The organism is Streptomyces sulphureus DSM 40104 (genome assembly GCF_000381025.1).
Taxonomy (GTDB): domain Bacteria; phylum Actinomycetota; class Actinomycetes; order Streptomycetales; family Streptomycetaceae; genus Streptomyces; species Streptomyces sulphureus.
The window spans coordinates 742,680-798,461 of record NZ_KB905815.1; the positions used below are offsets into that span (position 1 = coordinate 742,680).

The 55,782-nt window shown below is 71.7% G+C and carries 51 protein-coding genes, 2 tRNA genes and 2 riboswitches (1 of these 55 cut by a window edge); of the genes, 27 read left to right on the plus strand and 26 right to left on the minus strand.

What is annotated here, in order from left to right; genetic code table 11:
• The first annotated feature begins 72 nt into the window (after positions 1-72).
• Both F603_RS0111315 and F603_RS0111320 read left to right on the plus strand, forming a co-directional pair.
• On the plus strand, positions 73-321 hold the full coding sequence (locus F603_RS0111315; RefSeq protein WP_016906637.1) for an acyl carrier protein: 249 nt from the start codon (positions 73-75) through the stop codon (positions 319-321).
• 96 nt (positions 322-417) lie between these two features.
• Positions 418-1,680, plus strand: coding sequence for a beta-ketoacyl-[acyl-carrier-protein] synthase family protein (locus F603_RS0111320; protein WP_019546127.1), 1,263 nt, complete (start codon positions 418-420; stop codon positions 1,678-1,680).
• Between the two features lie 65 nt (positions 1,681-1,745).
• On the opposite strand, the gene F603_RS0111325 is transcribed toward F603_RS0111320, so the two are convergent.
• Together F603_RS0111325 and F603_RS0111330 are read right to left on the minus strand one after the other, a co-directional pair.
• The gene (locus tag F603_RS0111325; protein WP_078503631.1) at positions 1,746-2,627 is read right to left on the minus strand and encodes an NAD(P)-dependent oxidoreductase; all 882 of its coding nucleotides are present in this window, start codon (positions 2,625-2,627) and stop codon (positions 1,746-1,748) included.
• A 70-nt stretch (positions 2,628-2,697) separates the two neighbouring features.
• Positions 2,698-3,195 (minus strand): DUF3145 domain-containing protein, encoded by a 498-nt coding sequence (locus F603_RS0111330; protein WP_245600746.1) that lies wholly within the window; start codon positions 3,193-3,195, stop codon positions 2,698-2,700.
• A gap of 353 nt (positions 3,196-3,548) precedes the next feature.
• Here F603_RS0111330 and F603_RS0111335 point away from each other — a divergent pair, with 353 nt between their 5' ends.
• From F603_RS0111335 to F603_RS0111350, 4 genes are all read left to right on the plus strand, one after another.
• Entirely contained in the window at positions 3,549-4,523 is a 975-nt protein-coding gene (locus F603_RS0111335) for an SGNH/GDSL hydrolase family protein (protein ID WP_019546130.1), read from the plus strand.
• A gap of 296 nt (positions 4,524-4,819) precedes the next feature.
• Positions 4,820-5,971, plus strand: a complete 1,152-nt coding sequence (locus F603_RS0111340; RefSeq protein ID WP_019546131.1) for a mandelate racemase/muconate lactonizing enzyme family protein — start codon at positions 4,820-4,822, stop codon at positions 5,969-5,971.
• Between the two features lie 32 nt (positions 5,972-6,003).
• On the plus strand, positions 6,004-7,035 hold the full coding sequence (locus F603_RS0111345) for a zinc-dependent alcohol dehydrogenase (RefSeq protein WP_019546132.1): 1,032 nt from the start codon (positions 6,004-6,006) through the stop codon (positions 7,033-7,035).
• Positions 7,036-7,079: 44 nt separating this feature from the next.
• Positions 7,080-8,069, plus strand: a complete 990-nt coding sequence (locus tag F603_RS0111350) for a hypothetical protein (protein ID WP_019546133.1) — start codon at positions 7,080-7,082, stop codon at positions 8,067-8,069.
• 45 nt (positions 8,070-8,114) lie between these two features.
• On the opposite strand, the gene F603_RS0111355 is transcribed toward F603_RS0111350, so the two are convergent.
• Complete coding sequence (locus tag F603_RS0111355) at positions 8,115-9,143, minus strand: NADP-dependent oxidoreductase (protein WP_019546134.1); 1,029 nt, start codon at positions 9,141-9,143, stop codon at positions 8,115-8,117.
• Positions 9,144-9,246: 103 nt separating this feature from the next.
• Here F603_RS0111355 and F603_RS0111360 point away from each other — a divergent pair, with 103 nt between their 5' ends.
• Positions 9,247-9,711: a MarR family winged helix-turn-helix transcriptional regulator gene (locus tag F603_RS0111360; protein ID WP_026328326.1), complete on the plus strand. Its 465-nt coding sequence runs from the start codon at positions 9,247-9,249 to the stop codon at positions 9,709-9,711.
• Between the two features lie 30 nt (positions 9,712-9,741).
• Here the strand turns inward: F603_RS0111360 and F603_RS0111365 are convergent, their stop codons facing one another.
• The 3 genes from F603_RS0111365 to ku form a co-directional block, all read right to left on the minus strand.
• Positions 9,742-10,614: an SMP-30/gluconolactonase/LRE family protein gene (locus F603_RS0111365; RefSeq protein WP_019546136.1), complete on the minus strand. Its 873-nt coding sequence runs from the start codon at positions 10,612-10,614 to the stop codon at positions 9,742-9,744.
• Between the two features lie 5 nt (positions 10,615-10,619).
• On the minus strand, positions 10,620-11,402 hold the full coding sequence (locus F603_RS0111370) for an IclR family transcriptional regulator (RefSeq protein ID WP_019546137.1): 783 nt from the start codon (positions 11,400-11,402) through the stop codon (positions 10,620-10,622).
• Between the two features lie 120 nt (positions 11,403-11,522).
• Positions 11,523-12,473 carry a non-homologous end joining protein Ku gene (gene ku, locus F603_RS0111375; RefSeq protein ID WP_019546138.1) on the minus strand — a complete coding sequence of 317 codons (951 nt, stop codon included), beginning with the start codon at positions 12,471-12,473 and terminating at the stop codon, positions 11,523-11,525.
• A 732-nt stretch (positions 12,474-13,205) separates the two neighbouring features.
• On the opposite strand from ku, the gene ligD reads away from it, so the two are divergent.
• Entirely contained in the window at positions 13,206-14,093 is an 888-nt protein-coding gene (ligD, locus tag F603_RS0111380; RefSeq protein WP_019546139.1) for a non-homologous end-joining DNA ligase, read from the plus strand.
• A gap of 9 nt (positions 14,094-14,102) precedes the next feature.
• On the opposite strand, the gene F603_RS0111385 is transcribed toward ligD, so the two are convergent.
• The gene (locus tag F603_RS0111385) at positions 14,103-14,399 is read right to left on the minus strand and encodes a hypothetical protein (protein ID WP_019546140.1); all 297 of its coding nucleotides are present in this window, start codon (positions 14,397-14,399) and stop codon (positions 14,103-14,105) included.
• 182 nt (positions 14,400-14,581) lie between these two features.
• On the opposite strand from F603_RS0111385, the gene F603_RS0111390 reads away from it, so the two are divergent.
• Positions 14,582-14,654: transfer RNA gene (locus F603_RS0111390), tRNA-Asn, on the plus strand.
• Positions 14,655-14,863: 209 nt separating this feature from the next.
• Positions 14,864-14,937, plus strand: a tRNA-Ile gene (locus F603_RS0111395).
• A 748-nt stretch (positions 14,938-15,685) separates the two neighbouring features.
• On the opposite strand, the gene F603_RS34010 is transcribed toward F603_RS0111395, so the two are convergent.
• Both F603_RS34010 and F603_RS0111405 read right to left on the minus strand, forming a co-directional pair.
• On the minus strand, positions 15,686-15,838 hold the full coding sequence (locus F603_RS34010; protein WP_078503633.1) for a hypothetical protein: 153 nt from the start codon (positions 15,836-15,838) through the stop codon (positions 15,686-15,688).
• A gap of 12 nt (positions 15,839-15,850) precedes the next feature.
• Positions 15,851-16,294, minus strand: coding sequence for a MarR family winged helix-turn-helix transcriptional regulator (locus F603_RS0111405; protein ID WP_026328327.1), 444 nt, complete (start codon positions 16,292-16,294; stop codon positions 15,851-15,853).
• A 107-nt stretch (positions 16,295-16,401) separates the two neighbouring features.
• Here F603_RS0111405 and F603_RS31960 point away from each other — a divergent pair, with 107 nt between their 5' ends.
• Positions 16,402-18,222: an MFS transporter gene (locus F603_RS31960; protein ID WP_019546143.1), complete on the plus strand. Its 1,821-nt coding sequence runs from the start codon at positions 16,402-16,404 to the stop codon at positions 18,220-18,222.
• A gap of 335 nt (positions 18,223-18,557) precedes the next feature.
• On the opposite strand, the gene F603_RS0111415 is transcribed toward F603_RS31960, so the two are convergent.
• On the minus strand, positions 18,558-18,977 hold the full coding sequence (locus tag F603_RS0111415) for a MarR family winged helix-turn-helix transcriptional regulator (RefSeq protein WP_019546144.1): 420 nt from the start codon (positions 18,975-18,977) through the stop codon (positions 18,558-18,560).
• A gap of 553 nt (positions 18,978-19,530) precedes the next feature.
• A complete protein-coding gene (locus F603_RS0111420; RefSeq protein ID WP_019546145.1) occupies positions 19,531-20,868 on the minus strand; it encodes a choice-of-anchor A family protein in 1,338 nt (445 codons plus the stop codon).
• A gap of 144 nt (positions 20,869-21,012) precedes the next feature.
• Here F603_RS0111420 and F603_RS0111425 point away from each other — a divergent pair, with 144 nt between their 5' ends.
• A complete protein-coding gene (locus F603_RS0111425; RefSeq protein WP_051096172.1) occupies positions 21,013-21,237 on the plus strand; it encodes a hypothetical protein in 225 nt (74 codons plus the stop codon).
• Between the two features lie 10 nt (positions 21,238-21,247).
• Here F603_RS0111425 and F603_RS0111430 read toward each other — a convergent pair whose 3' ends face one another.
• Together F603_RS0111430 and F603_RS0111435 are read right to left on the minus strand one after the other, a co-directional pair.
• Complete coding sequence (locus F603_RS0111430) at positions 21,248-22,444, minus strand: MalY/PatB family protein (protein ID WP_019546147.1); 1,197 nt, start codon at positions 22,442-22,444, stop codon at positions 21,248-21,250.
• Between the two features lie 204 nt (positions 22,445-22,648).
• A complete protein-coding gene (locus F603_RS0111435) occupies positions 22,649-22,963 on the minus strand; it encodes a DMT family transporter (RefSeq protein ID WP_078503645.1) in 315 nt (104 codons plus the stop codon).
• An 11-nt stretch (positions 22,964-22,974) separates the two neighbouring features.
• Positions 22,975-23,040: riboswitch (guanidine-III (ykkC-III) riboswitch) on the minus strand.
• Between the two features lie 126 nt (positions 23,041-23,166).
• Between F603_RS0111435 and F603_RS0111440 the strand changes: the two genes are divergently transcribed.
• Positions 23,167-23,583 (plus strand): arginase family protein, encoded by a 417-nt coding sequence (locus tag F603_RS0111440; RefSeq protein ID WP_019546149.1) that lies wholly within the window; start codon positions 23,167-23,169, stop codon positions 23,581-23,583.
• A gap of 206 nt (positions 23,584-23,789) precedes the next feature.
• On the opposite strand, the gene F603_RS35080 is transcribed toward F603_RS0111440, so the two are convergent.
• On the minus strand, positions 23,790-24,011 hold the full coding sequence (locus F603_RS35080) for a hypothetical protein (RefSeq protein ID WP_158678634.1): 222 nt from the start codon (positions 24,009-24,011) through the stop codon (positions 23,790-23,792).
• Positions 24,012-24,029: 18 nt separating this feature from the next.
• On the opposite strand from F603_RS35080, the gene F603_RS0111450 reads away from it, so the two are divergent.
• The 3 genes from F603_RS0111450 (at position 24,030) to F603_RS0111460 (ending at position 29,455) form a co-directional block, all read left to right on the plus strand.
• Positions 24,030-25,475, plus strand: a complete 1,446-nt coding sequence (locus F603_RS0111450) for an FGGY family carbohydrate kinase (protein ID WP_019546151.1) — start codon at positions 24,030-24,032, stop codon at positions 25,473-25,475.
• A gap of 286 nt (positions 25,476-25,761) precedes the next feature.
• Positions 25,762-27,495: an ABC transporter ATP-binding protein gene (locus tag F603_RS0111455; protein WP_019546152.1), complete on the plus strand. Its 1,734-nt coding sequence runs from the start codon at positions 25,762-25,764 to the stop codon at positions 27,493-27,495.
• Positions 27,496-27,538: 43 nt separating this feature from the next.
• Positions 27,539-29,455, plus strand: a complete 1,917-nt coding sequence (locus F603_RS0111460) for an ABC transporter ATP-binding protein (RefSeq protein WP_026328330.1) — start codon at positions 27,539-27,541, stop codon at positions 29,453-29,455.
• 9 nt (positions 29,456-29,464) lie between these two features.
• Here F603_RS0111460 and F603_RS0111465 read toward each other — a convergent pair whose 3' ends face one another.
• Positions 29,465-30,490 (minus strand): GlxA family transcriptional regulator, encoded by a 1,026-nt coding sequence (locus F603_RS0111465; RefSeq protein WP_106431300.1) that lies wholly within the window; start codon positions 30,488-30,490, stop codon positions 29,465-29,467.
• A gap of 92 nt (positions 30,491-30,582) precedes the next feature.
• On the opposite strand from F603_RS0111465, the gene F603_RS0111470 reads away from it, so the two are divergent.
• Positions 30,583-30,813, plus strand: a complete 231-nt coding sequence (locus F603_RS0111470; RefSeq protein WP_019546155.1) for a hypothetical protein — start codon at positions 30,583-30,585, stop codon at positions 30,811-30,813.
• 47 nt (positions 30,814-30,860) lie between these two features.
• Here F603_RS0111470 and F603_RS0111475 read toward each other — a convergent pair whose 3' ends face one another.
• The gene (locus F603_RS0111475; protein WP_245600756.1) at positions 30,861-32,066 is read right to left on the minus strand and encodes an RNA polymerase sigma factor; all 1,206 of its coding nucleotides are present in this window, start codon (positions 32,064-32,066) and stop codon (positions 30,861-30,863) included.
• A gap of 115 nt (positions 32,067-32,181) precedes the next feature.
• The gene (dnaG, locus tag F603_RS0111480) at positions 32,182-34,107 is read right to left on the minus strand and encodes a DNA primase (protein WP_019546157.1); all 1,926 of its coding nucleotides are present in this window, start codon (positions 34,105-34,107) and stop codon (positions 32,182-32,184) included.
• A 224-nt stretch (positions 34,108-34,331) separates the two neighbouring features.
• Between dnaG and F603_RS0111485 the strand changes: the two genes are divergently transcribed.
• Both F603_RS0111485 and F603_RS0111490 read left to right on the plus strand, forming a co-directional pair.
• Positions 34,332-35,267, plus strand: a complete 936-nt coding sequence (locus F603_RS0111485; protein ID WP_037955815.1) for a hypothetical protein — start codon at positions 34,332-34,334, stop codon at positions 35,265-35,267.
• A gap of 160 nt (positions 35,268-35,427) precedes the next feature.
• Complete coding sequence (locus F603_RS0111490) at positions 35,428-35,619, plus strand: hypothetical protein (RefSeq protein ID WP_245600747.1); 192 nt, start codon at positions 35,428-35,430, stop codon at positions 35,617-35,619.
• Between the two features lie 84 nt (positions 35,620-35,703).
• On the opposite strand, the gene F603_RS0111495 is transcribed toward F603_RS0111490, so the two are convergent.
• Positions 35,704-37,446 (minus strand): pyruvate dehydrogenase, encoded by a 1,743-nt coding sequence (locus F603_RS0111495; RefSeq protein WP_019546160.1) that lies wholly within the window; start codon positions 37,444-37,446, stop codon positions 35,704-35,706.
• A gap of 72 nt (positions 37,447-37,518) precedes the next feature.
• A complete protein-coding gene (locus tag F603_RS0111500) occupies positions 37,519-38,790 on the minus strand; it encodes an NAD(P)/FAD-dependent oxidoreductase (protein WP_019546161.1) in 1,272 nt (423 codons plus the stop codon).
• A 524-nt stretch (positions 38,791-39,314) separates the two neighbouring features.
• Between F603_RS0111500 and F603_RS0111505 the strand changes: the two genes are divergently transcribed.
• Together F603_RS0111505 and F603_RS0111510 are read left to right on the plus strand one after the other, a co-directional pair.
• Entirely contained in the window at positions 39,315-40,859 is a 1,545-nt protein-coding gene (locus tag F603_RS0111505; protein ID WP_019546162.1) for an MDR family MFS transporter, read from the plus strand.
• Between the two features lie 50 nt (positions 40,860-40,909).
• On the plus strand, positions 40,910-41,443 hold the full coding sequence (locus F603_RS0111510) for a MarR family winged helix-turn-helix transcriptional regulator (protein ID WP_019546163.1): 534 nt from the start codon (positions 40,910-40,912) through the stop codon (positions 41,441-41,443).
• A 15-nt stretch (positions 41,444-41,458) separates the two neighbouring features.
• Here the strand turns inward: F603_RS0111510 and F603_RS0111515 are convergent, their stop codons facing one another.
• Positions 41,459-42,784 (minus strand): deoxyguanosinetriphosphate triphosphohydrolase, encoded by a 1,326-nt coding sequence (locus tag F603_RS0111515; protein ID WP_019546164.1) that lies wholly within the window; start codon positions 42,782-42,784, stop codon positions 41,459-41,461.
• A 124-nt stretch (positions 42,785-42,908) separates the two neighbouring features.
• On the opposite strand from F603_RS0111515, the gene F603_RS0111520 reads away from it, so the two are divergent.
• Positions 42,909-43,706, plus strand: coding sequence for an SDR family oxidoreductase (locus F603_RS0111520; RefSeq protein WP_019546165.1), 798 nt, complete (start codon positions 42,909-42,911; stop codon positions 43,704-43,706).
• 31 nt (positions 43,707-43,737) lie between these two features.
• Here the strand turns inward: F603_RS0111520 and cutA are convergent, their stop codons facing one another.
• Entirely contained in the window at positions 43,738-44,085 is a 348-nt protein-coding gene (cutA, locus tag F603_RS0111525; protein WP_019546166.1) for a divalent-cation tolerance protein CutA, read from the minus strand.
• 138 nt (positions 44,086-44,223) lie between these two features.
• Here cutA and F603_RS0111530 point away from each other — a divergent pair, with 138 nt between their 5' ends.
• Complete coding sequence (locus F603_RS0111530) at positions 44,224-44,592, plus strand: VOC family protein (RefSeq protein ID WP_019546167.1); 369 nt, start codon at positions 44,224-44,226, stop codon at positions 44,590-44,592.
• A gap of 90 nt (positions 44,593-44,682) precedes the next feature.
• Here F603_RS0111530 and F603_RS0111535 read toward each other — a convergent pair whose 3' ends face one another.
• Positions 44,683-45,396 (minus strand): helix-turn-helix domain-containing protein, encoded by a 714-nt coding sequence (locus tag F603_RS0111535; RefSeq protein ID WP_019546168.1) that lies wholly within the window; start codon positions 45,394-45,396, stop codon positions 44,683-44,685.
• 288 nt (positions 45,397-45,684) lie between these two features.
• Positions 45,685-46,647, minus strand: a complete 963-nt coding sequence (locus F603_RS0111540; RefSeq protein ID WP_019546169.1) for an aldo/keto reductase — start codon at positions 46,645-46,647, stop codon at positions 45,685-45,687.
• Positions 46,648-46,840: 193 nt separating this feature from the next.
• On the opposite strand from F603_RS0111540, the gene F603_RS0111545 reads away from it, so the two are divergent.
• The 3 genes from F603_RS0111545 to F603_RS0111555 all read left to right on the plus strand — a co-directional run bounded on the left by F603_RS0111545 (position 46,841) and on the right by F603_RS0111555 (position 50,007).
• Positions 46,841-47,746 (plus strand): oxidoreductase, encoded by a 906-nt coding sequence (locus F603_RS0111545; RefSeq protein WP_019546170.1) that lies wholly within the window; start codon positions 46,841-46,843, stop codon positions 47,744-47,746.
• 322 nt (positions 47,747-48,068) lie between these two features.
• Positions 48,069-48,285, plus strand: a riboswitch (cyclic di-AMP (ydaO/yuaA leader).
• A 2-nt stretch (positions 48,286-48,287) separates the two neighbouring features.
• The gene (locus F603_RS0111550) at positions 48,288-49,412 is read left to right on the plus strand and encodes a peptidoglycan DD-metalloendopeptidase family protein (protein ID WP_019546171.1); all 1,125 of its coding nucleotides are present in this window, start codon (positions 48,288-48,290) and stop codon (positions 49,410-49,412) included.
• Positions 49,413-49,575: 163 nt separating this feature from the next.
• A complete protein-coding gene (locus tag F603_RS0111555; RefSeq protein ID WP_019546172.1) occupies positions 49,576-50,007 on the plus strand; it encodes a VOC family protein in 432 nt (143 codons plus the stop codon).
• 325 nt (positions 50,008-50,332) lie between these two features.
• On the opposite strand, the gene ppdK is transcribed toward F603_RS0111555, so the two are convergent.
• From ppdK to F603_RS0111570, 3 genes are all read right to left on the minus strand, one after another.
• Positions 50,333-53,053 (minus strand): pyruvate, phosphate dikinase, encoded by a 2,721-nt coding sequence (gene ppdK / locus F603_RS0111560; RefSeq protein ID WP_019546173.1) that lies wholly within the window; start codon positions 53,051-53,053, stop codon positions 50,333-50,335.
• A gap of 502 nt (positions 53,054-53,555) precedes the next feature.
• Complete coding sequence (gene dusB, locus F603_RS0111565) at positions 53,556-54,701, minus strand: tRNA dihydrouridine synthase DusB (protein WP_019546174.1); 1,146 nt, start codon at positions 54,699-54,701, stop codon at positions 53,556-53,558.
• A 125-nt stretch (positions 54,702-54,826) separates the two neighbouring features.
• Positions 54,827-55,315 (minus strand): MarR family winged helix-turn-helix transcriptional regulator, encoded by a 489-nt coding sequence (locus tag F603_RS0111570; RefSeq protein ID WP_019546175.1) that lies wholly within the window; start codon positions 55,313-55,315, stop codon positions 54,827-54,829.
• Between the two features lie 101 nt (positions 55,316-55,416).
• Here F603_RS0111570 and F603_RS31965 point away from each other — a divergent pair, with 101 nt between their 5' ends.
• On the plus strand, positions 55,417-55,782 hold the 5' portion of the coding sequence (locus F603_RS31965; RefSeq protein WP_019546176.1) for an MFS transporter. Its footprint extends 1,098 nt past the window's final position; the window shows 366 of its 1,464 coding nt (coding positions 1-366); the start codon lies at positions 55,417-55,419; its stop codon lies beyond the right edge, outside the window.

Here is a 55,782-nt window from a genome sequence, read left to right on the forward strand (position 1 = left end):
TCAAGATCCCGCAGACCCGCACGAAGAGGTCGGGGCTGCGGAACTCACAGCACACACCGAAGGAGCGCCGCCATGGCCGCCACGCAGGAAGAGATCGTCTCGGGCCTCGCCGAGATCGTCAACGAGATCGCCGGCATCCCGGCGGAGGACGTCGAGCTCGACAAGTCCTTCACCGACGACCTGGACGTGGACTCGCTGTCCATGGTCGAGGTGGTCGTCGCCGCCGAGGAGAAGTTCAACGTGAAGATCCCGGACGACGACGTCAAGAACCTCAAGACCGTCAAGGACGCGGCCGACTACATCCTCGCGCACCAGGGCTGAAGCCCGCGGCGCTCGGCAGGCCGTTGACGCGTTTGTCGCCACCCGGTCTCCGGGTGGCTCAAACGAAACACCCTCTACCAGTGGAGACAGAATCCAGTGAACGCGACCAACCGCACCGTGGTCGTCACCGGTCTCGGCGCAACCACACCGCTGGGTGGCGACAGCGCATCGACGTGGGAGGGGCTCAAGGCGGGCCGCTCCGGTGTCCGTCCGCTCCAGGAGGAGTGGGCGGCGGACCTGCCCGTCCGCATCGCCGCCCGCGCCGCCGTCGACCCCGGCGAGATCTTCCCTCGCGCTCAGGCCAGGCGCCTCGACCGCTCGGCGCAGTTCGCGCTGATCGCGGCGCGTGAGGCATGGGCGAACGCCGGGTTCGAGGGCAAGGCGGGAGAGGGGAGCACGGTCAACCCGGACCGCCTCGGCGCGGTGATCGCCTCCGGCATCGGCGGCGTCACGACGCTGCTCGACCAGTACGACGCGCTGAAGGAGAAGGGCGCACGCCGCGTCTCCCCGCACACCGTGCCCATGATGATGCCGAACGGCCCCTCGGCCAACGTCGGCCTCGAGGTCAACGCACGGGCCGGAGTCCACACGCCGGTGAGCGCCTGCGCCTCCGGCTCCGAGGCGATCGGCTACGCGGTCGAGATGATCCGCACCGGCCGCGCCGACATCGTCGTCGCCGGCGGCACCGAGGCGGCGATCCACCCGCTGCCGATCGCGGCCTTCGCCAACATGATGGCGATGACCAAGGACAACGACAATCCGCAGGGCGCCTCCCGTCCGTGGGACACCGAGCGCAACGGCTTCGTCCTCGGCGAGGGAGCCGGTGTCATCGTGCTCGAGTCGGCCGAGCACGCGGCTGCCCGCGGCGCCCGCGTCTACGTGGAGGCCGTCGGCCAGGGCCTCTCCGCCGACAGCCACGACATCGTGCAGCCCGAACCGACCGGCAACGGCATCGCGTTCGCGCTCCAGCACCTCCTCGACTCCACCGACCTCTCCCCCCGGGACGTGGTGCACGTCAACGCGCACGCCACCTCCACCCCGCTGGGCGACGTCGCCGAACTCACGGCGCTGCGCAAGGTCTTCGGGGACGACGCCGACCACATCGCCGTCTCCGGCACCAAGTCGATGACCGGGCATCTGCTCGGCGGCGCGGGAGGCGTCGAGACGATCGCCACGATCCTCGCGCTCCACCACCGCACGGCACCCCCGACGATCAACATCCGCAACCTCGACCCCGAGGTGTGCGTCGACGTCGTGCGCGACGAGTCGCGGGAGCTGCCCGAGGGGCGGATCGCGGCGCTCAACGACTCCTTCGGGTTCGGGGGGCACAACGTCGTGACGGCCTTTCGGACGGTCTGAGCCCGTCTCGCTCGCCGACGTGGGCGGGGCCTTCCCCGGGGAAGGCCCCGCCCACGTGCGTGCGGTCAGCTCCGGCGCCGCTCCTCGAAGCCGGCGAGGAAGGAAGCGGCCGCGTCCTCCGCGCCGTGCCCCAACTCCTCCGCGCGACGCAGCCGTTCGGCCCCCGCGGGCGCGAGGTCGAGGCGGACGCCGGCGCGCTCCGCCTCCTGCGCGATGAGCGTCGCGTCCTTGCGCGCGCCCGAGAGGGGGAAGCTCGCCGTGTAGTCGCCGTTGATGATGTGCGCCGCCTTGGTGCGGAGGTAGGGGGAGTCGAGGGGGCCGCCCTGCACCGCGTCGAGGAAAGCGGAGGGGTCGACGCCGAGCCCCTCGGCGAGGGCGAGCGTCTCGGCCGTCCCGTTGATGAGCGTCAGCACCCAGTTGTTGAGGACGAGCTTGAGCCGGCTGGCGCTCCCCGGCTCGGTGTCGAGCCAGACCGTCCTGCTGCCGATGGCGTCGAGGACGGGTCCGGCCTTGTCGCGCGCCGCCGTCGAACCCGAGGCGAGGACGGTGAGTCGGCCCGCCTCGGCCGGAGCCTTGGTACCGAGCACCGGGCTGTCGAGGAACTCCAGGCCGTGCTCCCGCGCGAACGCGGCGAGCGGAGCCGTGCCCTCCGGGCCGACGGTGCTCGCCTGGAGCCAGGCGGTGCCCTCGCTCAGTCCGTCGAGCGCCTCGTGCATCGTGCGGAGCACGGAGGCGGAGTCGAAGAGCGACGTCAGCACGGTGTCGGCGCCGCGCACCGCGTCGGCGGGCTCCGAGCAGAAGACGGCGCCCTCCCCCGCGAGGGCCTCGGCCTTGGCCGGAGTGCGGTTCCAGACGCGGACGTGCAGCCCGGCGGCGAGGAGGTTGCGGGCCATGGCCGCGCCCATGGTGCCGGTTCCGAGTACGGCTGCCGATGTGGTCTCAGACATGGTTGAAACCCTAGCCCCGCACCGCGTACACGGGCGTGCGACGAGCCGCGGGCGCCCGGCGCCGCGCCGCTCAGACCACCTGGTGCAGCCACCTCACGGGAGCGCCCTCGCCCGCGTGCCGGAACGGTTCGAGCTCGTCGTCCCAGGGTTTGCCGAGGAGGCGGTCGATCTCCTTGCGCAGCTCGCTCTCGCCGTGCGCGGAGCGCGCGACCGCGGCGCGCAGGCGGTCCTCGGGGATGAGGATGTCGCCGTGCATGCCGGTGACGGCGTGGTAGATGCCGAGCTCCGGAGTGGAGCTGTACCGCTCGCCCTCGGCGGAGCGGCAGGGCTCGGCCGTGACCTCGAAGCGGAGAAGGTGCCAGCCGCGGAGCGCCGAGGCGAGCTTGGACGCGGTTCCCGGGTCTCCCTGCCAGGAGAGTTCGGAGCGCCAAGTGCCGGGCGAGGCGGGCTGTCTGATCCAGTCGAGACTGACGCGGGCACCGAGGACTCCGGCCACCGCCCACTCGACGTGCGGGCAGAGCGCGCGTGGCGCGGAATGCACGTACAGAACTCCACGTGTCGTCGTCACCGGGACCTCCAGTGCGGTCCGAGGGTCGCCGTCCCCGGCGCCTCGCCTACCAACCCGGTCAAGCGCGGGTACGGCGCCTGACATTGTGTACCGACGGTCACCTCACCCAGCTCCCGCGGCCACGAACAGTAAACACTACGGCGGTCGATTCTCCTCGAATAGGACAGCATGTGGGGCCGCGTACGGCGGGCCTCCGGGGCGGACGCTGCGACACCCGCCACCACCTGGGCAAAGTTACCTCGCCGCAGCCACCGCGCGGTGACGTACGGTCGGTTGTGCACCGGAGCGCCACACCTCGGACACCCGGCCGCCTCCGCGCGGCCGACAGAGCACAGCGCCGGGACGGGAGCCAGATGACGCACGACGACGGGGACGCACAGCGCCCACCAGGCGGGCGACGGCGGGGAGTTGGGGCCCGCGGGGTCGCCGTCGGCGCGTTCGCGGCGGTGCTCGCCGCGGGGCTGGCACTCGCCGCGGTCCACGGGGGCTCGGACTCCGGTGGCAGCAGCGCGGAGAACCCGCGCACGGATTCTTCCGCACGCCCCTCCGGTTCGCCGTCGCCCACGTCCGAAACGGAATGGAACCGCGCGCCCGAGTCGCTCGCCGCCGTCGGGGACTCCATCACCCGCGGGTTCGACGCCTGTTCGCTCCTGGCCGACTGCCCCTCCGCCTCCTGGGCGACCGGCACCGACCGCTCCGTCGACAGCCTCGCCTCCCGCCTCCTGGAGAGGCCGAAGGCGCACAGCTCCAACCACGCGGTGAGCGGCTCGCGGATGGCCGACCTGCCGCAGCAGATGCGCAGGGCCGCGACGCACGACCCCGACCTCGTCACCGTCATGACCGGTGCCAACGACGCCTGCCGGCAGACGACGGCGCAGATGACGCCGGTCGCCGAGTTCCGCGAGTCCTTCCGGGAGGCCCTCCGCACGCTCCGCGCCGACCAGCCGAAGGCGCAGGTGTACGTCGCCAGCGTGCCCGACCTCCTGCGGCTCTGGGAGCAGGGGCGGGACAACCCGACGAGCGTGCGGGTGTGGGGGCTCGGCATCTGCCAGTCGATGCTCAAGGACCCGCAGTCCGACCGTCCCGTCGACGACGAGCGCCGCCAGGAGGTGCGCAAGCGGGTCGTGGCGTACAACGGCGCGCTCCGCGAGGTCTGCGCCGCCGACGCGCGGTGCAGGTACGACGAGGGCGCCGTCTTCGCCTTCCGCTTCAGCGCCGGCGAACTCAGCAGTTGGGACTGGTTCCACCCCAGCCGCCAGGGCCAGCAGCGCCTCGCCGACCTCGCGTACCGCCAGATCACGGCGGAAGAAGGCGCCGGTTCCGACTGACCCCGTCATCTTCGCACCCGCCCCTTCACCGGACGGAGTGACGTCCAGTACCGCTGCCGAGCAGCGAACTTCCCCTGTGCACAAGGGAGTTCGTCGGCGCCCTGGCATCTGTTTCCGGCGGCCCACCCATTGACGCTGGTGCCGGGCGTCCTTAAATTCACTTCCGTATTTCGAACGGCGATCGATATACCGAACACCTCGTACGAGAGCCACGCCGGCTCCCCGCCGGACGGCAGGCACCGCCTGGCGCCCGGACGCCCAAGGCACCGCCAGGCACTGACCGAAGGGGCAAAACCGTGCGCATCACCGGCCTCAGCACCCACGTCGTCGGCACCCCGTGGCGCAACCTGACCTACGTCGTCGTCCACACCGACGAGGGCCTCACCGGCGTCGGCGAGACGCGCATGCTCGGGCACACCGACGCGCTCGTCGGCTACCTGCGGGAGGCCGAGGCCAACCACGTCGTCGGCTCCGACCCGTTCGCCGTCGCCGACCTCGTGCAGCGGATGAAGTACGGGGACTTCGGACGGGCCGGGGAGATCGTGATGTCCGGCATCGCCTGTGTGGAGATGGCGTGTTGGGACATCAAGGGCAAGGCGCTCGGCGTCCCCGTCTGGCAGTTGCTCGGCGGGCAGGTGCGCGAGCGCGTCAAGGCGTACGCCAACGGCTGGTACACCACCGAGCGCACCCCCGAGGCGTACCACGAGGCCGCACGCGGCGTCGTCGAGGCCGGCTACCGCGCCCTGAAGATCGACCCGTTCGGAAACGGCAGGCTGGAGCTGGACACCGAGGCGACGCGGTACGCCGTCTCGCTCATCGAGGCCGTCCGCGACGCGATCGGCCCGGACACCGAGCTGATGCTGGAGATGCACGGAAGGTTCAGCCCCGCGACCGCCGTGCGCCTCGCCCGTGAGCTGGCGCCGTTCCGGCCGGCCTGGCTGGAGGAGCCGGTGCCGCCGGAGAACCTGAAGGCGCTCGCGAAGGTCGCCGAGAAGGTGGACCAGCCGATCGCCACCGGCGAGCGGATACACGACCGGATCGAGTTCCGCGAGCTCTTCGAGTCCCAGGCCGCCGACATCGTCCAGCCCGACGTCGGCCACCTCGGCGGCATCCTGGAGACGCGCCACCTCGCCGCCACCGCCGACACGCACCACATGCTCCTCGCACCGCACAACGTCGGCGGCTCCGTACTCACCGCCGCCTCCCTCCAGCTCGGCTTCTCCACCCCCAACTTCAAGGTGCTGGAGCACTTCAACGACTTCGCGGACGCCGAGATCAAACATGTCGTCAAGGGCGCCCCCGAGGTCGTCGACGGGTACTTCGCGCTTCCCGAGTCCCCCGGCCTCGGCGTCGAGCTCGACACCGAGGCGGCGGCCGAACTCCCGCAGCAGCGCGCGCACTTCGACCTCTGGGCCGAGGGCTGGGAGCGCCGCGCGCCGAAGAGCTGAGCCGTGCCCCACCGGCCGCAGAAGGAGACACCTTGAGCCAAGGCACCGCCCGTCGGGTACGCGCCGTCGTCGTCGACGCACCCGGCGCCCACCGTGTCGTCAGCGGCCCGCCGCCGCCACCCGGCCCCGGCGAGGTGCGCGTAGCGGTGCACGCCGCGGGGGTGTGCGCCAGCGACCGCGAGGTCTGGCAGGGCACCCGCGCCGAAGGGTACGTCCGCTATCCGGTGGTCCCGGGGCACGAGTGGGCCGGGACGGTGGAGGCCGTCGGCGAAGGCGTAGACCCCGCGCTGCTCCAACGCCGCACCGTTGCCGAGGGGTTCCGCGCCTGCCGAAGGTGCACCCGGTGCCGCGAGGGCGCGACCAGCCTGTGCGCGGGCGGCTACGACGAGACGGGGTTCACCCGCCCCGGCGGCTTCGCCGACACCCTCGTCGTCCCCGCCGACCTGCTCCACCTCCTCCCCGACGACGCCGATCTGCGCGCGGCCGCGCTCCTCGAGCCGGCAGCCGTCGCCGCCGCGGCCGTCCTCGCGGGCGCACCGCAGCCCGGAGAGCGGATAGCGGTGCTCGGCGCGGGCACACTGGGGCAGTTGGCCGTCCGGCTCCTCGCCGCCTCCTCCCCCGCCGAGCTCCTCGCCGTCGACCCGCGCCCCGCAGCGAGGGAGCGCGCGCGCTCCATGGGCGCGACCGTCGAGTGCGCCGACTCCCCCACCGACGAACCCGGTTGGGACCTGGTCGTGGAGGCGGCGGGAGCGCGCTCCACCGCGAGGGACGCGTGCCTGCTCGCACGGCGCGGCGGCCGCGTCGTCCTCACGGGGATGTTCGCCGACGGCGCCGAGGGCATCGACCCCGTCCACCTCTCGGTGAGCCAGCTCACCGTCCGCTCGGTCTTCGGCGCCTCTTCGGCGGCGTGGAGCCACGCCGTACGCGCCTTCTCCACGGGGGTTCTGCCGCCGCCGGCGGTCGCCTCCCTGATCACGCACGAGCTGCCGTTCACCGAGTTCCCCGCGGCGATGGCGCTCGTCGGGGAGGGCGGCACCGGCAAGGTGCTGCTCAGACCCGACTGACAGGACCCTCCCCCGGAACAGTCCCTTCCAACACCTGGAGCACCGTGCGTACTTCACCGGGTACCGCTTCCGCGCCCGCCGCACCCCCGCGCACCCCTGCGGGTGCCGCGCTCGCCTCGCTCGGCGTCCCCGTCCCCACCCCGTCGCCCGAGGACACGTCGCGGCACGCCTTCCCCGACGGCGGGCGCTGGCGCACCGAGGTGCCCTCCGTCGAGGGGCCCGAGGCGCTGGAGACGGTGGTGCGCGAGGCGGAGCGCCTCGACGTGCCGCTGCACCGCATCAGCCAGGGCAGCGGGGTGTGGATGCTCACCGACGCGGAGATCTCCGAGATGGTCTCGGTCTGCGCCGAACGCCGCATCGAGCTCTGCCTCTTCACAGGACCGCGCGGCACCTGGGACACCGGTGCGTCCACGCGCACCGACTCCGGCGGAGCCGGCCTCCGCGCCCGCGGGCAGGACGCGGTCGCCGGCTGCGTCGAGGACGCGCTGCGCGCCGCCGAGCTCGGCGTGCGGTGCCTGCTCGTCGCCGACGAAGGGGTGCTCTGGCTGCTCCACCGGCTGCGCGCGGCAGGGCGGTTGCCCGCGGAGACGACGCTGAAAGTCTCCGCGCTCATCGGCCCCGTCAACCCGGCGTCCTACGCGGTCTACGAGCGCCTCGGCGCCGACTCGCTCAACGTCCCCTCCGACCTGACGCTCCAACACCTGACGGAGATACGCCGGTCGAGTCCCGCCCCGCTCGACCTCTATCTGGAGGCCCCCGACGACCTCGGCGGCTACGTCCGCATGTACGAGGCCGCCGAGCTGATCCGCCGCGCAGCACCGCTCTACCTCAAGTTCGGCCTCAGCAAGGCCCCCGGCATCTACCCCTACGGCGCCCACCTGCGCGAGACCACCCTCGCCACTGCCCGCGAGCGCGTACGCCGCGGCCGTCTCGCACTGGACCTCCTGGAGCGGCTCGGCGCGGCGGACGGGATGTCGCCGCTCGGCTCCCGTCTCCCCGGCGAGCTGTCCCGCTTCCCGGTGCCGGAAGGCTGAGCCTGCGGGGCCCCGAGGCGGGGCCCCGCATCCGACGAGCCCGGCTCAGCGCGCGAGGCGGACGACCATCTTCCCGGTGTTTTCGCCGCGCAGCATGCCGAGGAAGGCGTCGACGCCGTTCTCGATGCCGTCCACGAAGGTCTCGTCGTAGACGAGTTCGCCGGACCGAATCCAGGCCGGCACCTCGTCGAGGAACCGGGGCCTGAGCGCCTCGTGGTCCTGGACGAGCATGCCCTGGAGGCGGATGCGCTTCTTGATGAGCTGGGCGAGGTTGCGCGGCGCCGGCTGCGCCTCGGTCGCGTTGTACTGCGAGATCATGCCGCAGATCGCCGCACGCCCGTGGACGTTGAAGGAGCGCAGCGCCGCCTCCAGATGGTCGCCACCCACGTTGTCGAAGTAGACGTCGATCCCGTCGGGCGCCGCCGCCTTCAACTGCTCGGCAACCGGCGCCGACTTGTAGTTGAACGCCTCGGTGAAGCCGTACCGCCCGGTGAGCTTGGCGACCTTCTCGTCGCTCCCCGCACTGCCGATCACCCGCGAGGCGCCCTTGATCCTGGCGATCTGCCCCACGATGCTGCCGACCGCGCCCGCGGCCCCCGAGACGAAGACCGCGTCGCCCGGCTGGAAGGAGGCGACCTCCAACAGTCCTGCGTAGGCGGTGAGTCCGGGCATCCCCAGCACTCCGAGGTAGGCGGTGAGCGGCGCAGCGTCCGCCGAGATCTTCCCCGCGCGCTCGGCGGGCAGGGTGGCGTACTCGCGCCAACCGAGACCGTGCACCACGTGGTCGCCGGGTGCGTACCCCTCGGCGCGGGAGGCGAGGACCTCTCCGACGGCGCCGCCGTCCATGGGCCGGTCGAGCTGGAAGGGCGGGGCGTAGGACTTCACGTCGTCCATCCGGCCACGCATGTACGGGTCGACGGAGAACGCGAGGTTCCGTACGAGGACCTGCCCCTCCTCGGGCTCGGCGACGGGCTCCTCGCGCAGCGCGAAGTCGTCCGGTTCGGGCCAGCCCCTGGGTCGCGCGGTCAACTGCCAGTTGCGACCTGTCGCCGGGATCGTCTCGGACGACGCCATGGGGGAACACCTCCGCAAGCGGTTACTTCAGAACGTGAAGCAACAATGCGTGGAAGAATTTCACGTTGTCAAACAACTTGTGCTGCTGGCTACCCTGTACGGCATGGCAGTCCCCCATCCCGCACCGGCCTCGCGGCCCGCGCCCCTCGACGAGCTGAGTCTGGAGGTCGTCGAACTCGTCGGCGCCGTCGTCGCGCGCTACCACGAGGAGTACGAACGGGCCGCCGCCGAGCACGCGTTGACCGGCGCGCAGGCGCGGCTGCTGGCCCTGCTCGCACGCGGGCCGATGCCGATGCGGCGGATCGCCGAGCATCTCAAGTGCGAGCCGTCGAACGTCACGGGCATAGTCGACCGGCTGGAGAGCCGCGGCCTCGTCGAGCGCCGCGCGGACCCCGGCGACCGCCGGGTCAAGATCGCCTTCGCCACCGAGCAGGGCGAAGCGACGGCGCAGAGCCTCCGCGGCGGCCTGGAGTTCGCCCGCGAGCCCCTCGCGGAACTCGCCCCCGAGGAGCGCACCCACCTCCGCGACCTGCTGCGCCGCATACTCGGCGCCGGAGCGGTCGAATGAGCATCCGACCCGCGCCGCACACAGGGCGGTTCACCCCGCGAACGGCACCCCGGCCAGTCCCTCCCCGACTCCGGGCAGTACCAGCAACGACCCGGCGAGCGGCCTGACCGCCGGGTGATCGCCGCCGCGCGCCGTGGTGACGTAGAGGTCGCGCAGGTCGGGGCCGCCGAAGGCGCACGCCGTCGGACGCGCCGCGGGGATCGTCCAGGCACCGTCGAGTGCGCCGCGGGGCGTGTAGCGGCGGACGGCGGCACCGTCCCAGAGCGCCACCCAGACGCAGCCCACCGCGTCGACGGCGAGGCCGTCCGGGTAACCCGCGCCCTCCTCGATCTCCACGAGCGTGCGCCGCTCACCGAGTCGGACGCCGGAGGCGTCGACCTCGGGGCGGTAGACGTCGATCCGGCGCGTGGGGGTGTCGATGTGATAGAGCAGGGTGCCGTCGGGGCTCCAGCCGAGCCCGTTGCTGACGGTGACCTCGGGCAGGAGCACCTGCACGCTGCCGTCGCCGGTGTGGCGGCTGAGCGTGCCGCCGCCCCCGGCCTCGTCGTAGCGCATGGTGCCCGCCCACAGTGAGCCGTCGGGCGCGACGGCGGCGTCGTTGGCCCGGCGGCCCGGGACGGGCTCCCGGCTGAGCCAGGAGAAGGCCCCGTCCTCGTCGTAACGCCCCACGCCGTCCCGGAGGTTGACGACGAGCCCGCCGCCGGCCCGCGGCTTCGCCGCTCCCACGTGCTGCCCCGCGTCGAGGACGCTGCGCCTCCCACTCCCCGGTGCCCAGGTGTGGACGCGGGAGGAGAGGATGTCGACCCACACGAGCCGGGACCTCGCCGCATCCCAGGTGGGCCCCTCGCCGAGCCTCGCAGCCGCGTGGACCGCGACCTCGGGTGCTGTCGCTCTCGCTGCCATCGCCCTCACATCCGCCTCTCGCGCCGTGTGTGACCGAGCCGTTCGGAGAGTTCGCCCGCGCCCCGCCGCACGAGTGCCTCCAGCTCCACCCGTCGCTCCCTCGCGAACCGCACGACCGGCACCGAGACGCTCAGCGCGGCGACGACCCGCCCCGCCGCGTCCCGCACCGGCGCCGCCACGCAGCCCACGTCCCGGTTGGACTCCTGCCATTCCACCGCCACACCCCGCTCCGCAGCCTCGCGCAACGCCCCGCGCAGCGCCTCGGGTTCGGCGAGCGAGTACGGCGTCATCGCGCGCAGCGGTCCGGCCTCGGCGAGCCTTCCCTCCAACTCGTCCGGCGGGAGCGAGGCGAGGAGCATCTTGCCGACTGCCGTGCAGTGCGCCGGCAGCCTGCGCCCCGCCGCCGAGACCATGCGGACCGTACGGGTGCTGTCGGCCTTGGCGATGTAGATGACGTCGAGCCCTTCGAGGACGGCGACGTGCACCGTCTCCTCGCACTCCTCCGCGACGGCCCGGGCCACGGACTGCCCCTCGGAGGCGAGGTCCATCTGCTCGGCGTACCTGCTGCCCAACTGGTAGGCGCGGACCCCGAGGCGGTAGCGGGTCGGCTGCTCGGGGAGCGGCGCGAGGAAGTTGCGGGCGGCGAGCGTGGTGACGAGCTCGTGGACGGTGGTGCGCGGCAGTTGGAGGCGGCGGGTGATCTCGGGGGCGCTGAGGGTGCCGTCCCCTTCGAGGAAGAGTTCGAGGATGTCGAGCGCCCTCGTGACCGCGGGCACCAGCCGTCCCATGCCCGCCACCCCCTCTGCGCCCCGCTTGTTCGAGGACCCGAAAACCGATCGATATACCGATCAGACCCTACTGCGGCAGGCATCGGGCGGCAACGCCCCCGGCCCCGAACTCCCGTGAGACTAGGCGGACTTGCGCGGACGCGAGGCGGTCTTCTTCGCAGCGGTCTTCTTCGCCGCCGCCTTCTTCTGCGCGGACTTTCCGCCCGCCTTCTCCGCCGTCCTCTTCGCCTCCGCCTTCTTCGCGGCACCCTTCTTCCGGGCCGCTTTCTTCGCCGCGCTCCCGGAGGAAGCCCCCCCGCCCTTCGCCGCCTTGACGCTGTTCTCCAGCGCCGACATCAGATCGATGACATTGCCGCCCCGCTCCCGCGGCCCCCGCTCGTGCGGCGGCTCGACGCCCTCCAACCGCGCCTCGACGACCTCCAGCAGCGCCGCCGTGTACTCGTCCTGGAGCGCGGAGAGTTGGAACCCCTCCGAGAGCGTCTCCATCAGCGACCGCGCCATCTTCAGCTCCTGCGGACGCACCGTCACGTCCTCCTTCGGCGCCACCTCGCCGGCGTCCCGCACCTCGTCGGGCCACAGGCAGGTCTGGAGCACGAGGGTCTCCCCGTGGACGCGGAGCACGGCGAGCGACTCCCGGGAACGCAGCGCGATCTTCGTCACCGCCATCTGGCCCGACTCCGTCAGCGCCTCCCGCAGCAGCACGTACGGCTTGTTCGCCGCCCGGTCGGTCACCCCGACGTAGTACGCGCGCGAGTACATCAGCGGATCGATCTCGGAGGCGTCGACGAAGGCGAGCACCTCGATCGTCTTCTTACTGGGGATGGGCAGTTCGGCGAGGTCCTCCTCGGAGAGCGTGACGGTGGTCCCGTCCGGCGCCTGGTACCCCCGGGCGATCTCGGAGTACGGAACCTCCTTGTCCTCCACCTCGCAGAAGCGCCGCATCCGGATGCGCGACCCGTCCCTGCGGTGGACCTGGTGGAGCGGAACGTCGTGCTCCCGGGTGGCAGCGAAGAGCTGCACGGGGATCGTGACCAGGCCGAACGAGACCGCGCCCTTCCAGGTGGCCCTCATGCCGAGCTCCTTTCCCCGCGTCCGCTCCAGGCTAGGGCGGCGCAGGCCCCGGCGATATTCGACCGCCGCCGGGCGCCTGACCACCAGGGGACGGGACGCTGCGTCGAAGCAGCCACCGGTCGGCTTCTCGCGTCCCACCTGCGCCGTACGGACGCTGATCTCCGCGCTCTCCACAGTCTGCGTCCAGATCGGTCGCTTCCGGGTCGACGGCACTGATCCGCATACCGGGGTACGCCTTCGCGTACTGCACCGTGGCCACGTTCACCCCCGCTTTCGACGCCGGACAGGCGACGCCCTGATACGCGTACGCCGGCGCACCCCGCGAGGTGCGGCGCGAGAGCGAGCCGAGCCCGCCGCCGACATCGACCACGGCGGGTGCCGCCGACCGCACCAGCAGCGGAAGGAAGGCCGTGCGGCACCGGTCGCCATGGCGACGGGCGGGTTCGGGGCGACCGTACGGCCATGACGCGACCGCGCGTCGCCCGCGGCCCTCGGTCTGCCCACGGCCGGACGACGCCGCACCGCGGGAGACGGTCGCCAACTCCGCACCCGCACCCAGCGGTTCGCTGAGCTCCGGGGCTCGGGCACGGTCGGCCGCCATGAGGCCGCACGCAAGATCGCGGGTAAGCACCGTCGCCCTCGACTGCGACGCCCCCACCGCCCCGAGCCCGAACCCGGCCGCACCGGCGCGCAACTCCGCGCCGAACGCCCTTCTGTGCGATTCTCGGCCTTATGCCGCAAACGGAGATCGACGGCCGCACACTCAAGCTCAGCAACCTGGACAAGGTGCTCTACCCCGAGACGGGCTTCACCAAGGGCGAGGCGATCCACTACTACGCCACCGTCGCCCGCACCGTCCTGGCCCACATCGACGAGCGCCCGCTCTCCTTCCTCCGGTACCCCGACGGCGTCGAGGGCGAGCGCTTCTTCACCAAGCACGTCCCCCAGGGCGCCCCGGACTGGCTGACGGTGCGCGAGATCACGGTGGCGAGCAAGAAGCCGATGGAACAGGTGCTCCTCGCCGACCGCCCGAGCCTCGTCTGGGCGGCCAACCTCGCAGCCCTGGAACTCCACACCCCGCAGTGGCAGGTACCGCACCAGGGCGAGTCCGACCGCCTCGTCTTCGACCTCGACCCCGGCCCCGGAGCCGACATCCTCGACTGCCGCACCGTCGCCGACTGGCTGCGGGAGCGGCTGGAGGCGGACGGAATCGCCGTGTACCCCAAGACCTCGGGCTCCAAGGGCCTCCACCTGCTCTCCCCGATCAAACGGACGCCCTCGCAACGGGTCTCGGACTACGCCAAGGCACTCGCCGCCGAGGCGGCGCAGGAACTCCCCGACCTCGCCGTCAGCCGCATGGAGAAGAACCTCAGAAAGAAGAAGGTCTTCGTCGACTGGTCGCAGAACAACGCGGCGAAGACGACGGCCGCCCCCTACACGCTGCGCGCCAAGGAGCACCCGACCGTCTCCACGCCCGTCGGCTGGGACGAGCTCGCCGCCGCCGACTCCGTCGACGACCTCGTCTTCCTCGCCACCCAACTCCCCGACCGCCTGGAGCAGGAGGGCGACCTGATGGCGCCCCTCCTCCTCAAGAAGGGCCGCCGCGCCCTCCCCTCCTGACCGCGCGCCTCAACCGGCGCGTCCGCTCCGCTCGTCGAGCGTGTCGCCGGCGCCTCCCGGGTACCTGATCCGCGCGCTCACCGACGGCGGAAGCCGGTACCCGGTCCGCTCCCCCACCGCGTCGACGGCCTTCGCCGCGGCCTCCCGGCCGGTCTGCACGGCGGCCTCGCCCGCGTTGCGCACCGCCGGGTTCTCCGCGATCCGCCTGGTGACAGCCGCCAACTGCTCGTACCGCTCGCGGCCGGCCTTCGACCCGAGTACGTACCCCACCGCCAGTCCGGCGGCGAACGTCAGCCGGTAGCGCATGGCCACCCCTTCCTCCGAGTTGTTCCAGTTCTCCGCTCCACGCGTGCTGCGCGAACCGTCGTGAGCACAGCATGCCGGAGGACGAGCGGGTACCGATTTCGGAGCACCCCCTGGCATGCGCTAATGTATTGCTCACCGCAAGGGAGCGCCCCCGGAAACCGGGGACGCGGCGGTGCAGACGATCCCGCGTAGCTCAATCGGCAGAGCAGCCGGCTGTTAACCGGCAGGTTACTGGTTCGAGTCCAGTCGCGGGAGCTTCACTCGGAGGGCCCTCACGCAGAGGGCCCTTCTTCTTCTTTCCCATGTACCCACGCCCGGCGCGCACTTCGCCCCGGTTCGTGGAACCGCGGACCCTCCCGGCGCTGTCCCTCACTCCGTACGTCTCCCCCGGCCCGGGCGGCAGATCGTATGAGGAGCTATGCTGCGGCAGACGGCGCGCACACATGTACGCGCCGCACCATTGAGGGGCGGTAGCTCAGCCGGTTAGAGCAACGGACTCATAATCCGTCGGCCGTGGGTTCGAGTCCCACCCGCCCCACCGCGGAAGCACTGTCAGGTACTCATCCTGACCTGCCGAAACGCGAGAACGGGGGTCGCCGCACCGTAGCGGCGACCCCCGTTCATCCGTTCAGACCAAGGCTCAGGGGACACACAGGGGACATGAGGACGGCTCAGGGAACCGAGAGGCCCCTCACGCCGCCTTCCGTCGCCCGTTCGCAGGCCGGCGTGCAGTACGAACTGCTGCTGGCGGCAAGCCGGTCGGAAGCCCCCAGTGCGGCACCACCCTGGGAGCCTCACCGTCGAACGCGGGAGCTCGCGACCATCGCTGCCCCCCCCCCGACCTCGGCGCAGCATCCGGGCGGTTGCGGCAAGGTCCGGATCAACGCGGACATGTACGAGAAGTACGCGGCAGAACAGGTCCCGGGCGAGTTGGCCACACCGGAAGTCGCGAAGCTGATCGGTATCGCACGAGATGAACTGCCCTTTCAAGCGAAGGAGTTGGACAGGCAGGTCGCTTCGGCGCACCGACGGCAAAAGAAGCTGGGGGCGGACCATGCAGCGGGGTCGGGTATGTCGCTGGCTGCTTTCAAGGCGGCGGGCAAGGAGCTCACCGCCCTGATCCGGGACGAGTCGACGCGAGCTCGATTTGTGGAGCATGTAAAGCACGCCCCTGTAGGAGCCGTTCCTGGAGGCGAAGAAGGGGCCGTTCGTCCTCCTCTTGCAGCAGATCGCGGTGTACCCGGCCGCGTTCGGGACGCGCACCGTGGACGCGGACCGGGTTGCCTTCACCTGGCGGCGGGCTGCCCCCGAGCAGGAGACGCGCTCCGCCTAGCTTCCAGGGGTGTCAGCGAGGACTGCACCCTGGGCGGCATCTCGACGAAGATCTCGCGCTCAACAAGACCGTTGCGTTCGAGCCCGCACAGGATCACGGTGAGCATGCGTTGCGAGCGCTACCCTTTCGGCTGGTCGATGAGGAGATGGATGCCGTCAACCAGCGTCCGTGTCTGCGAGTCGGACCAGTCGGCGATTCTCTCAGCAAGATGTTCAGCTAGGGCTTCGTGAAGCCGTGCGGCTACGGCCTTACCCTGCGGCGTCAACACCAAGAGGGTAGCCCGGCCATCGCTGGGATCCGGCTCCCGTTCGAGCAGGCCAGCGGCTTCGAGCCGGTCGGCGTAACGGCTGGCTCCAGATCGGTCGATGCCGACCTCGTCCGCCAGCCGCTTCGCCGTCTGCGGCCCGAGCCGCGAGAGTCCGCTGAGCACCGGGTAGGTCTGACGGTCAATATCTACGGGCGCTCCGTCGAGCACGGCATCGTAGAGCACAGCCCGATTACGTCTCAACAGGAGCTGTCCGAGGGCCTGCTCCAGCTCGCCTGCCAGTTCTCTACTGATCACGTCACCATGATACGTGCAATTTGCACGCTACTGGAGTACGTTAACTGCGTGTGGACTGCACGCGGTTATCGCGTGACGGATGATCGAGCAGGGAGCGGAGCAGAACGATGACCGCAAGGCAGCGCACCGCGTTGGTCGGCCCGGTGTTGGTGATGGCGACGCTGGTGTCGAGCATCATCAGCTCGTTCGGTGCCCCGCTCATTTCGATCATCGCTCGCGACTTTGATGCGTCGCTGAGTAGCGCGCAGTGGTCGTTGACGGTGGCGCTGCTGGTCGGCACCGTCGGCTCGCCCGTGCTCGGGCGGCTCGGGGATGGCCCGCGAAGGCGCGCGGCGATGCTCGTGAGTCTGGCCGTGGTCACGGTGGGCGGCGTCGTGGCAGCTACGGCGGGGAACCTCGGCCTGTTGATCCTGGGCCGTGGTCTCCAGGGGATTGGGCTCGCGCTCGCGCCTTTGGCGATGGCGACCGTGCGTGAGGCTTTGCCTTCGGCAAAGGCGCCAGCGATGATCGCTCTGTTGTCGGTGTCGTCGGCGGCCGGTCTGGGAGCCGGGTACCCGGTCAGCGGGTGGATCGCCGGAGCGTGGGGGTTGCCCGCCGCATACTGGTTCGGCGCGGTCGTCTCCGGCGTCACGCTGGTCTCTGTCGCGCTCGTCGTTCCGCCCAGTACAGGTGCGAAGAGAGCACAGCCGCACGACTGGATCGGAACAGGGCTCCTTGCGATTGCACTGACGGCAACGCTCGTCGGGGTCTCCGAGGGAAGCCAATGGGGCTGGGGAACGCCCGCCATCGTCATCCTGCTGGCAACCGGGGCCCTGGTCGTCGCCGGATGGATCATGCACCAGCTACGCGCCGACACCCCTTTGGTGCAGTTGCGCCTGCTACGACGTCCGGCCGTGCTCCGCGGCGACGCGTGTGCCCTCGTACTCGGCGTCGCAATGTACATGGTGCTGACCGGGATGACGGCGTTCGTGCAGACTCCCAGGTCCGCGGGATTCGGGTTCTCGGCACCAACCGTCATAGCCGGGCTCGTTCTCATTCCCCTGTCGGTGTTCATGCTGACCAGTTCCCGCACGCTCCCCACGCTGCAAGCGCGTCTCAGCACTCGCGGAGTGCTGGTGTTGGGGTGCCTCGTATCCGCTGCGGGATGCGGCTTCTTCGCCCTCTTCCACGACAGCCTGTGGCAAGCCTTCGTGATGTCGGGCTTGCTCGGGATCGGGCTCGGCACCACTTTCGCAGCGATCCCCGGCACGATCACTGAGGGCGTGCCCACCGACGAGGCAGGGAGCGCCATCGGTTTCTACCAGGTACTCCGTTTCACCGGGTACGCGCTGGGCAGCGCCCTCACCGCGACCATTCTCGCCGCTCGGGGTGACGGGAACGGTCAGCCGACCGTGGGTGGCTACACCACGGTGCTGTGGACGGCTGCGGGCATCTGCGTCGCGGCGTCTGCGCTGGTGTGGTTCCTTCATGCCAGAAACGTCGAGCAGATGCCGCCAGAGCGGCCGAACGGCGGCAGCGGGGCCGCGATCATCGTCGGCGTGGACGGGTCGCCGGCCTCCATCAAAGCCTTGCGCGTCGCGGTGGTCCTCAGTGCAGCATTGCAGAAGAGGCTCAAAGTGATCACCGTACGGGAGGTGCCGTCGCCGGCCGAAGACGTGTACGCCGACCTCGTCGACGACGAGGCAGACCGGGCACGTCGGACCCAAGACAACGCAGTGCGACAGGCCCACGGCGACAGGCCACCCGACCAGTACGAGACGGCCATCGTCGAGGGCGGCACTACGAGGGTCCTGCTGGAAGAAAGCGGCAAGGCTTCCATGATCATCCTGGGCTCCCGCGGATATGGAGTGGTGGCCGGGCTCCTCATGGGTTCGGTTAGCGCCGCCTGCGCCGAGCACGCTGCGTGCCCCGTACTGGTCGTCCACTGATGCCTTGTCACAAGTCCACGTCGTGCTCGGCTACGTGAGGTCTACGGGACCGGAAGTTTGCTGAACGAGCAATCCGTGATCGCAACGATGGGAACGGCTCGTCCAGACGTTGACGCTGCGATGCCACGTTCCTGACCAGCGGCTGTTGCTAAGGACGGCCGTCGACAGCCCGGCTGCTACGCCCATGATGGACAGCCCTGCCGGCGCAGGGCCGAATCACCTTGTCGAGCGCAAGCGAACTCCGCCGCTCCCGGTGTACGCGACAACTCCCCCTCCTGCGCGAGGACTCGCCCGCACGCCGTACGGCATCGGCGAGGTGAGGAGCCATGGCAGCGTCACCGACGCTCCAACACCTCGCTGAGCCTCCGGACATCGGCATCGCTGAGGCCGCGCAGCACTCGCTCCTGGCTCCGCAGTGCCACGGACTCGATCTCCTCGAACCGGGAGGCGCCCTCCTCGGTGAGCGCCACCACGGCCGCTCTGCGGTCGGCGCCGTCTCGCCTCCGGGAGACCAGGTCGCGTCGTTCCATCACCTCCAGGTGCCGGGAGAGCGTCGGCCCCTCGATGCTGAGGTACCGGGCGAGGCTGCGCTGGATCATCGGTCCCTCCAGCCTGAGGCTGGCGAGGATCGTCCATGTCGCGCAGATGGCCCCGGACTTGGCGAGCTCGTTCTCGAAGAACGCGCGCGACTCCTTGGCCGTGAGCCGCAGTTTCGGGGCGATGCTCGTACGCAGCCACGCCGGCTGGTTCTCCACTGCGCGATCGCCCGGTTTCGGCACCGGCCCGCTTTGCCGGGTGAGGTTCACGGCCGGTCTTACGGGCGAGTTCACGCTCGCATGGAGCACACCTTCGCGCGGATGAAGAGCTGGAAGATCCCGCGAGGCTGCCGCCTGGAAGGCGACGGCGGCCACGATGCCGTGCCCGGAACCGTCCGGCTGTACAACTTGCCCTCACCGGAGAGTCTGACCGCTCGCGCAGCGGCCGTCTCTGCTCGTACCCCGGAGGTCTGCGCCGGGGCACCTCTAGGCTGCCGTGGCAGGACACCGCCCGCTCATGAGGCGCCACCCGGTGCCTCTCCTCGACGAGGAGGGGCGACGGGGCCTTGGCCTTCCTCCGCACGCTCCCGCATGCAGCGCTGCCTCGGGTACGCGCCGACCGGCCGCCTCCGGGCGGAAGGACGGGCGACGGTCCTCCGGTGCCGAGCGGGCGGAACAGCGTTTTCGGTGATGGGGAGTCTCGTAGCGCAGTTCCCGCCCTTCTAGGCCCCGCTTGTGGAAGGGCGCCGGGGTCTGCCGGAGCAAACCGGACTCATTCGTGCCGCCGGGATCGGCGGGCGAGGAGGGCGACGGTCACTCCCGCCGCGAGGAGTGCTGCTGCCGTGGCGCCCGTGAGCCACTCGCCCCGGCCGGCCCCGGTGTCGGAGAGGGCGGGGCCGGTGCCGCCGGCGGGCCTCCCGGCGTCCGTGGCGAGCGGTGTCGCGCGCTCCGAACCGGAGGGCGTGGGCCCCGGCCAGGGCGAGTGGGCACTGCCGCCCTCGCCGGGGCCGGACGTCGGTGCGTATTGGGCGGGGCTCGGGCTGCCGGAGGCGTCGGTGCAGGCCGGCAGGTCGCCGAGGAACGGGGAGGCGTGGATCGTCTGGCCGACCGAGGAGCCCGACGAGGTGTGGGTGAGGGAACCGGCCGTGTAGAGGCGGCCGTTGGTGTCCGGCAGGTCGAGGGTCGTTCTGCTTCGCGGGTTGCCGACGAGGATGCTGCCCTGGAACGGGGCCGTGCCGTGCAGGCCGACGGCGGCCGCGTCGGGGAAGTTCCAGAGCAGGCGCTCGCGCAGGCCGGGGCCTGCGGCGGTCAATAGGCTTCGGATGCGGCGGCCTTTGCCGTAGAGGTTGACGAGGACGGTCGCGTCCTCCGGTACGGAGGCGAAGCGCAGGGAGGTCCCGTTGCCGGCGGGGGTGGCGAGATCGGCGTCGACGGAGAAGACCTGAAGGTCCGCGTTGCCGTCGCCGGTGAGGACCGTCTCGCTGCCCGTGGTGCGCCAGGTGCCGGTGGGGGCGCGGCGCTGGTCGCCCTCGTACGCGTAGCAGTGGCTCGCGGCCGTGAGCTGGGCGCGGAGGTGCGCGTACTGCGGAGCCGGGCCCGGCGTGCGCACCGCCCGGGGCGGGACCGTTCCGGAGGAGGTGCCGCCGTAGCTGGGCATGCCGGCGCTGCCGCCCTCGCCGGCGAGGAGCCGCTGCCCCTGCGCCACCGTGAGGTCGCCTCCGACGAGCAGGTGGTCCGAGCCGTCGGGCGGCGGCACGCGTGAACCGCCGCCTGGCGCACCGATGTTGTAGACCTTCGGGACGCCCGCGCGCTTGTGCAGGTCGAAGTCGCCGAGGACGACGTTGCGTCCCTCCGACTCCGCGGCGGCCTGGCGGACGTCGAAGTCCCCGCCGACGAAGACGTTGACGTTGGTGTCGTGGTGCGCGACGGGGACGCCGGCCGAGTCCCGCCACGCGGCGGGGCAGTCGTCGCCGAGGCAGGGGCCGAGCCCGCCGGGCAGCGGGTCGGCCGCCGCGGGGAAGGGGAGGAGAGCGAGCGACGCCGCCGCGATCGCCGCCGTCCTGATCCGGCACCGGACTCTCTGGTTGCGCCTGGCGCGGCTTGCTTCCATGGGAGCGCAATATGAACCCTCCGCGCGCCCCGAGCCGGGAGGGCGCACCGTTCCCCGAGGACGCTCACGGCGTGCTCACCTGAACATCGGACGCGACGTCAACCCCGGTTGCGGGCGGCAGTCTGCGCGACCTACGTTGCGGCCATGGCTGCAAGCGAGGCGGAGCAGACGGTGGAGAGCGCGCGGGACGCGGTGGACGCCGACCCCGGGGTCGGTCTCCGCGGACTCGCCACGCTGCGGCAGCTCGTCGAGCGGACGGAGGCCGCGCAGGTCGCCAACGCACGCCGCGCCGGATGGTCCTGGGACGAGATCGGCAGGGCGCTCGGCGTCAGCAGGCAGGCGGCGCACAAGAAGCATGCGGGGGCGTGAGCGTGCCGTCTCAGGCGCGGCGGAAGACGGACGCCATGCGCGCGACCGCCTCTTCGAGGATGTCGGGCGACGTCGCGTAGTTGAGCCGCACCCGGCCTTCGCCTCCGGTGCCGAAGGCCGGGCCCGAGGTGAGGGCGACGCGTCCGCGGTCGAGGAAGGCGGCTGCCGGGTCGTCGCCGAGGCCCAGCGCGCGGCAGTCGAGCCAGGCGAGGATCGTCGCCTCGGGCAGCCGGTAGCCGACGGCGGGCAGGTGGGCGGCGAGGAGGTCGCCGAGGAGCCGGCGGCTGCGGTCGAGGCCGGCGAGGAGCGCGTCGAGCCACTCCCCCGCGTACCGCAGCGCCGCGGTGTGGGCGAGGACCCCGACATGGCTCGGTCCGTGGCTCACCTCCTCGGGTATGCGCGCCAGTTCGTCGGCCGCGTCGTCGCCGGCCACCGCGACCGCCGCCTTGAGACCGGCGAGATTCCACGCCTTCGAGGCGGAGAGGAGCGAGAACCCCCGCTCGGCGCCGGGGACGGAGAGGTAGGGGGTGTGGTGCGCCCCGTTGAGTACGAGCGGGGCGTGGATCTCGTCGGCGACGACGCGCACTCCGTGTGCCTCGGCGAGCTGCGCGGCCTCCGCGAGCTCCTCCCCGGTGTGGACGGTGCCCGTCGGATTGTGCGGGTTGCAGAGGAACCAGGCGGCGGTGCGGCCCGACGAGGTCGCGTCGGCGAAGGCGGTGGCGAGGGCGGCGAAGTCGATCCGTCGGTCGGGGCCGAGCGGAGCCTCGAGCACCTTCCGGCCCAGGTGCTCGCAGAACTGGTAGATCGGTGTGTAGACGGGCGAGTTGACGACCACGGCGTCGCCCGGCGAGGTGGTCAGCTTGAGGATCTCGACCATGCCCTGCATCACGTCGGGGACGAGCGCAGTGCGGTCGGCGGGGAACGACCAGCCCCAGCGGGCGCGTGCGAAGGCGTCGAGCGCTTCGGCGTACTCGGTGCCGAAGGGGTAGCCGGTGTCGCCGAGACGCAGCGCCTCCTGCACCGCGTCGACGACGGCGGGGGCGAGCGGGACGTCCATCTCGGCGACCCACAGCGGCAGTACGTCGGGCGGGTACGCACTCCACTTGGCGCTGGTGCGGCGGCGCAACTCCTCCCGGGTGCACCCGAGCAGCGGGTCGGGCCGCTCTCCGGCGGCGGGTATCCGGGACGGCTGCTCCGCGCTGCGCATGCGACCTCCTGGAGAGCTTCGCCGACCGCTCCACGGTAAGCCGCGTACCCGCGCGACGCTCCCCCTCCGACGGAGATCCTCCGCTTCCACCGCCCGGCGGGAGGGGCCGTGAGGCATCTTCCCGCCGATAGGCTCGGCGGGATCGAACCGGAGCGCCCCGGGCCAACGGGCCCGGGGCGTACGGCAGTCGGACCGACCCGCAGGTCAGTGAACGGCCTTGAGGCCGACGACGCCGCCGATGATCAGTGCGAGGAAGACCAGCTTCAGGGCGCTCACCGGCTCGGCGCCTGTGAGCATCCCGTACACGACGGTGAGCACGGCGCCGATCCCCACCCACACCGCATAGGCGGTGCCGACGGGGAGATCGCGCATGGCATAGGCGAGGCCGCCCATACTCGCGAGCAGACCGAAGCCGAAGACCAGGGAAGGACCCAGCCTGCTGAAGCCTTCGGACTTGCCGAGGGCGGTCGCCCAGACGGCTTCGAGCAGACCTGAGAGCGCAAGAATCAGCCACGACACGGGTGCCTCCAGACGCGCCGTCTTGTCGCAGGCCGGGTACGGCACCCCTCGTCCGGTAGCCACTCTTCGGGCTCCCACCGAAGTTGGCACACCGGGCGCCGACAGGCAAAATCCCGACGTCCCAGGTGAGCGGCGTGCTCCGGGTGCGTTCGGGGCGCGGGTGAGTGACGATCGGACGACGGCCCCGGCGCCCGGACCGGGGCTTGCACACCCGCAGTTGCACCCTCGCGAGGCGGGAGGGCGACGTCGCACGGGTCGGTGTCGAGAAGATCGCCGAGATCGCGTTGGAGACCGCCTGGAAGGATGCCGAGGCCGTCTACCTCTCCTTTGACATCGACGTGCTCGATTCCGGGTTCGTGCCCGGCACCGGCTGGCCGGAACTCGGCGGTCTGCTGCCGCGCGAAGCCCTCGACCTCGTCCGACTCGTCTCCGAGCCGGGGTTGGCCGGTATGGAGATCGTCGAGTGTTCACCGCCGTACGACTGGGCGGAGCAGACGGCGCTGATGAGCAGCCGCATCATCCTCGACAGCCTGGCGGTACAGACGCGGGCCGGCCGGCTGGGGCGCAAGGCGGCCCGCGGGGACAGGGTCGCCTGGGGGCCCGAGCGCGACCAGGAGTGATGCTCCGCCCCTCCCCCGGCCGGCGTTCCACGGAGCGGAGTCGTGCTCAACCCCGGAGGGGACGCCACGCATGCGACCGGTCTCGGGCGAAGTCGAGCCGTCCCTCGGCGCCGGACGGCGCCTTACGGCCCGGTGCACGCGGGACTGGTGGAGCGGCGGGCTGCAAGGGCGAGTCGACGACGGCGTCCCCCGGCGAGGTCGTCAGCTCAAGGGCCGATCGCCGCCTGCATCACGTCGGGGACGAGGGCGGTGTGATCGAGCGGGACGTCCGTCTCGGCGCCCCGGAGCGGCAGCACGCCTGCGCCACTTGGCGCCGGTGCGGCAGCCCGACCTCCCCCGGTGCACCCGAGCAGCGAGTCGGGCCGCTCTCCGGCAGCGGGTGTCCGACGCAGGTCCTCGGCTCCCGCCGTCCGGCGGGAGGGGGCCATGAGGCATCATTTCCCGCCATGGGGATAGTCGCAGGACTGGACAGCTCAGCCGCACACACCAGCATCGTCGTCTGCGACGCGGAGAGCGGTGCCGTCGTCAGGCAGGGGTACGCGGAGCACCCCGAGAAGCGGGACGACCCGCAGTCCTGGCTGATCTCCCTCGGCAAGGCCGCGAGCAGCGGCCAGCTCGCCGACGTCACGGCGATCGGTGTCGCGGCGCAGCAGCAGGGGCTGTTGGCGCTCGACTCGGGCGGGACACCCGTCGGTCCCGCGCTGCTCGGCAACGACAAGCGGGCGCAGCCGGCCGCGGCCGACCTCGTCGACGCGCTCGGGGGCCGGCAGGCATGGGCGCAGCGCGTCGGCGCCGTGCCGACGGCCGCGCACCCCGTCGCGAAGCTGCGCTGGCTGGCGCGGCACGAGCCGGAGGCCGCGGCGCAGGCCGCCGAGATCATGCAGCCGCACGACTGGCTCGTCTGGCAGTTGCTCGGCCGCCCGGAGCGCCGGGTCACCGACCGCGGGGACGCGTCGGGCACCGGGTACTGGTCCGCGTCGAGCGGCTCCTACCAGGAGGACCTGGTGGAGTTGGCGCTCGGGCACCGGGTGCGCCTCCCCGAGGTCGTCGGCCCGGCCGAGCCCGCGGGGCAGACGCCCGAGGGGCTGCTGATCTCGGCCGGGACGGGCGAGACGATGGCCGCCGCCCTCGGGCTGGGGGTGCGCGCCGGGGACGCCGTGGTCTCGCTCGGGGCCTCCGGCTCCGTCTGCGCCGTCCACCACGAGGCGCTCGCCGACCCGTCGGGCTCCATCGACTCGTACGCCGACGCCACCGGCATGCACCTCCCGTTCGTGCGCACCCTCAACGCGACCCGGGTGCTCAGGGGGACGGCCGAGCTGCTCGAGACCGACCTCGAAGGGCTCTCCGAGCTGGCGCTGCGGTCGACCCCCGGGGCTTACGGCATGGTGCTGCTGCCGTACCTGGAGGGCGAGACGACGCCCCGACTGCCGCACACGGCCGGCTCGTTGCACGGCATGCGGCGGGAGAGCATGAAGCCGGAGCACCTGGCGCGGGCCGCCGTGGAGGGGATGCTCTGCGGGCTCGCAGACGCGCTCGACGTGCTCCGCGGCCGCGGCGTCGCGATCGGCTCGGGCGAGCAGGGCGCGGAGGGGCGGCCCGAGGGCGGGCGTATCTTCCTGCTCGGCGCCGCCGCCTCGCTGCCGGCGGTGCAGGCCGCCGCGCCGCTGCTCTTCGGCGGGCGCGTCGTCGTGCCGCAGCCGGCGGAGTACGCGGCGCTCGGCGCCGCGCGGCAGGCGGCGTGGGCGCAGCTCGGCGGCGCCGAACCGCCGCGGTGGCCGGACGCCGCCTGCCAAGTCTTCGAGCCCGGCGAGGAGTCGGCCGTCGGGCAGGCGGTGCGGCAGCAGTTCCAGACGGTGCGCGAGCAGACGCACCCGGGGGCCTTCGACGGCTGACGTTCCGCCGGGTGCGGACCGGCGCTGCGGCAGCACCGGGAGTACGCGGGCGTGCCGGTGCACAGCACGCGCCCGGGGCGCGCCCACTGTTCGCGGCTGTACGGGAGAGTTGCGCCCGGTGTGACCAGGGATGACGCGATCTGCCGTGTCTTTACCGGAAATTGGGGGCGCGTCGGCGGAAGCTCACGCACAATGGTCAGTCGGCTCTGCTGTCCCAGGCTCGTGTCGCGTCACGGAAGTCTCGCCGCGTGCGCGTCCGAACCTACCGCCCACCGAGGAATCACGTGTGCTGATCAGTCTGCTGCGAACCCATCTGACCCCGTACAAACGGACGCTCGGCTGGCTGGTGGTCCTGCAACTGGTGCAGACGGGCGGCACGCTCAGCCTCCCCACGCTCAACGCGAAGATCATCGATAAGGGCGTGGTCCCGGGAGACACCGGCTACATACTGCGGTTCGGCGCCCTCATGCTGCTCGTCAGCGCCGTCCAGGTCGTCTGCAACATCGGCGCCGTGCGCCTCGGCGCCGCCGCGGCCTCGGGGCTCGCGCGCGACGTCAGGGCGTCCGTCTTCGCGCGGGTACAGACCTTCTCCGCCCGCGAGATGGGGGAGTTCGGCTCGCCCTCGCTCATCACCCGCACCACCAACGACGTGCAGCAGATCCAGATGCTGACGCTCATGTCGTTCACGATCGTCATCTCCGCGCCGATCATGGCCTTCGGCAGCGTGGCGATGGCACTCGGGCAGGACGTGCCGCTCTCGGCCGTACTCCTCGCTGTGGTGCCGGTGCTCACCGTCTGCGTGGCGCTGATCATCCGGCGCATGCGCCCGCTCTTCCGGAGGATGCAGGGGCGGCTCGACGAGGTCAACCGTGTGATGCGCGAGCAGATCACCGGCATCAGGGTGGTGCGCGCCTTCGTCAAGGACGACTACGAGCAGGAGCGCTTCCGCGAGGCCAACACCGCGCTCACCGACGTGCAGTTGGGCACCGGGCGCCTCATGGCGCTGATGTTCCCCGTGGTGATGACGACGGTCAACCTCGCGAGCGTCGCGGTGATCTGGTTCGGGTCGCACCGCGTGGACAGCGGCGGCATGGAGATCGGCGCGCTGACGGCCTTCCTCGCATACCTGATGCAGACGGTGATGTCGGTGATGATGGCCACCTTCATGTTCATGATGGTGCCGAGGGCCGAGATCTGCGCCGAGCGCGTGCAGGAGGTGCTGCGCACCGAGTCGAGCGTCGTACCGCCCGCCGAGCCGGTGCACACCGTCGCCACGCGCGGCCAACTGGAGCTGCGGGGCGCCGGGTTCCACTACCCGGGCGCCGAGGCCGCCGTCCTCCACGACGTCGACCTCCTCGCGCACCCGGGCGAGACGACAGCCGTGATCGGCTCGACGGGCAGCGGCAAGAGCACCCTCCTCTCGCTCGTCCCCCGGCTCTTCGACGCGACGGCCGGCAGCGTCCTCGTCGACGGCGTCGACGTCCGCGACCTCGACCCGGCGGCGCTCGCCTCCGCCGTCGGACTCGTACCGCAACACCCGTACCTCTTCACAGGCACCGTCGCCTCCAACCTCCGCTACGGACGGCCGGACGCCACCGACGCGGAGCTGTGGGAGGCGCTGAAGGTGGCGCAGGCCAAGGAGTTCGTCGAGCGCATGGAGGGCGGGCTCGAAGCACCGATCGGCCAGGGCGGCAGCAACGTCTCCGGAGGACAGCGGCAGCGCCTCTCCATCGCGCGCACCCTCGTCCACCGCCCCGACATCTACCTCTTCGACGACTCCTTCTCCGCCCTCGACTACGCGACAGACGCCGCCCTGCGCACCGCCCTCGCCTCCTGGACCGCGGAGGCGACGGTCGTGATCGTCGCCCAGCGCGTCGCGACGATCAGGGAGGCCGACCGCATCCTCGTCCTCGACGAGGGCCGCGTCGTCGGCGAGGGCCGGCACGAGGAGCTGATGACGCAGAACGAGACCTACCGGGAGATCGTTCTCTCCCAACTCACCGAACAGGAGGCGGCGTGAGCAACGGACAGGGCACCGCCGCCGCGACGACCGGGGGCACACGATGAGCGGTCCTGGGGGCATGGGCGGACCGCCGCAGCGCTCCGCCGACTTCAAGGGCGCGGCGAAGCGGCTGGTGCGGGAGTTCCGTCCCGAGCGGCCCGCAATCTTGGCAATGGTGGGATTCGCCGTGCTCAGCGTCGCGCTGAGCGTGCTCGGCCCGCGCCTTCTCGGGCACGCGACCGACCTCGTCGTCGCCGGGGTGATCGGACGCGAGATGCCGGCGGGCGTCAGCCGTGAACAGGCGCTCGACGCCCTTCGCGAGCAGGGACGTTCGGGCATCGCCGACATGCTCTCGGGGCTCGACTTCACCCCGGGCCACGGCGTGGACTTCGGCGCCGTCGGCCTCGTGCTCCTCGCGGTGCTCGCCGTCTACCTCGGCGCGGGACTGCTGATGCTCGTCACGACGCGGCTCGCCGTCCGCGCCGTCACGCACACCGTCTACCGGCTGCGCCGGCGCGTCGCCGAGAAGCTCGCGCGTCTGCCGCTCTCCTACTTCGACCGGCAGACGCGCGGCGAGGTGCTCAGCCGCGTCACCAACGACATCGACAATCTGGGGCAGATCCTCCAGCAGACCCTCGGCCAGATCGTCAACGCACTGCTGACGATCGTCGGCGTGCTGGTGATGATGTTCTGGATCTCGCCGCTCCTCGCGCTCGTCGCGCTCGTGACGGTACCGGTCTCGCTCCTCGTCGCGACGGCGCTGGGGAAGCGGGCACAGCCGCAGTTCGTGGCGCAGTGGAAGTCCACGGGCGAACTCAACTCGCACATCGAGGAGATGTACACGGGCCACTCGCTGGTGAAGTCCTTCGGACGGCAGAAGGAGGCCGCCGCGGTCTTCGCCGAGCGGAACGACTCGCTCTACAAGGCGGGGTTCAAGGCCCAGTTCATCAGCGGCGCCATGCAGCCGGCGCTGATGTTCGTGGGCAACCTCAACTACGTCCTCGTGGCCGTCGTCGGCGGGCTGCGGGTGGCGGCGGGCGCGATCTCCATCGGTGAGGTGCAGGCGTTCGTCCAGTACTCGCGCCAGTTCACGCAGCCGCTCACCCAGGTCGCGTCGATGGCGAACCTCGTGCAGTCGGGGGTGGCCTCGGCGGAGCGCGTCTTCGAACTCCTCGACGCCGAGGAGCAGAGCCCGGAGCCGGAGCGCCCTGCCCGCTGGAGCGACCGCCTCGGCGCCGTCGAGTTCGAGGGCGTCTCCTTCCGGTACGCGGAGGAGAAGCCGCTCATCGACGACCTCTCACTCCGCGTCGCGCCTGGTCAGACCGTCGCCGTCGTCGGGCCGACGGGCGCCGGGAAGACCACGCTCGTCAACCTGCTGCTCCGCTTCTACGAGGTACGCAGCGGCCGCATCCTCCTCGACGGCACCGACGTGGCCGAGATGGACAGGGAGGAGCTGCGCGGCGGGATCGGCATGGTGCTCCAGGACGCCTGGCTCTTCGGCGGGACCATAGCGGAGAACATCGCCTACGGAGCGCCCGGCTCCGTCGACCGCGAACAGATCGAGGCAGCGGCTCGCGCCGCCCATGCGGACCGCTTCATCCGCACCCTGCCCGACGGGTACGACACGGTCCTCGACGAGGAGGGCGAGAGCGTCAGCGCGGGCGAGAAGCAACTCCTCACCATCGCCAGGGCGTTCGTCTCCGACCCGGTGGTCCTCGTCCTGGACGAGGCGACCAGTTCCGTCGACACCCGCACCGAGGTGCTGATCCAGCACGCCATGGACCGCCTCGCCGCCGAGCGCACCAGCTTCGTCATCGCGCACCGCCTCTCCACGATCCGGGACGCGGACGTGATCCTGGTGATGGAGGACGGCGCCATCGTCGAGCAGGGCACCCACGAGGAGCTCCTCGCCGGCGAGGGCGCGTACGCACGGCTGTACCGGGCGCAGTTCGCGGAGGCGGTCGCCGAGGTGGAGTGAGCGGCCGCGTCAACCCGCCTCGACGCGGGGCGGTTCGGTCCCGGCCGCGGCGCTCTCCCGTGCCTCGCACTCCACCGCCTCCGGGCCGCGGAACGTCCGGCGGTAGGCGTGCGGCGTGGTGTCGAGACGTCGGACGAAGTGGTGGCGGAGGGCCGCGGAATGGCTGAAGCCGACGCGGGCGGCGATCGCGTCGATGGTCAAGTCGGTCTCCTCCAGCAGGTATTGGGCGCGCAGCACCCGCTGCTGGAGGAGCCACTGGTAGGGCGTGCTCCCCGTCTCCTGCTGGAAGCGCCGCGCGAAGGTGCGCGGGGCGAGGTGGACGCGGGCGGCGAGCTGCTCGACCGTCACCTCCTCCTCCAGATGCTCCTCCAGCCAGGTGAGCGCCCTGCCGACGCCGTCGTCCTCCCGGTGCGCGGGGAGCGGATGCTCGATGTACTGCGCCTGCCCGCCGTCCCGGTGCGGCGGTACGACCATGCGGCGCGCGATCGCGTTGGCGACGCGGCTCCCCTGCTCCTGACGGACGAGGTACAGGCAGGCGTCGATCCCCGCGGCCGTTCCCGCCGAGGTGATCACCGGGCCGTCCTCGACGTAGAGGACGTCCCGCTCGACCCGGACGGCCGGGTAGCGGCGCGCCAGCTCCGCCGTGTGCCTCCAGTGCGTCGTGCAGCGGCGGCCGTCGAGGAGGCCCGCGGCGGCGAGCGCGAAGGCGCCGGAGCAGACGCTGAGCACGCGGGCGCCGCGCTCCAGCGCCTCCCTGAGCGCGTCGAGGAGCGCGGGCGGGTACGGGCGCTCCACGGCCTCCTTCTGCGCCGGGACGATGACGAGGTCGGCCTCCGCCAGGCGTTCGGGCCCGTGCCCGGTGCCGATGGTGAAGCCCGCGCTGGCGCGGATCGGTCCTGGCTCGGCGCCGACCATCGCGAAGTCGTAGACGGGCAGCCCCTCTTCGCTGCGGTCCACCCCGAACACCTCGGCGGGGACGCCCATTTCGAAGGGGTTGACCCCGTGGAGGAGGGCCACGGCGACGTTCTTCAGCATGCGGCAACCCTGACAGAGAAGCGGCAGGAATTCGAGGGTGGGCGTCACTCCTGCCGCTCCCCAACGCTCCTTGCAGGTAGGAGAGTTGGGGCATGGACATCGCACTCGACTTCGTCCGCTCCCTGACCCTCCTGCTGCTCGCTCTCGGCCCGGCCGTCGTCGCCGTCGCGGGGGTCGTGCGCGAGCACCGGATCACCCGCCAACTCCGCCTCGCCGAGCACGGCGTGCGACCACTACCCGACCCCGGCCCACCACCTGCGCACCGCCCCGTCCGGACGGCCCGTACCCGGCTCGGCCCCGCCGCGGCACCGCGCGCCTGCTGACGGCCGACGCGAACTGCCCCCGGCTCGCGGCGAGTCGGCCGGGGGCCTCAGTCCAGATAGCCCCTGAGCTGCTCGGCCCAGGTGTGCTCGCGGAGCTTCGCGAGCGTCTTCGACTCGATCTGCCGTATGCGCTCCCGCGTCACCCCGAAGAGGGTGCCGATCTCCTCCAAGGTGCGCGCCCGCCCGTCGTGGAGCCCGTACCGCAGTTGGACCACCTTGCGCTCGCGCTCCCCGAGCGTCGAGAGGACGGCCTCCAGATGCTCCCGCAGCAGCAGGAACGACGCCGACTCCACGGGTGAGGCCGCGTCGCCGTCCTCGATGAGGTCACCGAGGTCGACGTCCTCCTCCTCGCCCACGGGCGCCTGCAACGAGACGGGCTCCTGCGCGAGCCGCAGCACTTCCGTCACCCGCTCCGCCGTGAGGTCGAGCTCGGCGGCGACCTCCTCGGGCGTCGGCTCCTGGCCGCACTCCTGGACGAGCCGCCGCTGCACTCGCACGACGCGGTTGATCAGCTCCACCACGTGAACCGGCACCCGTATCGTGCGCGCCTGATCGGCGAGGGCGCGGGACATCGCCTGCCGAATCCACCAGGTTGCGTACGTCGAGAACTTGTAGCCCCGCGCGTAGTCGAACTTCTCGACGGCGCGGATCAGGCCGAGGTTCCCCTCCTGCACGAGGTCGAGCATGGTCAACCCGCGGCCCACGTACCGCTTGCCGACCGAGACGACGAGCCGCAGGTTCGCCTCGATCAGCCGGCGCTTCGCCATCCGGCCGACGACGACGAGCCGGTCGAGGTCGTGCGCGAGGCGGCTCCCCAGGTCGGCGGAGTGCGTCAGCTTCTCCTCGGCGAAGAGCCCGGCCTCCACCCTGCGCGCGAGCTCCACCTCCTCCGCGGCCGTCAGCAGGGGGATGCGGCCGATCTCCCTGAGGTACTGCCGGAAGAGGTCGGCGGCCGGGCCGCTTCCCTGGCTCTCGTCGCGCGGCGCTGCGGGCTCCGCCTCGTCGGAGCGCGACGGTGCACGAGGGGCGTGCGGCGGAGGCAGCAGCGCTTCCGGGGGCTCGGACAGGGCGGGCGGCGCAAGGACGCCGGTCGGCGCCAACAGGCCGGCGGCTGCCTCCGGTTCGCGGTGCGGCGTCGACGGCATCGGGGGTGCGGTGGCGGCGGGGGCCGCGCTCAGGGTCCGGGTCTGCACGGGGGGCGACCTCCAGTGATCGCTGCCGATGGGGGGCGGCGTGCAAGACAGTGGCGGCAGGCAGGGGACGACGGGCAGCCGGGCCGCTGCACCGCACCCCAGTGTGGGGTACGACACACCACCGCCACGAGACTCGTGCGCGGGCTTTTTTCACGGGCCGCCGCGGCCGGGCGCGCTACAGCGCGTCGGCTCCTTGCTCACGCAGCGCGGTGCCGTACTGCTGGAGGGTCCAGATCTGCCGGCGCACCTCGCCCGCCGACTCGGCGTCCCGGCGCGCCTCCAATCGCCGTGCGGCGCCCTCCAGTTCAGCGATGCGGGCGTTGACGGCGGCGAGGCGGACCGCGACGAGCTGCATGCCGGCGTACGCCGCGTCCGGCTCCCGGTTGCGGGCGCTGCGCAGCGGTTCGACGGCGAGCTCGGTGACGAGGCCGCGGACGGCGTCGTCGGGCGCGGCGTCCCGGACGGCGGCGAGGTAGCCCGCCGGGTCGGCCACGCCGGTGTCCGCGCCGCCCGCCGCCTCGATCGTCTCCTTGACGACGGCGTACGGGCCGCCGGTGAACTCGTCGGCCCCGTAGGCGTCGAAGGCGGGCGAGACCAACTCGGGGCGTTGCAGCGCCAGCTTCAGCAGCTCCCGCTCGACGCGGTGCGCCGGGCTGCGCAGATGGAGCGCAGGACCCCGCTGCGCCGCAGGGCGCGGTGCCCACTGCCGGCCCTCGGCGGGGGGAGACGGCTCCCTGCCGGCCACGGGCGCGCCCTGCCCGCCGCGCTGCTTGGCCCACCGTGCGAGCTGGGCGACGCGGCGGACGACGAACTGCTCGTCGACGATGCCGAGGAGGCCCGCCAGGACCACAGCCGTCTCGTGCTGTACGGCGCCGTCCTTGATCTGCGCCACGACCGGCGCCGCTTCTTCCAGCGCGGCCGAACGCCCGCCCGCCGTATCGAGGTTGTGCCGGTCGACGATGGCGCGGATCGCGAAGTCGAAGAGGGGCGTGCGGCTCTCCACCACCTGCTGCACGGCCGCGTCGCCCTTGGCGAGGCGCAGGTCGCACGGGTCCATACCGCCGGGCGTGAGGGCGATCCAGGTGCGTGCTGCGAACTTCTGGTCGTCCTCGAAGGCGCGGAGCGCGGCCTTCTGTCCTGCGGCGTCGCCGTCGAAGGTGAAGACCACCTCCGACTGGGAGTTGTCCATGAGGACCCGGCGGAGGATCTTGACGTGCTCGCCGCCGAAGGAGGTGCCGCAGGTCGCGATGGCGGTGGGCACACCGCTGAGGTGGCAGGCCATGACGTCGGTGTACCCCTCGACCACGACCGCGCGGTTCGCCTTCGCGATCTCCTTCTTGGCGAGGTCGATGCCGTAGAGGACCTGCGACTTGCGGTAGATCGGTGTCTCGGGGGTGTTGAGGTACTTGGGGCCGTTGTCGTCGTCGCGGAGCCTGCGGGCGCCGAACCCGACGACCTCGCCCGTGATGTCGCGGATCGGCCAGAGCAGGCGCCCGCGGAAGCGGTCGATCGGCCGGCCGTTGCGCGCCTGCTGGGCGAGGCCCGAGGTGAACAGCTCCTGGTCGGTGAAGCCGCGGCCGCGCAGGTGACGGGTGAGGTGGTCCCAGCCGGCCGGTGCGTGGCCGAGGCCGAAGTGGTGCGCGACCGACTCGTCGAAGCCGCGCTCGCCGAGGAAGCGGCGCGCCGTCTCCGCCTCGGGGCCCGCCAGTTGCTCGGCGTAGAACTCCGCGGCCGCCTTGTGCGCCTCGACGAGCCTCGTCCGCTCGCCCTGCCGGCTGCCGCGCCCGTATCCGCCCTCCTCGTACCGGAGGGTGATCCCGGCCGTGGCGGCGAGGCGTTCGACCGCCTCCGAGAACGAGAGGTGCTCCAGCTTCCGGAGGAAGTCGAGGGTGTCCCCGCCCTCCTCGCACCCGAAGCAGTGGTACAGCCCCTTGCTCGGGCTGACGTGGAAGGAGGGGGACTTCTCGTCGTGGAAGGGGCACAGCCCCTTGAGGTTGCCGCCTCCGGCGTTCCGCAACTGGAGATACTCCGAGACGACGGCGTCGATCGGGACCGCGTCCCGTACCGCCTTCACGTCCTCGTCGTTGATCCTCCCGGCCACGGGGGGATTCTACGGCGGGCCTCCGACGCACCAGGCGTCGGCCACGAGCGTCCCCGTGGAGCAGGCCCGGGCCCCGCGGTCGGCACGGCGCGAGTGATCTACCGCACCACCCGTGCGCGCTTCTACCCGAGCGCTGCCGGAGTGTGCAATTCCTCAATACCCCGTCGAGTGAAGGGACTTGCGGAAAAGCTGTGTGCCGCCTGCCGACCCGTAGCGTCCCGACCATGGTCAAATCCCCGCACGAGGCACACCACCGGGTCTTCCAGGAAGTCCCCGAACTCTTCACCCGCGCCCTCGACATTCTCGGCCTGCCCGGTCTGGAGTCGGCCACCGCGAAGACGTTCAACTGCGATCTCACCGAGATCCATCCCCTGGAGCGGCGCGTCGACACGCTCCAGGAGCTCACCGCTCCCGACGGCAGCAGACACCTGCTGATCGTCGAAGCGCAGACCGGGAAGGACCGGGCCAAGGAGAACTCCTGGCTCAACTACTTCGGCCACCTGGTCGACAAGTACCCCGACCACCGCTGCATGCTGCTGGTGCTCGCGCGGGACGCGGCGACGGCACGCTGGGCGGCCGGCCCCTTCCGGTACGGCCACCGGCACAAGTCCAACGTCCAACTCGCGCCGTTCGTGCTGGGCCCGGAGAACGTGCCGATCGTCAAGGAGATCGAGCAGGCCGTCGCCGATCCCCCGCTCGCCCTCTTCTCCGTCCTCACGCACAGCAGCCACCCGGACATCGGTGGCATACTGGACGCCCTCTCCGCAGCCCTCGTCAAGACCGCCGACGACGACACTTTCACCAGGTACGCAGACCTCGCCGCCAGCGGCCTCACCGGTTCGCCGGCGGCCGCAGAACACTGGAGGAACCTCGTGGGACAACGCCTTTTCGAACTCCGCGGCTTCGTCGCCGAAAGCCTCCGGGAGCAGGGTGCGGAGCAGGGGCTGGAGCAAGGGTTGGAGCAAGGTCGGAAGGAAAGCCTGCGGCACGTGCTCGATGCACGCGGCATCGCCCTCTCCGACACCCACCACGCCCTGATCCAGCAGACCCAGGACACCGACCTCCTCCAGACCTGGCTCACCCGCGCCATCGGCGCCACCACCGCCGACGAGGTCTTCACCCCCCACAACGCCGCCGAGGCCTCGGCCGCACAAGCCTGACCACCACCCCGCGCACCGCACCACCGGTGCGGTGCGCGGGACCCACCTCCAGACAGCGAGCGCACCCGTGGGACAACAACTCTTCGAACTCCGCGGCTTCGTCGCCGAAAGCCTCCGGGAGCAAGGGCGGGAGCAAGGGCGGGAGGAGAGTCGGTCACTCGTGCGGACAAGCCTGCTCGCTCTCCTTGACCACAAGGGCCTCACCCTCACCCAAGCCCGACTCGACCTCGTCCACGAGACACAGGATCTCGGCATTCTCACCAGGTGGCACACCCGCGCCCTCCGCGCCACCACCCCCGACGAGATCTTCACCTCCGAGAACGCCACCGAGACCCCGGCCTCACGGGCCTGACCACCACCCCGCGCACCGCACCCCCGGCGCGCGGGACCGGGCCGACCGCGCCGTGGACCGCCGACAGCAGCCCGCAGACGCCCCCTACGGCCGCGGCACATTGCGCAGGTTCGACCGGGCCACCTGGGCCATCTTGCCCACCCCGCCGGCGAGCACCGTCCGCCCTGCGGAGAGCGCGAAGCCGCTGACCTGCTCGCGGGTGATCTTGGGGGGCATGGAGAGCGCATGCGGATCGGTGACGAAGTCGACGAGTGCGGGGCCGGGGTGGTCGAAGACCTCGCGGAGGGCGTCGCGTACTTCCCTGGGCTTCTCGACGCGGACCGCGTGCAGGCCGGCGGCGCGGGCGAGCGCCGCGAAGTCGGGGTTCGTGTTGGCGGTTCCGTACGGCGGGAAGCCGTCGACCATCATCTCCAGCTCGACCATGCCGAGCGAGTCGTTGTTGAACAGGACGATCTTCACGGGGAGTTGGTACTGCACGAGCGTGAGCAGGTCGCCCATGAGCATGGAGAGGCCACCGTCCCCCGCCATCGCGACGACCTGGCGTTCACGGTCGGTGAACTGCGCCCCGATCGCCTGCGGCAGCGCGTTGGCCATGGAGCCGTGCGTGAAGGAGCCGATGATCCGGCGCCGCCCGTTGGGGGTGAGGTAGCGCGCCGACCAGACGTTGCACATTCCCGTGTCCACGGTGAAGACGGCGTCGTCGGACGCCTCGTCGTCGAGGACGGAGGCGACGTACTCGGGGTGGATGGGCGTGTGCTTCTCGACGTTGCGGGTGTACGCCTTGACGACGCCCTCCAGCGCGTCCGCGTGCTTCTTCAGCATCCGGTCGAGGAACCGCCGGTCGTCCTTGACCTTCACCTTCGGCATGAGGCAGCGGAGCGTCTCGCCGACGTCGCCCCAGACGGCGAGCTCCAACGTGGTGCGCCTGCCGAGGTGTTCGGGGCGCACGTCGACCTGGGCGATCTTGTTGTTCTTCGGCAGGAAGGCGTTGTAGGGGAAGTCGGTACCGAGCAGGATGAGCAGGTCGCACTCCTGGGTCGCCTCGTAGGCGGCGCCGTAGCCGAGGAGGCCGCTCATCCCCACGTCGAAGCGGTTGTCGTACTGGATGAACTCCTTGCCGCGGAGCGCATGGCCGACGGGGGACTTGATCCGCTCGGCGAACTCCATCACCTCGGAGTGCGCCTGCGCGGCACCGCGGCCGCAGAAGAGGGTGACGGTACGCGCCTCGTCGACGAGGCGCGCCAGCGCGTCGACCTCGGCGTCGCCGGGGCGGACCGCGGGGCGCGCGACGACGATCGCGTGCTCCTCGGCGCGCTCGGGGGCCTCCTCCTCCGCGATGTCCCCGGGGAGCGTGACGACGCTGACGCCCTGCTGGCCGACGGCGTGCTGGATGGCGGTCTGGAGGACGCGCGGCAACTGGTTGCGGTTGGAGATGAGTTCGCTGTAGTGGCTGCACTCGACGTAGAGCCGCTCGGGGTGGGTCTCCTGGAAGAAGCCCGTGCCGATCTCGGTGCTCGGGATGTGGGAGGCGAGGGCGAGGACGGGCGCCATCGAGCGGTGCGCGTCGAAGAGTCCGTTGATGAGGTGGAGGTTGCCGGGGCCGCTGGAGCCGGCGCAGGCGCCGAGCCGGCCGCTGATCTGGGCCTCGGCACCCGCCGCGAAGGCGGCGGTCTCCTCGTGGCGCACGTGGACCCAGTCGATCCCGCTGTTCCTTCTGACGGCGTCCACGATGGGGTTGAGGCTGTCGCCGACGACCCCGTAGAGGCGCTGCACCCCGGACTGCGCCAGGGTGTCGACGAACTGCTCCGCCACGTTCTGCCTCGCCATTGCCCACTGCCCTTCACTCGCCGTCACAGCCGTCCGGGTTGAGCAATTTATCCGCTTCTGCGGTGATCTCGGCTACGCCTCGGCGACCGGCGCCGTCAGCGTCTCCAGCGGCACACCCGGATCGCCGAGCGCCTCGGGGTCGACGGGTGTGCCGGCGCGGATGAGCGCCTGGACCGGGGCGACGACGTCCCAGACGTTGACGTTGAGCCCGGCGAGCACCCGGTCCCCGCGCAGCCAGAAGGCGACGAACTCCCGCTTGCCGATGTCCCCGCGGCAGACGACCTGGTCGTACGAACCGGGCGGTGCGTACCCCGAGTACTCCAGGCCGACGTCGTACTGGTCGGAGAAGAAGTACGGCACCCGGTCGTACCTGACCTCCTCGCCGAGCATCGCGCGGGCCGCGGCCGGTCCCGAGTTGAGAGCGTTCGCCCAGTGCTCGACGCGCAGCGGGCGGCCGAGGACCGGATGCGCGACGCTCGCCGTGTCGCCGGCCGCGTGGATGTGCGGGTCGCTGGTGCGCAGCTCCGCGTCGACGGCGATGCCGCCCGTGCCGCCCGCCAGGTCGAGCCCGGCCGACTCAGCGAGCGCGGTGCGCGGTGCCGCGCCGATCGCCGCGAGCACCTGCTGCGCGGAGAGTTCCTCGCCGTCGTCGGTACGGACGTACTCGACCATCCCGCCGCGCCCGCCGATCTCCGTCAGCCCCGCACCGAACCGGAACTCGACGCCGTGCTCGCGGTGGAGGTCGGCGAAGACGGCGCCCAGCTCGGGGCCGACGACGGAGTGGAGCGGCCCGGGTGCCGGCTCGACGACGGTGACCTCGGCGCCGTAGCCGCGCGCCGCGGCGGCGACTTCGAGCCCGATCCAGCCGGCGCCGGCGATCACCAGCCGCCCGTGCTCCCGTCCGAGTGCGGCGAGGGTGCCGCGCAGCCGCTCGGCGTGGGCGAGGCGGCGCAGGTGGTGGACGCCGGCGAGGTCGGTGCCCGGCATCTCCAGGCGGCGCGGCTCGGCGCCGGTGGCGAGGAGCAGCTTGTCGTAGTGGATGCGGGTGCCGTCGCCGAGGCGTACGGAGCGTGCCGCCGGGTCGAGGGCGACGGCGGGCTGGCCGAGGTGAAGTTCGACGTCGGCCGCCGCGTACCACCCCGGTTCGTGGACGAAGACGCTCTCGCGGTCCGCCTCGCCCGCGAGGAACGCCTTGGAGAGCGGGGGGCGCTCGTACGGGCGGTCGCGTTCGTCTCCGATGAGGATGACCCGGCCGGTGAACCCCTCGCTGCGCAGGGTCTCCGCGGCTTTCGCCCCGGCGAGCCCGCCGCCGACGATGACGAACGTCCGGTGTGCGTCGACCACTTGCTGCCTCCTCGCTACCGCCGCTGCGGGCGCTGCTCTAGCGGAATCTGCCAGTCCACTCGTACCGGGAGCTTGCCTGCGGACGCCAGGGCCGGTCGGCTCCGGATGCGGACGCCTCGCTGTCTCCAGGTGAGCGTCCCGCATCCCGGTGGCTCCGGGAAGAGGCGGGGGTGGTGCGGTCGGGTGGTGGCGGCGAGCAGGGGCTTTGGGCGGCGGAGGGAGCAGGCCGCTCCGGGCGTGCCGCCTCTTCCCCCGCGGAGGACTCCACCACTGCGGCGGCCCGGCGGCGATGCCGCCTCCGTACGCGAACGAGCGGCCGCTCGGGGGTTCCGGTCCCCCGCCGACGTCGAGAACCGCGAGCTCGCGGCTGCCTCGCCCAGTCCCCGGTCCGGCTTTTTGCAGCCCTGCGTCCAATCTCTCGCCCACGGCTTCCAACTCTCCTTCGCCGCAGAACCGTTGACTAATAAGTGCGTGACACAAAAGAATGCTGTCGGCATATAAATGCGTCCGGGCAAGGAGCCACCATGGCGTTACGCACACGCGGTGCGGCGGACCGCGACACACCTCCGCCCGTCGGCAAGGACGTACGGGTCGTCTTCTGCGGCCTCCTGGTCATCACGTTCATGGCGATGATGGATCAGGCGGTCGTCGCCACAGCAGGACCGACCATCGCGGGCGAACTCGGTGGACTCGACGGCTACGCCTGGGTCTTCGTCGCCTACATGCTCGCCTTCGGCGCCGTGATGCCGGTCTACGGCAAGGTGGGCGACCTCCTCGGACGCAGGCCCGTCCTCGTCTTCGCACTCGTGACCTTCCTTCTCGGCTCCGCCGCCTGCGGGCTCGCCGGCAGCATGGGCGCGTTGATCGCCTTCCGGTTGGTGCAGGGGCTCGGGGGCGGAGGGCTCGCCGTTCTCGCGATGGCGATCGTCGGCGAACTGCTCGAGCCCCGCCAACGCGCCCGCTACCAAGGGGTGTTCACAGTGGTCTTCGCGACGGCCTCCGTCGCGGGCCCCGCGGTCGGCGGCCTCGTGACCGAGGCGTTGGGATGGCGCTGGGTCTTCTTCCTCAACCTGCCGATCGGCGCGGTGGCGCTGCTGCTCGTCGTCAAACGCCTCCGGCTTCCCGTGCGTGCGGCGCGGGCGGTCCGGGTGGACGCGGTGGGGGCCGTGCTCCTCGGCTGCGTCGTCACCGGGCTGGTACTCGTCACCACCTGGGGCGGGACACGTTACGCCTGGACGTCGCCCGCGACGCTGGGCCTCGCGGGCGGCACGGTGGCGCTCGCCGCCGCATGGCTCGCCGTGGAGCGGCGGGCCGTCGAACCGCTCGTCCCGCTGCGACTCTTCAGGGATTCGACGTTCGCCCTCGCCAACCTGATCGCGCTGCTGAGCAGCCTGGCGCTCTTCGGGGTCCTCAACTTCCTGCCGCTCTTCCTCCAGTTGGGCTCCGGCGTCACCGTCTCCCGCTCGGCGCTGCTGATGGTCCCGGCCCTGATCGGGATGACGGGCGCCTCGCTCGGCGCCGGACAGCTCATCTACCGCACGGGGCGGTACAAGTGGGCGCCGGTGTCGAGCACGGCGCTGGGGACGGTGGCACTCCTGCTGCTCTCGACGTGCACGGCGCAGACGGACGCGCTGATCGTCGCGGCCTATCTCACCGTCCTCGGAACGGCGGCAGGACTCTCCCAGCAGACGGTGACACTCGCCGCCCAGAACACGGCGCCTCGGGGCGACTTCGGCGTCGTCACCTCCACCGTCGCCTTCTCCCGGAACGTCGGGGCCCTCTTCGGGAACGCGCTCTTCGGAGCGATCCTCACCGCGCGCCTCGCCGTCGAGCTGCCGGGGCGGAACGCCCTGCACCACGGCGCGCCGGCGGAGCCCGCACGCCTCACCGAGCTGCCGCAGCAGACCCTCGACGGCCTCGCGCCCGCCTACGCCGACGCGCTCTCCACCGTCTTCCTCTGCGCGGCTCCCGTACTGGCGTCGGGCTTCGGCGCCGCCCTGCTCATGCGGAACCTGCCGCTGCGCCGAGCAACGGGAGAACGCCAACGCCGCCCGGACGCCGAGGAGTAGAGCACGACTCGGCAGCTCCCGGCGCGCGGGCGGCGGATAGCCTTGCGACTGTGGACGACTCGACCGAACCCGCAGCCGACCGCCGGCGCTCGGGCCCGCCTCCCCGCACGGACGTGCTCGACGCCGTGGAGGCGGCGATGGTCCGCATCCGGCGCAGCCAGTCGCGCGGCACCCTGGCTCGGCTCTCGCTCGAACGGGCGGGCGGAGAAGGCCGATCGGGGAACCCGAGCATGCTGACGCTCTTCGTCGTCGACGCCGTCGACGCCGGGCCGGGCGAGAACGGCGACGTGACCGTCGGCCTCGTCGCCGAACGGCTCGGCGTCGATCCGTCCAGAGCGAGCCGAGCCGTGGCGGAGGCGGTCGGGACCGGGCACGTCCGCCGGGCCGCCTCGCAGGCGGACGGGCGCCGCAGTTGCCTCGAACTCACCGGTTCCGGGCGGGACGCGGCCGCCGCCGCGCACCGCAGCAGGCAGGATTTCTACGCCGAACTCCTGGACGGCTGGAGCTCGCGGGAACAGACCGAGTTCGCACGCCTGCTCGGCCGGTTCGTCGCCGCTCTCGACGCCAAGGCCAACGGAGCCTGACCCCGCCTGCGGCCTTCACCCCCGCCCCGTCAACCGCGCGTGCAGGTCGCGGGCGGAGGCGTCGGTCAGGGAGGAGATCTGGTCGACGAGCACACGGGTGCGCTCCGCCTCGTCGTCGGAGTCCGCGAAGAGCGCGGCGTACTGCGGATCGAGGCCCTCGGGCGCCGACTCCCGCAGGGCGGCCGCGAGTTCGGCGAGGAGCTCGCGCTGCTCGACACGGAGCCGCTCCAGGTCGGGGCGCTGGAGCACGTACCGGTCGGCGACGGCCTTCAACACGGCGCATTCCAAGCGCACGTCGCGGGGCACGACCAGCTCGGCACGGTACCGGGTGAGCGGCCCGGGGCCGTAGGCATCGCGCGTGGCCGTCTCCGCCGCGAGGCAGAAGCGCCCGATGAGCTGGCTGCTGGCGTCCTTCAGCGCGGCCTGCGCCAGCGCCGAGCCGTCGTAGCTGCGCGGCCACCACTCCTGTGCGAGCAACCTCTCCAGCGCCGCCTCGAGTTCGTGCGGCTCGGCGTCGGGCGCGTACCGCACGGCGGCGACGGCGAAGACGTCCCGCCGCTCCGGGCGTGACCGGAACATCGAGGGGTGGAGGTGGCCCGCGTGTATGCCGTCCTCGACGTCGTGGACCGAGTAGGCGACGTCGTCCGACCAGTCCATGACCTGCGCCTCGAAGCAGCGGCGGCCCGGCGGGGCGCCCGCCCGGTACCACTGGAAGACGGGCAGGTCCGACTCGTAGACGCCGAACTTCGGGGAGGCGGCGTCGTCCGGGTGGGCGCCGCGGGTCCAGGGGTACTTGGTGGCCGCGTCGAGGGCCGCGCGGGTGAGGTTGAGGCCGACGCTCACCTGGCCGCCGGGCCTTCCGCCGACGTGCACGAAGCGCTTCGGCTCCAGGCGTGTGAGCAGCCGCAGCGACTGCGCGTTCCCCTCGAAGCCGCCGCACTCCGCGGCGATCCTGGCGAGTTCCTGCTCACCGTTGTGTCCGAAGGGAGGGTGGCCGAGGTCGTGGGCGAGGCAGGCGGTCTCCACGAGGTCCGCGTCGCAGCCGAGCGCGGCGCCCAGCTCTCGGCCGACCTGGGCGCACTCCAGTGAGTGGGTGAGCCGGGTGCGCGGCGTCGCCTGCCAGGCGCGGCTGCCGCCGTGGCCGACGCCGGGTGTCACCACCTGCGTCTTGCCGGCGAGGCGGCGCAGCGCGGCGGAGTGCAGCACCCGCGCACGGTCGCGCGCGAACGCCGTGCGACCCGGCCGCTTGTCCGTCTCCGGTACCCACCGGTCGACGTCCGACGGCGCATAGCCGCCGTCGGGCGCCCCGTCGGGGACCTCTTCACCGAAGCTCCACTCCATACGCCGACCGTAACGGGACCCTCGGGTGCGGGGCGCGGCGGCGGGTGGCAGGGTGACCGCGGCGATGGCGGACGCGGGCTTCCGTACGCCCGGAACGGGACGACGAGACGAAGGGACCTGGTCGATGGCGACGAGGACAGTCGGCGGCACCGAGGCGGTCGGGCAGCTCGCAGGGAAGGTCGTACTGGTCACGGGCGGTGCGCGGGGCATCGGCGCGGCCGTTGCGCAGCGGGTGGTCGACGGCGGCGGCAGCGTCCTGCTCACCGATGTGCTGGAGGCCGAGGGCCGCGAGACGGCCGAACTCCTCGGCGAGCGGGCACGGTTCCGGCGTCACGACGTCACCCGCGAGGACGAGTGGCAGGCGGCGCTCGACTTCGCGATCGCCGAGTTCGGCCCGCTCACCGGCCTCGTCAACAACGCGGGCGTGACGACGGGCGGCACCCTCGACGAGGAGTCCGTCGCCCACTTCCGGCACGTGCTGGAGGTGAACCTCGTCGGCGTCTTCATCGGGATGAAGCTCGCCGGGCCGATGCTGCGGCGCGAGGGCGGCGGCTCGGTCGTCAACGTCTCCTCCTCCGCGGGGCTCACTGGCCTTGCGATGACGGGGAGTTACGGCGCTTCGAAGTGGGGTGTGCGGGGACTCTCGAAGATCGGGGCGATGGAGTGGTCGGCGACGGGAGTCCGCGTCAACAGCGTGCACCCCGGGATGACGTACACGCCGATGACCGCCGAGACCGGCGTCCGCCCCGGCGAGGGCAACTACCCGGGGGCCGCCATGGGCCGCGTCGGCGACCCGGACGAGATCGCCTCGGCCGTCGCCTTCCTCCTCTCCGACGACGCCTCCTACCTCTCGGGCGCCGAAATCGCCGTCGACGGGGGCTGGACGGCGGGCAAGACGGTGCGCGACCTCACCGGGCAGTGAACACCGGGAGCCGGCACGGAGGTTGGACCCCTCAGGCCGTCTCCTCCTCCACCCAGGAGAGGTACTCCGCAGAACCGCGCACGACGGGAGTGGCGAGGAACTCCGGGACGTCGTAGGGGTGGACGGAGCGCAGACGGTCCTCCAGCGCCTGGTAGCCGCGAGCGGCGACCTTGAAGACGATCTGCCACTCCTGCTCCTGCTGCACCTCGCCCTCCCAGCGGTAGACCGAGGTGACCGGGGCGCTCACCTGCGCGCACGCGGCCAGCCGCGCCCCGACGGCCTCGCGGGCCAGAGCCTCGGCGCTCTCGGCCGAGTCCGTGGTCGTCAGCACGGTGAGCACGCGGTAGGGGCGCTCGTCGGTGCTCGGCAGGTCGCTCATGGGTCCCTCCTGGACGCAGCGGACTGGGGCCCCACCGTAACGACCAGCTCGGACAGGCGGCGGGCCGCGCCGAGAAGCGGCCGCGGGGTGTCCGATCCGTTCAAGACCGCCCGGAGCACGGCCCTTAGCCTCCAGCACATGACTCCGCGACTCGATGCCCTGGGCATCGCCACCACGAACCTCCCCGCCTCCCTCGCCTTCTACCGCTGCCTCGGTCTGGAGCCCCCGACCGATCCCGGCACCGCGCCGCACGTCGAAGCCGCGGCGGGCGGCCTGAGAATCATGTGGGACGCGGTGGAGGAGGCGCCGCCGGCCGGCGGCCCGAGGCTGGCGTTCCGCTGCGGGACACCGGGCGGGGTCGACGGCGCCTACAAGGAGTTGACCGGCGCGGGGCACCGGGGGATGCACGAGCCCTGGGACGCGGAGTGGGGGCAGCGGTACGCGACCGTGCTCGATCCGGACGGCAACCCCGTCGACCTCTTCGCGCCGCTGGACGCGGACACCTGACCCCAAGGGTTGCCGCAGAACCCGCCTGCTGTGCGGCCCCCCGGCACACAGCCCGCCCCCGGGCAACGACGCGAAGGTGACGACGCCCGCTCACCGCAGCCCCCTCTCCGTGAGCACCACGCCCGCCGGCGCCCCGGCGAGCGCGCGGAACTCCCTTGCGAGGTGGGCCTGGTCTGCGTAGCCGGCGCGGTGCGCGGCTTCGGCGCCCGGGAGACCGCGCTCGTGCAGCAGGGCCCAGGCGCGCTGGAATCGCAAAATGCGTGCCAGCGTCTTCGGGCCGTACCCGAAGGCGTCGAGGCAGCGGCGGTGCAGGCGGCGCTCGCCGAGGCCGAGCCGCCGCGCGGCCTCCGCGACGCCCGCGCCCGCTTCGAGCAGCGGCACCAGGCCCGGAGGCGGCTCCGGCGGACCGCAGGTGCGTACGCCCCGCAGCCTGCCGAGCGCCGCCTCCTCCAGTGCCCGCGGCCCCGACTCGTGTGCCCGCTCGGTGAGTTCGCGGACGGCGGCCTCCGGCCAGAGGTCGGCCAACGGCACCCGGAGATCGCGCACTTCCCAGGCGCGGACGCCGAAGAAACGCGGCCCCTCACCTGGCGCGAGACGCAGCCCCGAGACGCGGCTGCCCGGGACGGCCGAGCCGACGTCGGCCGTGGAATCGGGCCCGGCGACGACGAGGCGGCCGCCCAACAGAAGCAGATCCATGCAGCCGTCGGGCAGCACGCGGGACGGCCCCGCCCGCGCCGCGGTCTGCGACCACAGGACGGCACCGGGGACACGCGACGGCCGCTCCTGGTACACGCCCGCCATCATGCCCCGCCCCACCGACAACGGGCCTCAACTCCCCACCGCGGGACGGGAGACGTGGGTGCAGGGTGCTCGTCCCCGAGCCGTGTACGCGCCGCGGAGTGCGACGAACGCGGGTGCCGTGTGCAGCCCCGTCGCGCGACGGGAAGACCACCGACTGCGCAACGCGGCACCGCCGCACCGCTCACGCACCGCCGTCCGGCCCTGCTTCCCCACGCGGTAGGCCACGTCAGGCAACGCTGCCCCGGGGAACGACGCCTTCCCGGACTCCCCCGCGCCCGCAGCCCATCGCCGTCAGCGCGAAGCTTTCTCCAACCGCTCGACCTCCTCGCCCGTCAGCTCCACGCCTGCCGCTTCCAGGAGTCCGGGGAGCTGCTCGGGGGTGCGGGCGCTGGCGATCGGTGCGACGACCGTGGCCCTCGTGCGCAGCCAGGCGAGTGCCACGCCGGCGCCGCTGACGCCGTGTGCCTCCGCCACCTCGGCGAGGGCGGCGAGGACCCGCTGGCCTCGCTCGCTGCCGAGGTACTGCGCCGCGAGGCTGCCGCGCGTCGTCGAAGGCTCGTCCCCCGGGCGGTACTTGCCGGTGAGGAAGCCCGAGGCGAGAGCGAAGTAGGGGAAGGAAGCGAGGCCGGACTCGGCTGCGGTGTCCTGGAGTTCGCCCTCGTAGGTCTCCCGGGAGACGAGGTTGTAGTGCGGCTGCACCGCCACGTACGCGGCCTTGCCCCCGTCCTGCGCGTAGGCGAGGGACTCGCGGAGCCGGGAGGCGGAGAGGTTGGAGGCGGCGACCTCGCGGACCTTGCCCTCGCGCACGAGCGCGTCGAGGGTGTCGACGATCTCGGGGACGGTTACGGTCTCGTCGTCCCGGTGCGTGTAGTAGAGGTCGATGTGGTCGGCCTGGAGGCGGCGGAGGGAGTCCTCGCAGGCGGCGCGGATGTTCGCGGGGCGCAGCCCCTCCCGGCCCTCCAACGTCCCGACCTTGGTGGCGAGGACGACGTCGTCGCGGTTGCCGCGCCGCTTCATCCACTCGCCGATGATCGTCTCGGACTCGCCGCCGCTGTTCCCCTCGACGAACGACGTGTAGCCGTCGGCGGTGTCGACGAAGTTGCCCCCGGCCTCGGCGTGGGCGTCGAGGACGGCGAAGGAGGTCGCCTCGTCGGCCGTCCACCCGAAGACGTTGCCGCCGAGGCAGAAAGGCGCCACCGACAAACTGCCGACGGCGTACCTGGAGTGCATGGAGGTGCTGGTGTGGTCACTCATGCCCGCACGCTATCCCCGGGGTGGCCGTCGCCCCCTCGGCCCCCGCGGAAGACGGAGCGGACTCCCCCACGAGGCGGAGGACACCTGCCCGCCGCCGCCCCGACGGGCCTCGACCACGGGATGGCCTGGGTCTAGGGTCCCTCCAGGGGGATGCCGGCGGCAGGATCGGACGTCTTGAGGAGCGCAGCGGCAGATGGGCTGGACTGCACGGAACATCCCGGATCAGAGCGGTCGCACCGTCGTGGTGACGGGCGCCAACAGCGGCCTGGGGTACGTCACCGCGCGGGAGTTGGCGCGCCGCGGCGCCCACACCGTGCTCGCCTGCCGTGACGAGGAGCGCGGCGCGCGGGCGCACGCCAGGTTGCGTACGGAGCTGCCGGAGGCGCGGACCGAGCTGCGCACGCTCGACCTCGCCGACCTCTCCTCGGTACGTGCCTTCGCCAAGGAACTCCCCGGCGAGCGGCTCGACCTGCTCGTCAACAACGCGGGGCTGATGGCGCTCCCGTTCGGCCGCACGGCCGACGGCTTCGAGATGCAGTTCGGCGTCAACCACCTCGGGCACTTCGCCCTCACGGGGCTGCTCCTCGACCGCCTCCTCGCCGCTCCCGCCCCGCGCGTCGTCACCCTCTCCAGCGGTCTGCACGCCCTCGCCAACATCGAGATCGGCGACCTCAACAGCGAGCTTTCGTACAACCGTTGGCTCGCCTACGCCCGTTCCAAGACGGCGAACCTCCTCTTCACCCACGAGCTCGCCCGCCGCACCGTCGGCACCCGGCTGATCGCCGCCGCGGCCCACCCCGGATACGCCTCGACCGAACTCCAGACGAAGGGCGCCCGGATGGAGGGCCGCAGGGGTGCGGAGCGCCTCCTGGCGCTCGGCAACATCGTCTTCGCCCAGCCCGCCGAAGCCGGCGCACTCCCCGCGCTCTACGCCGCGACCGACGCGGCCGCACGCCCCGACTCCTACATCGGCCCCCGCTTCCTCGGCTGGCGCGGAGCGCCAGGACCGACCTGGCGGGCACCGTGGACGCGGAGCGACGCGGCCGGAGAGCGGCTCTGGGCGGCCTCCGAGCAGTTGACGGGCGTCGCCTACCCCTAGCCCGCCGCCGCCTGCGCCGGCCGACGTCCGCGAAAGGGCTCCGGCAAAGTACGCCAAGCCGTCTGCTATGGAGACCCACACCACATTCACACCGTGAGTCCGCTCACACGTGAAGACGCCGTAAACGCCCGGTTTTTCGTCATGGCCGCATCTCACCTCGCGTCATCTCTCCTGTGCAGCACGGGAGTCGGGCGTCAGAGCGGACGAATCGGGCGCCGATCCTGCGCCGCGAGTGGCGCCTCTGTCGAAGCGTGCTTTGTTGAGAGCGCGATTTCGGTGTGCTTAGTGTGCCTCCGCTACCGCGGGTCCCATGCGGCAGCTCCGTGGCCAGACGCCGAATCCTGCCGCTGGCCCTCGGATGAACCGTCCCGTGGCAGGAGCGGGGGAACCAGGTAAGTGCCGTGCGCGGCAGGGTCCGTAGCGATCCGACGTGGACGGCTTGGGGTGAAGCCGCGCCCTTCGCACCGAGGTGCAAGGCCGGCCGGGCTACTCCGGCCCGAATCCGACAGCTCACCTCGTAGGCGTAGGAGAGGAAACCCCTATGTCCGTACGCGGAAAGCATGCCCGAAAGCCCAACCACCGCTGGCGGCGCGGGATCTCCCTCGCGCTGACGGCCGGCGGAGCCAGCGTCGTCCTGCCCCTCGCGCTCTCCGGGAACGCGCAGGCGGCTTCGGTCGACACCTGGGACAAGGTCGCCCAGTGCGAGTCCGGCGGCGACTGGTCCATCAACACCGGCAACGGCTACTACGGCGGCCTCCAGTTCTCCCAGTCAAGCTGGGCAGCAGCAGGCGGCACCCAATACGCCGAACGCGCCGACCTCGCCACCAAGGAACAGCAGATAGCCGCCGCCGAAAAGCTCCTCGCAATCCAAGGCCCCGGCGCATGGTCCTGCGCAGGCGCCGGCAACCTCACCGCCGACGGCCCCTCCCCCGACGTCGACCCGGGCAGCTCGGACTCCTCCGGGTCGGAGTCGTCCGAGTCCGAGGACTCGGACTCGGGCTCGGGCGAGAAGGCGCAGCCGCAGGGCGGCTCCGAGCACACCGTCGAGTCCGGCGACACCCTCCACACCATCGCGGAGCAGCACGGTGTCGACGGCGGCTGGAAGACCGTCTACAAGGCCAACACCGACGAGGTCGACGACCCGAACCTCATCTACCCTGGCCAGCACCTCGCGTTGAGCGGCTCCTCCGACGCGTCGTCGTCCGGCGGCGGGGCGAAGGCGCAGCAGTCTTCGGCGACCACCGAGACGCAGCCGTCCTCCGGCGACTACATCGCGCCGGTCGACGCCCCCACGAGCACGCCCTACGGCGCCTCCGGCGGGAGCTGGTCGAGCGGCAAGCACACCGGCGTCGACTTCTCGGCCGACAGCGGCACTTCGGTGAAGGCCGTCACCTCCGGCGAGGTCGTCTCGGCCGGCTGGAGCGGCTCGTACGGCAACGAGGTCGTCGTCAAGCACGACGACGGCCGGTACACCGAGTACGCGCACCTCTCCTCGCTCTCCGTCCAGCAGGGGCAGCAGGTGGAGACCGGCGGCCAGCTCGGTCTCTCCGGCACGACCGGCAACAGCACGGGTCCGCACCTCCACTTCGAGGTGCGCACGGGTCCGGACTACGGATCGGACGTCGACCCGGTGGCCTACCTCCAGGAGAACGGCGTCAGCCTCTGACGCTTTCGAAGGAGACCCGAAGGGGCGGCGACCGCACGGCGGTGGCCGCCCCTTCGCCTGTCCGGCCCCGCTCGGTCGGAGAGACACCGGGGCCGCCCTGCGCGCCGCAACGCACGGGACGCAATCGGTAGTTGGGTGACCTAGGTCCTTGTACGGTGCGCCGATGTCATCGATCAGGCACTTCCAGGTCACCTTCGACTGCGCGGAACCCGCACGACTTGCCGGTTTCTGGTGCGAGGTGCTGGGGTACGTCGTACCGCCTTCCCCGGAGGGGTTCACCACGTGGGAGGAGTACCATCGCTCGCTGCCGCCCGAGGAGGAGATCTACTTCTCGGCGAGTGACCCCTCGGGGGCGGCCCCTCGACTGCTCTTCCAGCGCGTCCCCGAAGGCAAGGTCGCGAAGAACCGGGTCCATCTCGACGTACGGGCCGGTACCGGCCTCGTAGGGGAGGAGCGCCTCGCCACGCTGGAGGCCGAATGCGCGCGGCTGGTCGCACTCGGCGGGGTGCACGTGCGCACGATGCCCGCCGACGACGAGGACGAGTCGTGCATCACGATGCAGGACCCTGAGGGAAACGAGTTCTGCCTCGACTGAGCCCGGAGCAGCAGTCGTTGGAGGCTCAGCGTCAACGCGGACGAGGCCCCGGCCCGGGGGAATTGGGCGGGGCCTCGTCGTCACGCCGTGTTGTCAGTGCAGCGTTCGCAGCAACAGCACACTCCGAGGACACGTCAGGCTTGCCAACGGAAGTCGCTCAGCCGAACTCGCCCACACCATGCACTCAGATGGCAGCACCGCCGCGCCGTCGCAGACCAACCCGCCAGGGACGGCGCCTCCGCACAGGCGCCGCCCCCTTCCCCGCTCCGGGCCCGCCGCCGCGGTGAGGGCCGAACGGCCGCGGGTGCCCGGGGACTTCGGTGGTTCAGACGGCGGCCCTTCCCGCTTCGAGGCGGGCGACCGGAACGCGGAAGGGTGAGCAGGAAACGTAGTCGAGACCGGCCTCGTGGAAGAAGTGGACCGAGTCCGGATCGCCGCCGTGCTCGCCGCAGACGCCGAGCTTGAGGTCAGGACGTGTCTCCCGGGCCGCCTGTACCGCCTTCTTCACCAGGACGCCGACGCCGTCCCTGTCGATCGTCTCGAAGGGGGAGATGCCGAAGATGCCCTTCTCCAGGTAGGTGGTGAAGAAGCTCGCCTCGACGTCGTCGCGGGAGAAGCCCCAGACGGTCTGGGTGAGGTCGTTGGTGCCGAAGGAGAAGAAGTCGGCGCACTCCGCGATCTGCCCCGCCGTGAGGGCGGCGCGCGGCAGCTCGATCATCGTGCCGACGCAGAGCGGGAGTTCGACACCGTACGCCTCGGAGACCTCGGCGATGACACCCTCCGCCTCCTCCCGGACGATCTCCAATTCCTGCACCGTCCCGACGAGCGGAATCATGATCTCCGCCTGCGGATCTCCGCCGGCCGCACGGCGCTCCGCAGCCGCCTGCGCGATCGCCCGCACCTGCATGACGAAGAGCCCCGGGACGGCGAGCCCGAGCCGGACGCCGCGCAGGCCGAGCATCGGGTTCTGCTCGTGGAGCCGCTGCACGGCCTGGAGCAACTGCCGGTCCTTGTCGGCCGGTTCGCCGCGGGCCTCCGCCAGCGCGACCCGCACCGACAGCTCGGTGAGGTCGGGGAGGAACTCGTGGAGCGGCGGGTCGAGGAGCCGTACCGTCACGGGCAGGCCGTCCATCGCGTCGAAGAGCTCGGTGAAGTCGCCCTGCTGGAGCGGGAGGAGAGCGTCGAGTGCGTCCTCGCGGTCCTGCGGCGTCTCGGCGAGGATCAGCCGCTCGACGAGCTCCCTGCGTTCCCCGAGGAACATGTGCTCGGTGCGGCAGAGCCCGATGCCCTGGGCGCCGAACCGTCGGGCGCGCGCCGCGTCGTCCGCGTTGTCCGCGTTGGCGCGCACGGCGAGGCGCCGCGCGCCGTCGGCGTACGCCATGATGCGGTGCACCGCGAGGACGAGTTCGTCCGCGGTGTCGTGCTCCGGGTCGAGCCGCGCGGGATCGACCTGCCCCTCGAAGTACTCGACGACGGGGGACGGCACGACCGGTACCTCACCGCGGTAGACCTTGCCGGTCGAACCGTCGATGGAGACGACCGCGCCCTCCTCGACGACGTCGCCCGAACTCGTCGTCATCCGCCGCTGCTTGACGTCGACGTCGAGCTCCTCGGCGCCGCAGACGCAGGTCTTGCCCATGCCGCGGGCGACGACGGCCGCGTGCGAGGTCTTCCCGCCGCGGGAGGTGAGGATGCCGTCGGCGGCGAGCATGCCGTCGAGGTCGTCCGGGTTGGTCTCCCGGCGGACGAGGATCACCCGCTCCCCCGCCGCCGCGCGCTCCACGGCGGTCGCGGAGTCGAAGACGACGGAGCCGAAAGCCGCACCCGGAGAGGCCGCGATGCCGCGGCCGATGAGGTCGGCCTCGGCGTCGAGGTCGAAGCGGGGGAACATGAGCTGCGCGAGCTGGCTGCCCGACATCCGTCGGAGCGCCTCGGCCTCGGAGATGAGTCCCTGGTCGACGAGTTGGACGGCGATCCGGAAGGCGGCGGCGGCCGTCCGCTTGCCGACGCGCGTCTGGAGCATCCAGAGCTTGCCGCGCTCGATGGTGAACTCGATGTCGCACAGGTCCCTGTAGTGGTTCTCCAGGGTCTCCATGATCTGCATCAGCTCGTCGTACGAGCCCTTGTCGAGCTGCTCCAACTCGGCGAGCGGCACGGTGTTCCTGATGCCGGCGACGACGTCCTCGCCCTGCGCGTTCTGGAGGTAGTCGCCGTAGACGCCCTGCTGCCCGCTGGCCGGGTCGCGGGTGAACGCGACGCCGGTGCCGGAGTCGGGGCCGAGGTTGCCGAAGACCATCGAGCAGACGTTGACGGCGGTGCCGAGGTCGTGCGGGATGCGCTCCTGGCGGCGGTAGAGCTTGGCGCGGGCGCCGTTCCACGAGTCGAAGACCGCACGCATCGCGAGGTCCATCTGCTCGCGCGGGTCCTGCGGGAACTCCCGCCCGGTCCGCTCCAGGACGATCTGCTTGAACTCCTCGACGAGGCCCCTGAGTTCGTCGGCGCCCAACTCGACGTCGCTGGTGACGCCCTTGGTGCGCTTCGCCTCCTCGATGCGCTCCTCGAACCGCTCCCCGGCGATGCCGAGGACCGTGTCACCGAACATCTGGATGAGCCGCCGGTAGGAGTCCCAGGCGAAGCGGTCGTCGCCGGCCTGGGTCGCGAGGCCGTGCACGGAGGCGTCGGAGAGGCCGATGTTGAGGACGGTGTCCATCATCCCGGGCATGGAGAACTTCGCACCGGAGCGTACCGAGACGAGGAGCGGGTCGTCGGACTGCCCGAGCTTCTTGCCCATCCGCTCCTCCAGCGCGGCGAGATGGGAGCCGACCTGTTGGCGGAGGGCGGGCGGCTCGTCGCCGGAGTCGAGGTAGACCTTGCACGCCTCGGTGGTGACGGTGAAGCCGGGCGGAACGGGGAGCCCGAGGTTGGTCATCTCGGCGAGGTTGGCTCCCTTGCCGCCGAGGAGCTCCTTGAGGTCCTTGTGCCCCTCGGTGAAGTCGTAGACCAGCTTGCGCTGTTGGCCTGCTGCGTTTACTGCGTGATCCGGCACGGGACTCGACTCCTCGTGTTCGGCTGCCCTGACGGCGGGGAGCGTACCCAGATCCAAGGCCCCCGGGTACGTCCGTCAGCACGTCAGATGGGCGCAACCACCCGTGTGCCGAGAGATCGAAAGTCGTCCAACGGGAAAGCCCTCACCAGGGCGGGTTCAGGAAGCGAAGATCAACCTTCAACTCCTCGCCTACAGATCACACTTAGGCCGCAAAGACCCCACGTTTCCATTCAGTAGATGTACCAAGGTTCAGCAAACTCCTGGGGTGCTCCTTGGAGATATGCAGTTCACATTTGAGCGCTCACATGAGCGGTCCCCTGATCAAGGTGGCGAGAATCACGCGAACCGGGGACCCCCTCGTCCCACGATGCGGACGCCCGTCCCACCGTGCAGCCCCCAACGGACTTGCTTCGCACACCTGTTGTGGGACACGACGGAGAAGGGCGCCGGACCGCTCGCGCGGTCCGGCGCCCTCTGCTGCACGCCCTGCGGCGCCGGGCGCTCAGCCTCCGGAGGTGTCCAACTCGGCCTCGGCGCCGACGCATCCGGCGTCCCACGGGTCCTTCAGCCAACCGTCGGGGAGCACCACGCGGTTCTTGCTCTGCGTACGCCCCCGCGGCCCCTCCGCGCCGGCCGGCCAGGGCTGGTCGAGGTCGAGCTCGTCGAGGAGGGAGCGGAGTTCGGCGAGGGAGGAGCTGACGGCGAGCCCGCGGCGGGCCTCGGAGCCGACCGTGAAGCCCTTCGTGTACCAGGAGACGTGCTTGCGGAAGTCGATCACGCCGCGCTCCTCGTCCCCCAGCCACTCGCCGAGCAGCTCGGCGTGGCGCACCATCACGTCGGCGACCTGCCCGAACGTCGGCCGCGCGTACGCCGGTTGACGGCCCTCGGTCTGCGCGTCGAAGGCGGCGGCGAGGTCGGCGAAGAGCCACGGCCGGCCGAGGCAGCCGCGGCCGACGACGACGCCGTCGCACCCCGTCTCCTCGACCATGCGGACGGCGTCGTCCGCGGACCAGATGTCGCCGTTGCCGAGGACGGGGACCTCGGTGACCGCCTCCCGCAACCGCGCGATCGCGTCCCAGTCGGCGGTGCCGCCGTAGTGCTGCGCCGCGGTGCGGCCGTGCAGCGCGACGGCGCTGATGCCCTCCTCGACGGCGATGCGCCCGGCGTCGAGGTAGGTGAGGTGGTCGTCGTCGATGCCCTTGCGCATCTTCATGGTGACGGGGAGCCCGCCGGCGTTCTGCACTGCCTCGTGGAGGATGGCGCGGAGCAGGGGACGCTTGTACGGAAGGGCCGAACCGCCGCCCTTGCGCGTCACCTTGGGGACGGGGCAGCCGAAGTTGAGGTCGATGTGGTCGGCGAGGTCCTCGTCGGCGATCATGCGGGCCGCCTTGCCGACCGTGACCGGGTCGACACCGTAGAGCTGGATCGAGCGGGGCCTCTCCGTCCGGTCGAACTCGACGAGCCGCATGGTCTTCTCGTTCCGCTCGACCAGGGCGCGCGAGGTGATCATCTCGCTGACGAAGAGGCCGCGGCCGCCGGAGAACTCGCGGCACAGCGTCCGGAACGGCGCGTTGGTGATCCCCGCCATCGGCGCCAGGACGACGGGCGCGGAGAGCGTGTGGGGGCCGATCCGGAGCGGCTGGGACATACGGCGGGCTCTTCCTTCCGGGCTGACGGCGCGCTGCGCCTCGGGGTGCGGCCCTCCATTCTCCCCCATCCTCCCTGCGGCCCGGCCTCGTTGCGGTGCGCGCACGCGGGGACGCGGACGGTGGCTCAGTCGGCGGCACCGGGCTCGCTGAGCCGGGTCGCGGCACGGCGCTGCACGTCGGCCGCCTCGAGCAGGAAGCGGCGGACGGTATCCAGCTCCTCGACGGTGTACGACTCGTACATCGCCACCATGTCGTCGGCGAACGAGCGGAAGAGCCGGGCGAGTTCGTCCTGCTTCTCGGGGACGGACTCGATGGTCACGCGGCGCTTGTCGGTGGGGTGCGGCACCCGGCGGACGTAGCCCTTGCGCACGAGCCGGTCGACGAGGCCGGTGACGGAGGCGGGGGCGAGACCGGAGCGCTCGGCGAGCTCCTTGGCCGTGTGCGGTCCTTCGCGTTCCAGGCGGTCGAGGGTCTTGCTCTCGGTCGCGCTGAGGCCGCGCTGTGCCGAGACAGCGGTGTGGAACATGACCGACACGAGGCTCGACTCCCTTGCGGCGAAAGTGAGTTCCTCGATCACCTGCGCGCGGTCGCGGGGCTTCTCCTTGCTCGCCATGGACCCAGCGTACCTATTTCGTTCGGTCGAACGAAAGGGTTGCGATCACACCGCCCTCGGTGGTTTATTTCGTTTGGCCGAACGAAATACCTGGAGGACCGATGACTGCACATACCGAGGCGCCGGTACCGCGCCGCTGGTCGGCGGCGGCCGTGATGATCGTCGCCGCCCTGATGGACATGATCGACGTGACCATCGTCAACGTCTCGCTGCCCTCGCTCGCTCGCGATCTGGGCGCCTCCGAGAGTGCCCTGCAATGGACGATCTCCGCCTACCTGCTGGGGTTCGCCGCCAGCCTCGTCGTCTCCGGACACCTCGGAGACCGGTACGGGCGGCGGCGCCTCTTCCTCCTCGGCATCGCGGCCTTCGGCGTGGCCAGCCTCGCGTGCGGGTCGGCGCAGGAGCCAGGTCAACTCGTCGCGGCGCGTGCGGCGCAGGGGGTGGCGGCCGCCGTGCTCCTGCCGCAG

Bases quoted from the DNA above. Each gene is read 5' to 3' on its own strand.
- F603_RS0111460 (WP_026328330.1), top strand. From the start codon at position 27,539: ATGAGCGGTCCTGGGGGCATGGGCGGACCGCCGCAGCGCTCCGCCGAC.
- F603_RS0111555 (WP_019546172.1), top strand. From the start codon at position 49,576: ATGTCATCGATCAGGCACTTCCAGGTCACCTTCGACTGCGCGGAACCC.
- F603_RS0111535 (WP_019546168.1), bottom strand. From the start codon at position 45,396: ATGATGGCGGGCGTGTACCAGGAGCGGCCGTCGCGTGTCCCCGGTGCC.
- F603_RS0111545 (WP_019546170.1), top strand. From the start codon at position 46,841: ATGGGCTGGACTGCACGGAACATCCCGGATCAGAGCGGTCGCACCGTC.
- F603_RS0111430 (WP_019546147.1), bottom strand. From the start codon at position 22,444: ATGCGCAGCGCGGAGCAGCCGTCCCGGATACCCGCCGCCGGAGAGCGG.
- F603_RS0111505 (WP_019546162.1), top strand. From the start codon at position 39,315: ATGGCGTTACGCACACGCGGTGCGGCGGACCGCGACACACCTCCGCCC.
- F603_RS0111425 (WP_051096172.1), top strand. From the start codon at position 21,013: ATGGCTGCAAGCGAGGCGGAGCAGACGGTGGAGAGCGCGCGGGACGCG.
- F603_RS0111485 (WP_037955815.1), top strand. From the start codon at position 34,332: ATGGTCAAATCCCCGCACGAGGCACACCACCGGGTCTTCCAGGAAGTC.
- cutA (WP_019546166.1), bottom strand. From the start codon at position 44,085: ATGAGCGACCTGCCGAGCACCGACGAGCGCCCCTACCGCGTGCTCACC.
- F603_RS31960 (WP_019546143.1), top strand. From the start codon at position 16,402: ATGACCGCAAGGCAGCGCACCGCGTTGGTCGGCCCGGTGTTGGTGATG.
- F603_RS0111335 (WP_019546130.1), top strand. From the start codon at position 3,549: ATGACGCACGACGACGGGGACGCACAGCGCCCACCAGGCGGGCGACGG.
- F603_RS0111450 (WP_019546151.1), top strand. From the start codon at position 24,030: ATGGGGATAGTCGCAGGACTGGACAGCTCAGCCGCACACACCAGCATC.
- F603_RS0111385 (WP_019546140.1), bottom strand. From the start codon at position 14,399: ATGCGCTACCGGCTGACGTTCGCCGCCGGACTGGCGGTGGGGTACGTA.
- F603_RS0111420 (WP_019546145.1), bottom strand. From the start codon at position 20,868: ATGGAAGCAAGCCGCGCCAGGCGCAACCAGAGAGTCCGGTGCCGGATC.
- F603_RS0111520 (WP_019546165.1), top strand. From the start codon at position 42,909: ATGGCGACGAGGACAGTCGGCGGCACCGAGGCGGTCGGGCAGCTCGCA.
- F603_RS0111465 (WP_106431300.1), bottom strand. From the start codon at position 30,490: ATGCTGAAGAACGTCGCCGTGGCCCTCCTCCACGGGGTCAACCCCTTC.
- dusB (WP_019546174.1), bottom strand. From the start codon at position 54,701: ATGTCCCAGCCGCTCCGGATCGGCCCCCACACGCTCTCCGCGCCCGTC.
- ligD (WP_019546139.1), top strand. From the start codon at position 13,206: ATGCCGCAAACGGAGATCGACGGCCGCACACTCAAGCTCAGCAACCTG.
- F603_RS0111360 (WP_026328326.1), top strand. From the start codon at position 9,247: ATGGCAGTCCCCCATCCCGCACCGGCCTCGCGGCCCGCGCCCCTCGAC.
- F603_RS0111530 (WP_019546167.1), top strand. From the start codon at position 44,224: ATGACTCCGCGACTCGATGCCCTGGGCATCGCCACCACGAACCTCCCC.
- F603_RS0111570 (WP_019546175.1), bottom strand. From the start codon at position 55,315: ATGGCGAGCAAGGAGAAGCCCCGCGACCGCGCGCAGGTGATCGAGGAA.
- F603_RS0111325 (WP_078503631.1), bottom strand. From the start codon at position 2,627: ATGTCTGAGACCACATCGGCAGCCGTACTCGGAACCGGCACCATGGGC.
- F603_RS34010 (WP_078503633.1), bottom strand. From the start codon at position 15,838: ATGCTCACCGTGATCCTGTGCGGGCTCGAACGCAACGGTCTTGTTGAG.
- F603_RS0111540 (WP_019546169.1), bottom strand. From the start codon at position 46,647: ATGAGTGACCACACCAGCACCTCCATGCACTCCAGGTACGCCGTCGGC.
- F603_RS0111515 (WP_019546164.1), bottom strand. From the start codon at position 42,784: ATGGAGTGGAGCTTCGGTGAAGAGGTCCCCGACGGGGCGCCCGACGGC.
- F603_RS0111365 (WP_019546136.1), bottom strand. From the start codon at position 10,614: ATGGCAGCGAGAGCGACAGCACCCGAGGTCGCGGTCCACGCGGCTGCG.
- F603_RS0111550 (WP_019546171.1), top strand. From the start codon at position 48,288: ATGTCCGTACGCGGAAAGCATGCCCGAAAGCCCAACCACCGCTGGCGG.
- F603_RS0111355 (WP_019546134.1), bottom strand. From the start codon at position 9,143: ATGGCGTCGTCCGAGACGATCCCGGCGACAGGTCGCAACTGGCAGTTG.
- F603_RS35080 (WP_158678634.1), bottom strand. From the start codon at position 24,011: ATGGCCCCCTCCCGCCGGACGGCGGGAGCCGAGGACCTGCGTCGGACA.
- F603_RS0111370 (WP_019546137.1), bottom strand. From the start codon at position 11,402: ATGGGACGGCTGGTGCCCGCGGTCACGAGGGCGCTCGACATCCTCGAA.
- F603_RS0111495 (WP_019546160.1), bottom strand. From the start codon at position 37,446: ATGGCGAGGCAGAACGTGGCGGAGCAGTTCGTCGACACCCTGGCGCAG.
- F603_RS0111315 (WP_016906637.1), top strand. From the start codon at position 73: ATGGCCGCCACGCAGGAAGAGATCGTCTCGGGCCTCGCCGAGATCGTC.
- F603_RS0111470 (WP_019546155.1), top strand. From the start codon at position 30,583: ATGGACATCGCACTCGACTTCGTCCGCTCCCTGACCCTCCTGCTGCTC.
- ku (WP_019546138.1), bottom strand. From the start codon at position 12,473: ATGAGGGCCACCTGGAAGGGCGCGGTCTCGTTCGGCCTGGTCACGATC.